At 72.8% G+C, this 55,157-nt stretch carries 52 protein-coding genes and 1 riboswitch (1 of these 53 running past the window's edge); of the genes, 16 read left to right on the forward strand and 36 right to left on the reverse strand.

What is annotated here, in order from left to right; genetic code table 11:
- Window positions 1–123: 123 nt before the first annotated feature.
- From M3148_RS10870 to M3148_RS10885, 4 genes are all read right to left on the reverse strand, one after another.
- On the reverse strand, window positions 124–1,620 hold the full coding sequence (locus M3148_RS10870) for a UDP-N-acetylmuramoyl-L-alanyl-D-glutamate--2,6-diaminopimelate ligase (protein ID WP_251304725.1): 1,497 nt from the start codon (window positions 1,618–1,620) through the stop codon (window positions 124–126).
- Between the two features lie 36 nt (window positions 1,621–1,656).
- Window positions 1,657–2,181, reverse strand: a complete 525-nt coding sequence (locus M3148_RS10875; protein WP_251304726.1) for a CarD family transcriptional regulator — start codon at window positions 2,179–2,181, stop codon at window positions 1,657–1,659.
- 269 nt (window positions 2,182–2,450) lie between these two features.
- Window positions 2,451–3,626 carry an RtcB family protein gene (locus M3148_RS10880; RefSeq protein WP_251304727.1) on the reverse strand — a complete coding sequence of 392 codons (1,176 nt, stop codon included), beginning with the start codon at window positions 3,624–3,626 and terminating at the stop codon, window positions 2,451–2,453.
- Between the two features lie 64 nt (window positions 3,627–3,690).
- Window positions 3,691–4,899: an MFS transporter gene (locus tag M3148_RS10885; protein ID WP_251304728.1), complete on the reverse strand. Its 1,209-nt coding sequence runs from the start codon at window positions 4,897–4,899 to the stop codon at window positions 3,691–3,693.
- 81 nt (window positions 4,900–4,980) lie between these two features.
- On the opposite strand from M3148_RS10885, the gene M3148_RS10890 reads away from it, so the two are divergent.
- Together M3148_RS10890 and mug are read left to right on the forward strand one after the other, a co-directional pair.
- Window positions 4,981–5,625, forward strand: a complete 645-nt coding sequence (locus M3148_RS10890; protein ID WP_251304729.1) for a FadR/GntR family transcriptional regulator — start codon at window positions 4,981–4,983, stop codon at window positions 5,623–5,625.
- Between the two features lie 17 nt (window positions 5,626–5,642).
- On the forward strand, window positions 5,643–6,215 hold the full coding sequence (mug, locus tag M3148_RS10895) for a G/U mismatch-specific DNA glycosylase (RefSeq protein ID WP_251304730.1): 573 nt from the start codon (window positions 5,643–5,645) through the stop codon (window positions 6,213–6,215).
- Between the two features lie 10 nt (window positions 6,216–6,225).
- Here the strand turns inward: mug and M3148_RS10900 are convergent, their stop codons facing one another.
- Window positions 6,226–6,405 carry a DUF5302 domain-containing protein gene (locus M3148_RS10900; protein ID WP_251304731.1) on the reverse strand — a complete coding sequence of 60 codons (180 nt, stop codon included), beginning with the start codon at window positions 6,403–6,405 and terminating at the stop codon, window positions 6,226–6,228.
- Window positions 6,406–6,496: 91 nt separating this feature from the next.
- Window positions 6,497–7,630, reverse strand: a complete 1,134-nt coding sequence (locus tag M3148_RS10905) for a hypothetical protein (protein ID WP_251304732.1) — start codon at window positions 7,628–7,630, stop codon at window positions 6,497–6,499.
- A gap of 63 nt (window positions 7,631–7,693) precedes the next feature.
- Here M3148_RS10905 and M3148_RS10910 point away from each other — a divergent pair, with 63 nt between their 5' ends.
- Genes M3148_RS10910 through M3148_RS10920 form a run of 3 tightly spaced genes read left to right on the forward strand, consistent with a single transcriptional unit; the run spans window position 7,694 to window position 8,951 of the window.
- Window positions 7,694–8,032 (forward strand): DMT family transporter, encoded by a 339-nt coding sequence (locus M3148_RS10910; RefSeq protein ID WP_251304733.1) that lies wholly within the window; start codon window positions 7,694–7,696, stop codon window positions 8,030–8,032.
- Window positions 8,032–8,349, forward strand: a complete 318-nt coding sequence (locus tag M3148_RS10915; protein ID WP_251304734.1) for a DMT family transporter — start codon at window positions 8,032–8,034, stop codon at window positions 8,347–8,349. Before M3148_RS10910 ends, M3148_RS10915 begins: the two co-directional genes overlap by 1 nt.
- The gene (locus tag M3148_RS10920; RefSeq protein ID WP_251304735.1) at window positions 8,346–8,951 is read left to right on the forward strand and encodes a class I SAM-dependent methyltransferase; all 606 of its coding nucleotides are present in this window, start codon (window positions 8,346–8,348) and stop codon (window positions 8,949–8,951) included. The genes M3148_RS10915 and M3148_RS10920 overlap by 4 nt, the downstream gene beginning before the upstream one ends.
- Here M3148_RS10920 and M3148_RS10925 read toward each other — a convergent pair.
- From M3148_RS10925 to gcvP, 4 genes are read right to left on the reverse strand one after another with little or no spacing between them, the layout of a single operon-like run.
- Entirely contained in the window at window positions 8,941–9,351 is a 411-nt protein-coding gene (locus M3148_RS10925) for a PPOX class F420-dependent oxidoreductase (protein ID WP_251304736.1), read from the reverse strand. The two genes, M3148_RS10920 and M3148_RS10925, sit on opposite strands and share 11 nt — an antisense overlap.
- 3 nt (window positions 9,352–9,354) lie before the next feature.
- Window positions 9,355–9,741, reverse strand: a complete 387-nt coding sequence (gene gcvH, locus M3148_RS10930) for a glycine cleavage system protein GcvH (protein WP_251304737.1) — start codon at window positions 9,739–9,741, stop codon at window positions 9,355–9,357.
- A gap of 21 nt (window positions 9,742–9,762) precedes the next feature.
- Window positions 9,763–10,875, reverse strand: a complete 1,113-nt coding sequence (gene gcvT / locus M3148_RS10935) for a glycine cleavage system aminomethyltransferase GcvT (RefSeq protein WP_251304738.1) — start codon at window positions 10,873–10,875, stop codon at window positions 9,763–9,765.
- Entirely contained in the window at window positions 10,875–13,706 is a 2,832-nt protein-coding gene (gcvP, locus tag M3148_RS10940) for an aminomethyl-transferring glycine dehydrogenase (protein ID WP_251304889.1), read from the reverse strand. Before gcvP ends, gcvT begins: the two co-directional genes overlap by 1 nt.
- A 124-nt stretch (window positions 13,707–13,830) precedes the next feature.
- Window positions 13,831–13,921, reverse strand: a riboswitch (glycine riboswitch).
- 109 nt (window positions 13,922–14,030) lie between these two features.
- On the opposite strand from gcvP, the gene M3148_RS10945 reads away from it, so the two are divergent.
- On the forward strand, window positions 14,031–14,711 hold the full coding sequence (locus tag M3148_RS10945; protein WP_251304739.1) for an HAD hydrolase-like protein: 681 nt from the start codon (window positions 14,031–14,033) through the stop codon (window positions 14,709–14,711).
- 45 nt (window positions 14,712–14,756) lie between these two features.
- Here the strand turns inward: M3148_RS10945 and M3148_RS10950 are convergent, their stop codons facing one another.
- The gene (locus M3148_RS10950) at window positions 14,757–15,206 is read right to left on the reverse strand and encodes a DUF4282 domain-containing protein (RefSeq protein ID WP_251304740.1); all 450 of its coding nucleotides are present in this window, start codon (window positions 15,204–15,206) and stop codon (window positions 14,757–14,759) included.
- A gap of 184 nt (window positions 15,207–15,390) precedes the next feature.
- Between M3148_RS10950 and M3148_RS10955 the strand changes: the two genes are divergently transcribed.
- The 3 genes from M3148_RS10955 (at window position 15,391) to M3148_RS10965 (ending at window position 17,688) form a co-directional block, all read left to right on the forward strand.
- Complete coding sequence (locus tag M3148_RS10955) at window positions 15,391–15,669, forward strand: hypothetical protein (RefSeq protein WP_251304741.1); 279 nt, start codon at window positions 15,391–15,393, stop codon at window positions 15,667–15,669.
- A gap of 16 nt (window positions 15,670–15,685) precedes the next feature.
- Window positions 15,686–16,528, forward strand: coding sequence for an SDR family oxidoreductase (locus M3148_RS10960; RefSeq protein WP_251304742.1), 843 nt, complete (start codon window positions 15,686–15,688; stop codon window positions 16,526–16,528).
- 98 nt (window positions 16,529–16,626) lie between these two features.
- Window positions 16,627–17,688, forward strand: a complete 1,062-nt coding sequence (locus M3148_RS10965; RefSeq protein ID WP_251304743.1) for an ATP-dependent DNA ligase — start codon at window positions 16,627–16,629, stop codon at window positions 17,686–17,688.
- A 25-nt stretch (window positions 17,689–17,713) separates the two neighbouring features.
- Here the strand turns inward: M3148_RS10965 and M3148_RS10970 are convergent, their stop codons facing one another.
- The 6 genes from M3148_RS10970 to M3148_RS10995 all read right to left on the reverse strand — a co-directional run bounded on the left by M3148_RS10970 (window position 17,714) and on the right by M3148_RS10995 (window position 22,752).
- On the reverse strand, window positions 17,714–17,938 hold the full coding sequence (locus tag M3148_RS10970) for a hypothetical protein (protein ID WP_251304744.1): 225 nt from the start codon (window positions 17,936–17,938) through the stop codon (window positions 17,714–17,716).
- A 262-nt stretch (window positions 17,939–18,200) separates the two neighbouring features.
- Window positions 18,201–18,473 carry a metal-sensitive transcriptional regulator gene (locus M3148_RS10975; RefSeq protein ID WP_251304890.1) on the reverse strand — a complete coding sequence of 91 codons (273 nt, stop codon included), beginning with the start codon at window positions 18,471–18,473 and terminating at the stop codon, window positions 18,201–18,203.
- A 214-nt stretch (window positions 18,474–18,687) separates the two neighbouring features.
- Complete coding sequence (locus M3148_RS10980; protein ID WP_251304891.1) at window positions 18,688–20,898, reverse strand: heavy metal translocating P-type ATPase; 2,211 nt, start codon at window positions 20,896–20,898, stop codon at window positions 18,688–18,690.
- 88 nt (window positions 20,899–20,986) lie between these two features.
- Window positions 20,987–21,625, reverse strand: coding sequence for a YdhK family protein (locus M3148_RS10985; RefSeq protein ID WP_251304745.1), 639 nt, complete (start codon window positions 21,623–21,625; stop codon window positions 20,987–20,989).
- Window positions 21,625–21,831 (reverse strand): heavy-metal-associated domain-containing protein, encoded by a 207-nt coding sequence (locus M3148_RS10990; protein WP_251304746.1) that lies wholly within the window; start codon window positions 21,829–21,831, stop codon window positions 21,625–21,627. Before M3148_RS10990 ends, M3148_RS10985 begins: the two co-directional genes overlap by 1 nt.
- Window positions 21,832–22,371: 540 nt before the next feature.
- Complete coding sequence (locus M3148_RS10995) at window positions 22,372–22,752, reverse strand: DUF488 domain-containing protein (protein WP_285884266.1); 381 nt, start codon at window positions 22,750–22,752, stop codon at window positions 22,372–22,374.
- A 625-nt stretch (window positions 22,753–23,377) separates the two neighbouring features.
- Between M3148_RS10995 and M3148_RS11000 the strand changes: the two genes are divergently transcribed.
- Window positions 23,378–24,100, forward strand: a complete 723-nt coding sequence (locus M3148_RS11000; RefSeq protein ID WP_251304748.1) for an FAD-dependent oxidoreductase — start codon at window positions 23,378–23,380, stop codon at window positions 24,098–24,100.
- A 199-nt stretch (window positions 24,101–24,299) separates the two neighbouring features.
- Here M3148_RS11000 and ligD read toward each other — a convergent pair whose 3' ends face one another.
- The 3 genes from ligD to M3148_RS11015 form a co-directional block, all read right to left on the reverse strand.
- Complete coding sequence (gene ligD / locus M3148_RS11005) at window positions 24,300–25,367, reverse strand: non-homologous end-joining DNA ligase (RefSeq protein WP_251304749.1); 1,068 nt, start codon at window positions 25,365–25,367, stop codon at window positions 24,300–24,302.
- Window positions 25,368–25,589: 222 nt separating this feature from the next.
- A complete protein-coding gene (locus M3148_RS11010; RefSeq protein ID WP_251304750.1) occupies window positions 25,590–26,768 on the reverse strand; it encodes a Gfo/Idh/MocA family protein in 1,179 nt (392 codons plus the stop codon).
- A gap of 86 nt (window positions 26,769–26,854) precedes the next feature.
- On the reverse strand, window positions 26,855–29,572 hold the full coding sequence (locus M3148_RS11015) for an ATP-binding protein (RefSeq protein ID WP_251304751.1): 2,718 nt from the start codon (window positions 29,570–29,572) through the stop codon (window positions 26,855–26,857).
- A gap of 285 nt (window positions 29,573–29,857) precedes the next feature.
- Here M3148_RS11015 and M3148_RS11020 point away from each other — a divergent pair, with 285 nt between their 5' ends.
- The 3 genes from M3148_RS11020 to M3148_RS11030 are packed head-to-tail and all read left to right on the forward strand — an operon-like array spanning window position 29,858 to window position 32,129.
- Entirely contained in the window at window positions 29,858–30,811 is a 954-nt protein-coding gene (locus M3148_RS11020) for an ABC transporter ATP-binding protein (protein WP_251304752.1), read from the forward strand.
- A gap of 44 nt (window positions 30,812–30,855) precedes the next feature.
- Window positions 30,856–31,575 carry an ABC transporter permease gene (locus M3148_RS11025; RefSeq protein ID WP_251304753.1) on the forward strand — a complete coding sequence of 240 codons (720 nt, stop codon included), beginning with the start codon at window positions 30,856–30,858 and terminating at the stop codon, window positions 31,573–31,575.
- A complete protein-coding gene (locus M3148_RS11030) occupies window positions 31,572–32,129 on the forward strand; it encodes a GOLPH3/VPS74 family protein (protein ID WP_251304754.1) in 558 nt (185 codons plus the stop codon). The genes M3148_RS11025 and M3148_RS11030 overlap by 4 nt, the downstream gene beginning before the upstream one ends.
- 132 nt (window positions 32,130–32,261) lie before the next feature.
- Here the strand turns inward: M3148_RS11030 and M3148_RS11035 are convergent, their stop codons facing one another.
- The 11 genes from M3148_RS11035 to iolC form a co-directional block, all read right to left on the reverse strand.
- On the reverse strand, window positions 32,262–33,245 hold the full coding sequence (locus M3148_RS11035) for a Gfo/Idh/MocA family oxidoreductase (RefSeq protein WP_251304755.1): 984 nt from the start codon (window positions 33,243–33,245) through the stop codon (window positions 32,262–32,264).
- Window positions 33,232–34,245 (reverse strand): sugar ABC transporter substrate-binding protein, encoded by a 1,014-nt coding sequence (locus M3148_RS11040; RefSeq protein ID WP_251304756.1) that lies wholly within the window; start codon window positions 34,243–34,245, stop codon window positions 33,232–33,234. Before M3148_RS11040 ends, M3148_RS11035 begins: the two co-directional genes overlap by 14 nt.
- Window positions 34,242–35,051 carry an ATP-binding cassette domain-containing protein gene (locus M3148_RS11045; RefSeq protein ID WP_251304757.1) on the reverse strand — a complete coding sequence of 270 codons (810 nt, stop codon included), beginning with the start codon at window positions 35,049–35,051 and terminating at the stop codon, window positions 34,242–34,244. The genes M3148_RS11040 and M3148_RS11045 overlap by 4 nt, the downstream gene beginning before the upstream one ends.
- On the reverse strand, window positions 35,048–36,112 hold the full coding sequence (locus M3148_RS11050) for an ABC transporter permease (protein ID WP_251304758.1): 1,065 nt from the start codon (window positions 36,110–36,112) through the stop codon (window positions 35,048–35,050). The genes M3148_RS11045 and M3148_RS11050 overlap by 4 nt, the downstream gene beginning before the upstream one ends.
- 125 nt (window positions 36,113–36,237) lie before the next feature.
- Window positions 36,238–37,101 (reverse strand): TIM barrel protein, encoded by an 864-nt coding sequence (locus M3148_RS11055; protein ID WP_251304759.1) that lies wholly within the window; start codon window positions 37,099–37,101, stop codon window positions 36,238–36,240.
- Window positions 37,098–38,108: an inositol 2-dehydrogenase gene (iolG, locus tag M3148_RS11060; protein WP_251304760.1), complete on the reverse strand. Its 1,011-nt coding sequence runs from the start codon at window positions 38,106–38,108 to the stop codon at window positions 37,098–37,100. Before iolG ends, M3148_RS11055 begins: the two co-directional genes overlap by 4 nt.
- A 20-nt stretch (window positions 38,109–38,128) precedes the next feature.
- Entirely contained in the window at window positions 38,129–39,628 is a 1,500-nt protein-coding gene (locus M3148_RS11065) for a CoA-acylating methylmalonate-semialdehyde dehydrogenase (protein WP_251304761.1), read from the reverse strand.
- Window positions 39,629–39,653: 25 nt separating this feature from the next.
- Window positions 39,654–41,558, reverse strand: a complete 1,905-nt coding sequence (iolD, locus tag M3148_RS11070; RefSeq protein WP_251304762.1) for a 3D-(3,5/4)-trihydroxycyclohexane-1,2-dione acylhydrolase (decyclizing) — start codon at window positions 41,556–41,558, stop codon at window positions 39,654–39,656.
- Complete coding sequence (gene iolB / locus M3148_RS11075; protein WP_251304763.1) at window positions 41,555–42,439, reverse strand: 5-deoxy-glucuronate isomerase; 885 nt, start codon at window positions 42,437–42,439, stop codon at window positions 41,555–41,557. The genes iolD and iolB overlap by 4 nt, the downstream gene beginning before the upstream one ends.
- The gene (locus M3148_RS11080) at window positions 42,436–43,302 is read right to left on the reverse strand and encodes a Cgl0159 family (beta/alpha)8-fold protein (RefSeq protein ID WP_251304764.1); all 867 of its coding nucleotides are present in this window, start codon (window positions 43,300–43,302) and stop codon (window positions 42,436–42,438) included. Before M3148_RS11080 ends, iolB begins: the two co-directional genes overlap by 4 nt.
- On the reverse strand, window positions 43,289–44,281 hold the full coding sequence (gene iolC, locus M3148_RS11085) for a 5-dehydro-2-deoxygluconokinase (RefSeq protein WP_251304765.1): 993 nt from the start codon (window positions 44,279–44,281) through the stop codon (window positions 43,289–43,291). The genes M3148_RS11080 and iolC overlap by 14 nt, the downstream gene beginning before the upstream one ends.
- 237 nt (window positions 44,282–44,518) lie before the next feature.
- Between iolC and M3148_RS11090 the strand changes: the two genes are divergently transcribed.
- On the forward strand, window positions 44,519–45,268 hold the full coding sequence (locus M3148_RS11090) for a GntR family transcriptional regulator (RefSeq protein ID WP_251304766.1): 750 nt from the start codon (window positions 44,519–44,521) through the stop codon (window positions 45,266–45,268).
- A gap of 105 nt (window positions 45,269–45,373) precedes the next feature.
- Here M3148_RS11090 and M3148_RS17950 read toward each other — a convergent pair whose 3' ends face one another.
- The 5 genes from M3148_RS17950 to M3148_RS11120 all read right to left on the reverse strand — a co-directional run bounded on the left by M3148_RS17950 (window position 45,374) and on the right by M3148_RS11120 (window position 53,007).
- On the reverse strand, window positions 45,374–48,619 hold the full coding sequence (locus M3148_RS17950) for a sugar-binding protein (protein WP_308203239.1): 3,246 nt from the start codon (window positions 48,617–48,619) through the stop codon (window positions 45,374–45,376).
- Between the two features lie 105 nt (window positions 48,620–48,724).
- Entirely contained in the window at window positions 48,725–49,543 is an 819-nt protein-coding gene (locus M3148_RS11105) for a carbohydrate ABC transporter permease (protein WP_251304767.1), read from the reverse strand.
- Window positions 49,540–50,472, reverse strand: coding sequence for a carbohydrate ABC transporter permease (locus tag M3148_RS11110; RefSeq protein WP_251304768.1), 933 nt, complete (start codon window positions 50,470–50,472; stop codon window positions 49,540–49,542). Before M3148_RS11110 ends, M3148_RS11105 begins: the two co-directional genes overlap by 4 nt.
- Before the next feature lies 1 nt (window position 50,473).
- Window positions 50,474–51,865, reverse strand: coding sequence for an extracellular solute-binding protein (locus M3148_RS11115; RefSeq protein ID WP_251304769.1), 1,392 nt, complete (start codon window positions 51,863–51,865; stop codon window positions 50,474–50,476).
- Between the two features lie 65 nt (window positions 51,866–51,930).
- Window positions 51,931–53,007, reverse strand: a complete 1,077-nt coding sequence (locus tag M3148_RS11120) for a PfkB family carbohydrate kinase (RefSeq protein WP_251304770.1) — start codon at window positions 53,005–53,007, stop codon at window positions 51,931–51,933.
- 116 nt (window positions 53,008–53,123) lie between these two features.
- Between M3148_RS11120 and M3148_RS11125 the strand changes: the two genes are divergently transcribed.
- The gene (locus tag M3148_RS11125; protein ID WP_251304771.1) at window positions 53,124–53,873 is read left to right on the forward strand and encodes a DeoR/GlpR family DNA-binding transcription regulator; all 750 of its coding nucleotides are present in this window, start codon (window positions 53,124–53,126) and stop codon (window positions 53,871–53,873) included.
- A protein-coding gene (locus M3148_RS11130) for a family 4 glycosyl hydrolase (protein ID WP_251304772.1) crosses the window boundary here: on the forward strand, window positions 53,870–55,157 show its 5' portion. The gene runs 74 nt beyond the window's last position; only the first 1,288 of its 1,362 coding nucleotides appear in the window; it begins with the start codon at window positions 53,870–53,872; the stop codon falls past the right edge of the window. The genes M3148_RS11125 and M3148_RS11130 overlap by 4 nt, the downstream gene beginning before the upstream one ends.

Genomic DNA, 55,157 nt, shown 5'->3' on the forward strand with positions numbered 1-55,157 from the left:
CTCCCCGGCCATCGACTCCGCGTCGAACAGATCCCGCTGATCCCGCGATCTCCCCTGCATGCACCAATCGTTCCCGACCGCCGCCCGCACACCGGTCAGGGACACGCATTCTTCAGCAGTCTCCTAGGCCGTGGCGCCGGCGTCGCGCTCCCGTCGCAGGGCCAGGGCGGCCCGTGCCTCGCCCATCTCGTCCCAGGGGAGCGTCTCGGTGTCGCGCTCGAGCGTGGCCTCCGGGCCCTTGCCGGCGAGCACCACGGTGTCCTGCGGGCCGGCCTGACCCACGGCGTGGCGGATCGCCTCGCGCCGGTCGCCGATGCTGACGAAGTTCGAGCGCCCGGCCTCGCGGGCGCCGCGCTCCATCTCGGTGAGGATGTCGGCCAGCGGAGTGTCCCGGTGGTCCTCCTCGGTGAGGACGGCGACGTCGGCCATCCGGGTCGCCACCTCCCCCAGCGGGGCGCGCTTGGAGGGGTCGCGCGGGCCGCCGGCGGACCCGATGACCACCCACAGGCGGCCCTCGGTGGTGACGCGCACGGTGGCCAGCGCCTTGTCGAGGCTCGGCGGGGTGTGGGCGAAGTCGACGATGACGCGCGGGTCGCCGTCCTGGCGCTCGCACATCTCCATGCGCCCGGGCACGCCGGGGAAGGTCGCCAGTCCGGCGACGAGCTCCGCGAGCGGGACGCCGGCCGCGTGGACCCCGGCCATGGCGGCGAGCGCGTTGGCGACGTTGAAGCGGCCAATCATCGGCAGCACAGCGGCCGCGGAGCCGGCCGGGGTGTGGACGGTGAAGCGCAGGTCGTCCGGGCCCTCGACGACGTCCGCGGCCCACCAGTCGGCCCGCTGCCCCTCGGCGCTGTACGTGGTGCGGCTGGGGGCCATCGGCAGCAGCTGCTCGGTCCACGGGTCGTCGGCGTTGAGGACGGCGTGCCGGGCGCGCTGGACGAGGAGGGACTTGTCGGCGAAGTACTGCTCCATCGTCCCGTGGAAGTCGAGGTGCTCCCCGGTGAGGTTGGTCCAGATGGCGACGTCGAAGTCGACGCCGCGGACGCGGTCCAGGGCCAGCGCGTGGCTGGAGGCCTCGACGACGGCGTCCGTCGCCGCGTGGTCGACCAGCTCGCGGAGGATCTGCTGGACCTGCGGCGCCTCGGGCGTGGTGAAGTGGGTCGGCGGCTGGCGCAGCACGCCGTCCGGCAGCTCGTAGCCGATCGTCGAGAGCAGCCCGGTGGGGCGGCCGGCGCTGCGCAGGAGGTGGCGCGCGAGGGCGGACGTCGTCGTCTTGCCGTCGGTGCCGGTGACGCCGAGGACGGTGAGCTCGCGGCTGGGATGTCCGGCGAGCACCGACGCGGCGTCGGCGAGGGCGGCCCGGGCGCCCGCCACCCGCAGGTACGGGACTGGGCAGGTGACGCCGTCGGGCAGGCCCTCACCGATGACGACGACGGCGCCGCGCCCGACGGCGTCGCCGATGAAGCCGTGGCCGTCGGCGCGCGCGCCGCGAACGGCGACGAAGACGTCGCCGGGGCCGGCCCAGTCGGCCTGGTGGGTGGCGCCGCGGACCTCGGTCGAGGGGTCCGCCCCTGAGGGCAGCTCGAGGTCCAGCGCGGCAGCCAGGTCACCAAGTCTCATGCGGCCAAGCCTAGGTGTCCCCAGCGGGGCGGCCGATCAGCTCGCGGTGGCGAGCTCCTGTCCGATGGCGGGACGGACACCCTCGAGGATCGCGGCGTCGACCATGGCGGCGATTTCCTCCTCCGTCTGGGACAGGACGAGGGCGAGCTCGGTGACGAAGGGGCCGCTCGCGTCGCGCAGCAGCTTCATCTCCCCGAAGGCGAGGCGCTTCTCCTCGTTGCTCCGGGTGAGGTCGCGGATGAGGGCGGCGATGATGAGGATCTCACCGGTGCGCAGGCGGTCGCCGTTGGCCTTGATGCGGCGGGACCAGACGGTCTCCTGCTCGGGGCTCGGCGCGAGGAGGACGTCGAGGATCTCCCGGACACCCTTGAGGTCCACGGCGGGACGTACCCCGACCTCGGCGGCGCGGTTCTCCGGCATCGTGACCTCGAGGTCGGAGTTGTGGACGTCGAGCTCCACGTAGGTCACCTTCTCCTTGCGGATGGTGCGCGTGGAGACCTTCTTGACCGTCGCCGGTCCGTGATGGGGGTGGACGACAACCTGACCAGTGGTGAAATTCAACGCGTGACCCTTCGCTAAAAGAGCGCCACACTCGGTGCCGGCAATACCTGGAAAAGGAAACCGACGACTGTCTCAAACCGCCCTACCGCTGATTTCCCGACATCGTCCGGGCGGTATGAGGACACGGAGGAATTCGCAGCCACATCCAGTGGGAGCGCCCGACCTCCGCGAGCCAGCGCATATCATCATCGCATATCTGGCAACAAATTGCCAGCCCGTGCCCTGCCCCACATTTTCGCCAATGCGCAACCGGGGCCGGGGCTGGCGGCTCACTGGCCCTTGACGTTGACGAGCTGCCGCAGCACGTGGTCCACGGAGACGAGGTCGGCAGCGTCGGCCATGACGACGTCGACGTCCTTGTAGGCGTCGGGGATCTCGTCGACGAAGGCGGCGAGGTCGCGGTACTCGATCCCCGCCATCCGCCGTCGCAGGTCGGCCTGGGTGAAGGTGCGTCGCGCCTGGGTCCGGGAGTAGGCGCGCCCGGCGCCGTGCGGGGCGGAGCACAGGGACATCTCGTTCCCCTTGCCGGTGACGACGTAGGAGGCCGTGCCCATCGAGCCCGGGATGAGCCCGCGCACCCCCTCGTGGGCCGCGATGGCCCCCTTGCGCGAGACGAGACGGCGGCCGCCGGCGTGCTGCTCGACGGCGGTGTAGTTGTGGTGGCAGTTGACCTCGTCGAGGCGCTGCACGTCCTCGTCGAGGAAGCGGCCCAGCTCCTCGACGACGCGGTCCATCATCACCTCGCGGTTGTGGCGGGCGAACTCCTGGGCCCAGTGGAGATGAGAGAGGTAGGTGTGGAACTCGGCGTCCTCCTCGGTGAGGTAGGCGAGGTTGCGGTCGGCGAGGTGGTCCCCGCGGCGGTCGGCGACCCGCTGGGCGGCGGTGATGAAGCGGCGGGCGATCTGGTTGCCCACCCCGCGGCTGCCCGAGTGGAGGAAGGTCCACACCCGACCCTCCTCGTCGGCCGTCACCTCGATGAAGTGATTCCCGCCGCCGAGCGAGCCGAGCTGCAGGCGCCAGTTCTTCGCGTAGGTCTCCGGGACGACGTTCTCGTCACGGGCGAGGCGCTCGAGCTCGGTGACCGCCTGCGGCGCGCGGCCCCACACCTTGCGGTTGTAGTTGCCGGGACTGAGCGGCACCGCACGCTCGATCGCCTCGCGCAGGACGGCGAGCGGCCTCCGGACCCCGCGGAGGCGCTCGACGGTGAACTGGGTGCGCACGGCGACCATCCCGCAACCGATGTCCACGCCCACCGCGGCGGGGATGACCGCCCCCACCGTGGGGATGACCGAGCCGACGGTAGCGCCCATGCCGACGTGCGCGTCGGGCATGAGGGCCACGTGCGGGTCGACGATGGGCAGTTCGGCGGTGAGACGGGCCTGGGCCAGGGCCTGGGGGTCGATGATCGAGGCCCAGGAGTACAGCTTGTCCGTGACGCGCTCCATGCCAACGACCATGGCAGGTCCGCGGCTGCCCGGCACGGGCAGGTGCACCGGCCGCCGCGACCGGTCAGACGCGGGCCAGCACCGGGGCGGCGCGCACCTGGTCCTCGAGCAGCGTGGGACGGCAGGCGACGAAGCCGCTGACGAGGAGCACGGCGAGACTGGCGAAGAGGACGACGAAGGCCCCCGCCCACGACCCGGAGCGGGCGTAGAGCGCACCGACGCCGAAGGGGCCGATGCACGCGATCGCGTAGCCGCCGCCCTGCATCGCCCCGGACAGCACCGTGGAGCCCGCCGTCGTACGTGTGCGGGCGTTGACGAGGGTGAGGCACAGCGGGAAGGTGCTCACGCCGAGGCCGAGGAGCACCACCCAGATGACAGCGCCGGCGTCGGGCGAGAGCAGGAGGCCGGCATAGCCAGCCACCATGGCTGCGGTGCACACGACGACGATGACGAAGGGGTTGCGAAGCCGGATCGCCAGGGGCGGGACGACGAACGCGGCGGGCAGCCCGATGACCGAGAAGAGCGCGACGAGCGCGCCGCCTGACTCGGGGTCGGCGCCCGCGTCGATGAGGATCGCCGGGAGCCAGGTGAAGATCGCGTGGACGTTGAGGCTGGTGATGCCCATCATGAGCACGAGCGACCACAGCAGCGGCGTGCGCCACGCGCCGTGCAGCCGCTGCGGCCCGGTCTCCACCGGCGCCGCGGCGCCGCCCGCACGTGCGGCCAGGACGACCCAGAGCACGACGGCGACGGCGGTCGTCGTCGCCCACATCGCGATGGCCCACCGCCACCCGGCGACGAGCGCCACCGGGACGGCCGCGAGGGGGGCGACGAACTGGCCCACCTGCAGGAGCGCGATGTACATCGAGCTCACCGCCTTGAGGTGCGCCGAGAAGTACTTCTTCACGAGCGGGATGACCAGGACGTTGGACGCCCCGACCCCGACGAACGCGACGACGGTGGAGGCGACGAGCATGCCGGTCGACGGCGCCAGCGCCCGCAGCACGATGCCGCCGGTGGTGAGGGCGACGGCGATCGCGATGGTGCGCTCCAGGCCGAGGCGGCGGGCCACGGGAGCCGCGACCAGCCCGAAGACGGCGAAGCAGGCCGTGACGATCGTGCCGAACACCCCGTACAGGGACGGCCCGAAGTCGAGGTCGGCGCCGATCGTGTCGAGCAGCGGCGTGAACCCGGTGACCGCAGTGCGGAGATTGAGCGCGGTCAGGACGATTGCCAGGAGGGGCAGCACGCTCGCCCGGGCCTTGTCGCTCATGTCGAACCCCAAAGGTAGGATGATGGGATGAATCGGGCAGACACTAGCGCACACCAGGCACCCCTGCGCAAGGCGCCGAGCATGACCGACACCGTCACGGCGCGCTTCCACGAGGCGGTCGCGTCCGGGGAGTGGCCCGTCGGCGAGCGGATCCCGGTCGAGGCCGAGCTCATGGCGTGGGTCGGCGCCGGGCGCAACACCGTGCGCGAGGCGGTCCAGTCGCTCGTCCAGGCCGGGCTCGTCCGCCGGGAGCAGGGACGCGGAACCTTCGTCATCGCCCGCTCCGAGCTCGCCACCACGCTGACCCGCCGGGCGACCCGTGCCCACCGCCGCGACGGCCTCGAGCTGCGCGCGGCCCTCGACGGCGCAGCGGCGCGGATCGCCGCGCAGCGCCGGGAGGACGCGGACGTCGCGGCCCTGCGGGAAGCCCTAGACGCGCGGGCCCGCGCCTGGGAGCAGGCCGACCACCAGGTCCGCATCGCCGCCGACCTCGCGCTGCACCGCGCCGTCGTCGCCGCCACGCACAACGAGCTCTTCACCGAGCTCTACGACGGGCTCGTCCCGCTCTACGAGGAGGTGCTCGCGGACGACGTCGACGAGGACGAGGACCCGCACGCGGACCAGCACGAGCGCCTCGTCCACGCGATCGTCGACCGGCGACCGGCCGACGCGGAGTCCGCGGTCGTCGACATCCTCGCGCCCCTCATCGACGAGCTCCCCCGCTGACCTGGCAGGCTGCTGCCATGCCTGCTGACCGGCGTCCCACGCGCGAGGAGCTGCTCGCCTCGGCCGACCGCACCCTCCCGCTCGTCGTCGCGCCGGGGCTGCGGGTGCTCTTCTGCGGGATCAATCCCGGCCTGTACTCGGCATGGTCGGGGCACCACTTCGCGCGGCCGGGCAATCGCTTCTGGCCGGCGCTGCACCGCTCCGGCTTCACGCCGCGCCAGCTCCACCCCTCCGAGCAGGAGGAGCTGCTCTCGCTCGGGCTGGGGGTGACAAACGTCGTCGAGCGCGCGTCGGCAACCGCCGCGGAGCTCTCCTCCGCCGAGCTGCGCGCGGGCGGGGAGCGGCTGCGGGCCGAGGTCGCGGAGCACCGCCCCGAGTGGCTGGCCGTGCTCGGCGTCACCGCCTACCGCACGGCCTTCGACCGGCCGCGCGCGACCTACGGGCAGCAGGACGTGCGCCTGGGGTCGACCCGGGTGTGGGTGCTGCCCAACCCGAGCGGCCTCAACGCCCACTTCACGCCGGCGCGACTGGCGGCGGCCTTCGCCGAGCTGCGCCGCGCCGTCGAGAGGCGCGGCGCAAACCCGACCTGAGCAGGGCGGTCTAGCCGGACTTGCGACGGAAGGTGCGCTTGCCTCCGCCGTTGACCTGGCTCCCGTGAACCGTGCCGGGGTTCTGCTGCGCCTGGTGGTTCTGGTGCGCGCGCTCGTTCTTGCGCTCGAGCGCCTGACGCATCTTCTCCTTGGCCGTCTCGGGCTTCGGTTCGGGCGTGGTGTCAGCCATCGTCCCTCCAGGTGTCTCGTGGGCGAAGCGGTCCTGGCCAGCCTGCCCTGCCACGGCGCCGATAGCCAGGACTTAACGCGCGCGGCGGAGCTCAGTGCGTCAGCTCGGCCAGCCGCTGACGCGCCTCCTCGACGGCGTGGCGGGCGGCCTCCTCACGGGCCTCGGCGTCCTCCCGCTCCTCGGCGGCCTGCGCCCGCTCCTCGTCCAGCTCCGCGAGCTGCTCCTCCAGCCGCTCGAGCTCACGGCGCAACTCCTCGGTCCGGGCGGCGGCATGGAGCACCTGCGCCTCGATGCGCGAGAGCTCCTCGGTGGCGTCCTCGAGCTCGGTGCGGGCGTGCTCGGCCACGCGCTCCCGGGCACGGAGCTCGCGCTCCGCGCGCCTGGTCTCGCGGGCGGTGTCCGCCGGCTCGGGCGTGGGCTCGGGGGCGCTGCGGCGGGTACGGCCGATCGCCCGGTGCGGCCGGGTCTGCTGCTCCGGCTCCTCGTCAGGCTCAGCACTGCGGGGCCGGCGGCTGATCGCCCGACGCGGCGGCGTCTGCTCCTCCGGCTCCTCCTCGCGCTCCGTGCTGCGGGGCCGGCGGCTGATCGCCCGACGCGGCTTGTCGTCATCGTCCTCCGCCGCCGGTTGCTTCTTCGCGGGGGCTACGGGACGGGTGTGCCGTGCCGGGCGGGGCGGAGCCGCGGGCTCCTCCTCCGGCTCGGCGGCCTCGACGGCGCCGGGCACACCGAGCGCCTCCTCGAGGCCACCGCTCGGCTCGAGGGCCCGGACGAGCAGCAGGCTGCGCACCGCCCGCTCGGCGGCACGGTCGATGACGACGGCGGACCACGTCGCCTCCACCTGCTCCTGCGCCGCCCCGGACAGCCCGACGCCCCGCTCCTCCGCCAGCCGCGCCGCCGTGCGGGTCACTGCACCGGTCAGCTCCCGCCGGCGCCTGCTCAGCGCCCGCAGCTCGGCCGGGTCCGCGGCGACCTGGGCCACCCGCAGCTCGGCGCCCAGCTGGCCGAGGGCATCGAGGTCCTCCGGGTGCACCCGGGCCACCGCGCCTACCGCCCACGCCGCGACCGAGGCCTTGGGCAGCGCCTTGACGGCCGTGGCCAGCTCCCGGTCGCCGGCCCGGCGCGTCGCGCCGGCGCGCGCGTTGCGGGTCGCGATGAACTCGGCCGGCGGGTGGGCGTAGAGCTCCCGCGCGACGGTCGCCAGCTCGGCGTCGGGGGTCTCGGTCACGGCCGTAGCGTGGCACGGAAGCCCCGGCCCGCGCCCTCCCAGCGGCTCTGGGAGGATCGCCCGGTGACCTGGCTCCTCCTGGCCGGCGCCATCGTGTGCGAGGTGACCGGCTCCCTGTCCCTGCGTGCCGCCGTCGACGACCCACGCTGGTACGCGCTCGTCGTCGTCGGCTACGTCTCCGCCTTCCTCTTCCTCGCGGCGGTGCTGCGCCGCGGGATGCCGCTGGGCGTCGCCTACGGCATCTGGGGTGCCACCGGGGTGGCGCTGACCGCGGCGCTGTCCGCGGTGATCTTCGGTGAGCCCCTCACGCTCCTCATGGCGGCGGGGATCGTGCTCATCATCGGCGGCGTCCTGCTCGTCGAGGTGGGCTCCCACCGGGCGACCGAGGCGGTGGACGCCTGATGGGCTGGCTGTTCCTCACCGGCTCGATCCTCGCCGAGGTCACCGCCACGCTCTCCCTGCGCGCCAGCGTCGACGGGCGCAAGGCGTGGCTCGCCGTCGTCGGCGTCGGCTACCTCGTCGCCTTCACGCTGCTGTCCCTCACCCTGCAGGCCGGCATTGGGATCGGTGTCGCGTACGGGATCTGGACCGCCGTCGGGGTCGCGCTCACCGGAGTCGGGAGTAGGGTGCTCTTCGACGAGCCGCTCACGCGGATGATGGTCGGTGGCATCGTCCTCATCGCCGCGGGGGTCCTCCTCGTGGAGCTGGGAGCGCAGTGACGGCGACGTACTGGAACCACAACACGGCCTTCCACGGCGAGATCGTCGCGGACGCGCGCCGGCGGGGCGGTCGCGTGCTCGACGTCGGCTGCGGGGAGGGACTCCTCCTCGAGCGCCTGGCCGGGGTGGCCGACGAAGTCGTCGGTCTCGAACCCCACCCGGCGGCCGTGGCCCGCGCACGTGCCAGGGACGTCCCTCGAGCGCGGGTGGTGCAGGCGGGACTGCTCGACACCGAGCTGCCGGCGATCGGGCTCTTCGACACCGTCACCTGCGTGGCAACGCTCCACCACCTGCCGCTGCGGCCGGCGCTGCGCCGTCTCGGCGAGCTCGTCACGCCGGGCGGACGCCTCGTCGTCGTCGGGCTCGCGGCCACCGCCTCGGCGACCGACGTGCTGGTCTCCCTCGCTCAGGTGCTGCCGGTGCGGGTGCTCGATGTTGTGCACCGGGCGCAGGGCGACGTCGGCGTCGCCCTGACCGACCCGGTCACCTCGCTCGCCGAGATCCGTGCCGCCGCCGAGGAGATCGTCCCGGGCGCGCGAGCGCGACGGCGCCTGTACTACCGCTACTCGCTGGTGTGGGACCGCCCCCCGCTCAGCCGCTGACCGTCGGCCCGGCCTCCTCGGGGGTGAGGACGACGACGCAGCGGCGCTCCCGCTCCATCGCCGCGCAGTACTCGTCCCAGTCCTCGTGCTCCCCCGAGAGGCGGCGGTAGTAGTCGACGAGGAGGTCCATCGCCTCGGGCAGGGAGATGATCTCCACGGTGCCGGTCAGCTGGACCCACGGCCCGAAGAACTTCTCGCTCAGCTGGCACAGCGACGCACGCGGCGTGCGCAGCAGGTTGCCGACCTTGACCGCCGTCTCCCGGGTGCTGATGAGGACGCGCCCGTGGTCGTCGACCGCAGCCAGGACCGGTGACTGCTGCGCGTCACCGCTGCGCCTGCGGGTAGCCAGGACGCCGCGGGGGTTGGCCCGCACGAAGTCGAGTGCCGCGCCGACGTCCACGGCTCAGTCGCCGATCTCGGCGCCGGTGGTCTCGGCGTACTCCTCAGGCGAGAGGAGCTCGGACTCCTCCGCCACCTCGACGGCGAAGAGCCAGCCGTCCGCGAAGGGCTCGCGGTTGACGAGCGAGGGGTCGTCGAGCGCTTCCTGGTTCACCGCGGTGACGGTGCCGGTGAGGGGGGCGTAGAGGTCGGAGACGGACTTCGTCGACTCCACCTCCCCGCAGGTCTCCCCCGCCGTCACCTCGGCGCCGACCTCCGGCAGGTCGAGGTAGACGATGTCGCCGAGGGCGTCGGTCGCCACGGTGGTGATGCCCACGCGCACGGGCGTGATGGAGTCGTCCACCCACTCGTGCTCGGCGGTGTACTTGAGGTCGGGACGGATGGTGGCCATGGTTTCTCCTCGGCGGTTCGGTCAGGGACGACGGTAGAACGGACGCTCGACGACGGTGAAGGCTTCGCGCCGGCCGCGCACGTCGACGTCGAGCGCGGTGCCGACCTCCGTGGCGGCGCGGTCGACGACGGCGAGGGCGATCGGGTGGCCCAGGGTGGGGCTGGGCAGGCCGGAGGTGACGACGCCGACCTCCACCTCCCCGAGGAGGACGGGTGAGCCCTGCCGCGCGGCGCGGCGACCCTCGCCGGAGAGGCCGACAAGTACCCGCCGTCCGGGCTCGCCCGCCTCGTGGGCCGCGCGGACGCGCTCCAGCGCCGTGCGGCCGACGAAGTCCGCCGTCTTGCGGCGCAGGCCGACGATGCCGCCGAGGCCGACCGTGAAGGGGTCGACGTCCAGCCCCAGCTCGTTGCCGTACAGCGGCAACGCGGCCTCCAGGCGCAGCGAGTCGCGCGCGGCGAGCCCGGCGGGGACGAGGCCGGCGTCCGCGCCGGCGTCCAGCAGCGCGCGCCACAGGGCGACGGCGTGCTCCCCCGGCACGAGGACCTCGAAGCCGTCCTCCCCCGTGTAGCCGGTGCGGGCGAGCAGCACGCGCTGCCCGGCCACGGTGGCCTCGCGGGCCCAGTAGTAGCGCAGGTCCCCGACCGGCCCGTCCGCGAGCGCCTCGACGATCCCGACGGCGCGCGGCCCCTGGACGGCGAGGAGCGCCGTCTCCTCGGTCGCGTCGGTGACCCGGGCGTCGAAGCCGGCCGCGCGCTGGCCAAGCTCGGCGAGGACGGCGGCCGTGTTGGCCGCGTTCGGCACGGTGAGGAAGCGGTCCTCGCCCACGCGGTAGACGATGAGGTCGTCGACGATGCCGCCCTCGGGTGTGCACAGCAGCGTGTACTTCGCCCGTCCCACCTCGAGGGTGGAGATCGAGCCGACGACGGCGTGGTCGAGGAACGCTCCCGCGCCGGGCCCGTCGATCCACACGGTGCCCATGTGGCTGAGGTCGAAGAGGCCCGCTGCCTCGCGCACGGCGCGGTGCTCGGCCAGCTGGGAGCCGTAGCTCAGGGGCATCACCCAGCCGGCGAAGCCGGTCATCGTCGCCCCCAGCGCCTCGTGCTCGGCGCGCAGGGCGGTCTCCTTCTCGCTCATCAGTCCTCCTCGAAGGCCTCGGGCGGCGGGCACGCGCACACGAGGTTGCGGTCCCCGTAGGCGTTGTCGGTGCGGCTCACCGGGGGGAAGTACTTGTCCTGCCGCAGCCCGGGGACCGGGAAGACGGCCTGCTCGCGCGGGTAGGCCCGGTCCCAGGCGTCGGTGGCGACGTCAGCGGCCGGGTGCGGGGCGCGGCGCACCGGGCTGTCGGCGACGTCGACCTCGCCGTCGAGGATCTGCTGGATCTCCCCGTGGATCGTCACCATCGCCTCGACGAAGCGGTCGAGCTCGGCGAGGTCCTCGCTCTCGGTCGGTTCGACCATGAGGGTGCCGGCCACCGGGAAGGAGAGCGTGGGGGCGTGGAAGCCGAAGTCGACGAGCCGCTTGGCCACGTCCTCGGCGGTGACGCCGGAGCGCTTGGTGAGCTCGCGCAGGTCGAGGATGCACTCGTGGGCGACGAGGCCGTCGGCGCCGGTGTAGAGCACCGGGAAGTACGGGTCCAGCGCCCTGGCGACGTAGTTCGCCGCGAGCAGCGCGCTGCGGGTCGCGGCCGCGAGGCCCTCGGCGCCCATGAGCGCGATGTAGGTCCAGGAGATGGGCAGCACCCCCGCGGACCCGTACCGGGTCGCCGAGACCGGCACCGCGCCGTCGTCGTCGCCGGCGGCGTCCCCGGGGAGGAACGGGGCCAGGTGCTCACGCACCGCGACCGGGCCGACGCCGGGACCCCCGCCGCCGTGCGGGATGCAGAAGGTCTTGTGGAGGTTGAGGTGGGAGACGTCCCCGCCGAACTCCCCCGGCTGGGCCAGTCCGATGAGCGCGTTGAGGTTCGCGCCGTCGACGTAGACCTGCCCGCCGGCGGCGTGGACCGCCTCGCACACCTCGCGCACCTCGGTGTCGAAGACGCCGTGGGTGGAGGGGTAGGTGAGCATGATCGCGGCGAGCTGCTCCCCGTGCTGCGCGATGCGGGCGTGGAGGTCGGCGGTGTCGATCGAGCCGTCGTCGGCGGTCCTCACGGTGACGACCTTCATCCCGGCGAGGACGGCAGAGGCCGCGTTGGTCCCGTGCGCGGAGGACGGGATGAGGCAGACGGTGCGCTCCCCGTCGCCGCGCGAGCGGTGGTAGCCGCGGATCGCGAGGAGGCCGGCGAGCTCGCCCTGGGAGCCGGCGTTGGGTTGGACGGAGACGCGGTCGTAGCCGGTGATCTCCGCGAGCCAGCTCTCGAGCTCGGTGACGAGCTCGCGCCAGCCCTCGGTCTGGTGGTCCGGGGCGAGCGGGTGGATGGAGGCGAAGCCCGGCCAGAGCATCGCCCGCATCTCCGTGGCGGCGTTGAGCTTCATCGTGCACGAGCCGAGCGGGATCATCGTGCGGTCCAGCGCGAGGTCCCGGTCGGCGAGGCGGCGCAGGTAGCGCATCATCTGCGTCTCGGAGCGGTGCGCGTGGAAGGTGGGGTGGGTGAGGAACTCGCTCGTGCGGCGCAGCGGCGCGGGGATCTCGAAACCGCCGTCGTCGTCCCCTGCCGACTCGGCCCCGAAGGCGGCGAGGACGGTGGCGAGGTGCTCCGGCGTCGTCGTCTCGTCGCAGGAGACGCCGACCGTGTCCTCGTCGACTAGCCGCAGGTTGACCCCGCCCCGTTCCGCCTCCGCGACGACGACGGCGGCCCGCCCGGGCACGCGGACGGTGACGGTGTCGAAGAACGCGTTGTGGACGACCTCGATGCCACCGGCGGTGAGACGCAGGGCCAGGGCGCGGGCGGCGCCGTGGGCGTGGTGGGCGATCTCCCGCAGCCCGTTCGGCCCGTGGTAGACGGCGTACATGCCGGCGACGACGGCGAGCAGCGCCTGCGCGGTGCAGATGTTGCTCGTCGCCTTCTCCCGGCGGATGTGCTGCTCGCGCGGCTGGAGGGCCAGGCGCAGGGCGGGGCGGCCCTCGCTGTCCTTGGAGACGCCGACGAGCCGGCCGGGCAGCTGGCGCTCCAGGCCCTCGCGCACTGCCATGAAGGCGGCGTGCGGCCCGCCGTAGAACAGCGGGACGCCGAAGCGCTGGGCCGAGCCGACGGCGACGTCGGCGCCCTGCTCCCCCGGCGGGGTGATGAGCGTGAGGGCAAGGAGGTCTGCGGCGACGGTGACCATCGCGCCGCGCTCCTTTGCCTCGGCGATGAGACTGGCGTGGTCCCGCAGCCGGCCGGAGGTCCCCGGCTGCTGGAGGACCAGGCCCGTGACGCCGTCGGGAAGGTCCGGCAGGCCGCCGTCGAGGTCGGCGACGACCGTGGTGAGGCCCACCGCCGCCGCGCGCGCCCGGACGACGGCGAGGGTCTGGGGGTGCAGCTCGTCGTCGAGGACGAACGTGGCGGCCTTCGAGGCCTTGTTGGCGCGCTGCATGAGCAGCACGGCCTCGGCGACGGCGGTGGCCTCGTCGAGCAGCGAGGCGTTCGCGACCGGCAGGCCGGTGAGGTCGGCGACCGCCGTCTGGAAGTTGAGCAGCCCCTCGAGGCGGCCCTGGGAGATCTCCGGCTGGTAGGGGGTATAGGCGGTGTACCAGGCCGGCGACTCGAGGACGCCCCGCTGGATGACGCTCGGGGTGTGGGTGCCGTAGTAGCCCTGGCCGATCATCTGGACGCGCTGGACGTTGCGCCCGGCGAGCTCGCGCAGCCGCTCGAGGACCTGCGCCTCGGTGCGTGGCGCAGGCAGGTCCAGGGGGCGCTGCTGGCGGATGGCGGGCGGCACCGAGTCGAGGAGGGGCTGCCAGTCGGTGTGCCCGAGCGAGTCGAGCATGGCCGCGGTGTCGGCGGCGCGCGGGCCGATGTGGCGGTCGGCAAAGGACGGTGAGGACATGGACACGGCTCCGGGGTGGCGGGGAACTGGGTCCTCCCCGCTCTGTCATGGGACCTGAGAGTTTTCGCGAGCCGGGCTCGCCTGCACCGTCGGTGAGCGCTGACGCGCTGCTTTCCAGAGCTGCCTGATCGCGGCGGTACCGGGGCCTGAGAGATTAGCGGGAGGGCTTGCTCCTTCGGCGCCCGCACAGGGCGGGGCTCTCCCGCCGCGGGTGGGCGGCGTATCGAGTTGTCCGGGTCACACTACCCGGCGACGCGGACATCGGTGACGCACCGGTCCGTGCGACCCTGGGGGAAGACCCCGTTCCCCGAGCAAGGACAACGATTGACGCACGCCTCCGCCCCCACCGCCCTCGAGCCGATGAACCCCACGGCCGTCCTCCTCGACCTCGACGGCACGATCAGCGACTCCGGCCCGGTCATCACCGCCTCGATCGCCGAGACGCTCGCACACTTCGGCTACCCGGAGCAGACGCAGGAGGAGCTGCTGCGCTTCGTCGGGCCGCCCATCCGCGATGGCTTCCGCGCCTTCGTCGGCGTGCCGGACGACCAGCTGGCCGCCGTCGTCGGCGACTACCGTGACCGCTACAACGACCGGATGCTCCAGGCCCCGGTCTTCCCGGGCATGGCCGAGCTGGTCCGTGACCTCCATGCACGCGGTGTGCCGCTCGCCCTGGCGACGTCCAAGCGGCAGTCGCTCGCCGTCGTCATCCTCGACGACGCCGGCCTGTCCCCGTACTTCACCGTCACCCGCGGCGCCTCGGAGGACGAGACCCGCGCGGTCAAGGCCGACATCGTCGAGGACGCGCTCGCCGGGCTCCGCGAGCGGGACGTCGACCTCACGCGCGCCGTCATGGTCGGGGACCGCCACCACGACGTCGACGGCGCGGGCGTGCACGGCCTGCCGACCGTTCTCGTCGCGTGGGGCTACGCCCGGCCCGGTGAGGAGGACGGCGCCCACGCCGTCGTCCACGAGGCTGCCGAGCTCGCCCGGCTGCTCTCCTGAGAGACGACTGCGTCCCGTGCCGATCGGCACGGGACGCAGCGTGGCTCAGGAGCGCGGGAGGCCCTGGGCGCGGTGGATGTCGTCGGACATCCGCACGAGCGCGAAGTAGAACTCCAGCGTCATCCGGAAGAACGCGAGGCTGACAACCAGCACGATCGGGCCGATGAGCAGCGCGAGCACGCCGAGGACCGGGTCCGCCGCAAAGCCGGCGAAGACCACGAACAGCCAGTACAGCGCCGAGAGGATCATCACGGCGAGGTACACCCAGCTGACCAGCTTGGGGGTGATGAGGGTGTGGAACTTCCAGTCGAAGAGCGCCGCGAAGAAGTTCTTCGGCGTCTCGCCGCTCGGGCCCTGCGGGGCGGCGGGGGCGCCGTAGCCCCACTGCTGCTGACCGGGCTGGCCGGGCTGCTGCCCGTAGGCGGGCGGGGGCGGCGGGACCTGGCCGGGCTGGCCCTGCTGCGGCTGGTAGGGGCTGGGAGGAGGGGTGGACACGATGGAGCCTTTCCAATCGGGGGTCATCGGGCACCGGCGAGGCTAGCGGAGGCCCGGTGCCTGCCCGGGGACGGCCGGCTCAGGCCCTCTGTGACCCTGGTCACCGGCACCGGATGCGCACGTCCGGGCGCGTGCCTACCGTCGAGGGGCGGCCACGCCCGTGGCCGGCGTAAGGAGGAGAACGATGGCATCCGAGACGAGCACGACGACCGACCACGACGAGATCCGCCGCTGGGTCGAGGAGCACGACGGGAAGCCCGCGAGCGTGCGTGGCACCGAGGGCGGCGACACCGCCGGCATCCTGCGGATCGACTTCCCCGGCGGCGCCGGCACCGACGACCTCGAGCACATCAGCTGGGAGGACTGGTTCGCGAAGTTCGAGGACCAGAAGCTGGCCTTCCTCTACCAGGAGCACAAGGCGAGCGGCGAGGACAGTACCTTCTTCAAGCTCGTCTCCCGCTGACCGGAGGGCACCGACGATGAGCGAGAGCCCCCAGACCGCGCAGCCCGACCCCCGCGAGGACGGCGTCCAGCCCTGGCGCGTCATCGTCACCGGCGCCGACTCGGGCATCGGCAAGGCGAGCGCCGTCGCCCTGGCGGTACCCGGCCGGCACGTCGCCCTCACCTGGCACACCGACGAGGACGGCGCCGAGCGCACCGCCGAGGAGGTCCGCTCGCTGGGCGCGACGGCGCACGTGCGGCGGCTCGACCTCACCGACCCGCAGAGCGGTGCCGCAGTGGTCGATGACCTCGCCGGGGCGATGGGCGGCGTCGACGCGCTCGTCATGTCCTCGGGCACCGGCAGCTCCGAGCTGCTCCTCGACATGGACTTCGCCACCTGGCGCGAGGTGGTGTCAGTGGACCTGGACGGCGCGTTCTGCTGCCTCCAGGCGGCGGCCCGGCACATGGTGGCCGGCGGCACGGGCGGGCGAATCGTGGCGATCACCAGCGTCCACGAGCACGCCCCGCGGGTGGGAGCGGCTCCCTACTGCGCGGCCAAGGGCGGGCTGGGGTTGCTCGTGAAGGTCGCGGCCCTCGAGCTCGCCGAGCACGGGATCACCGTCAACGCCGTCGCCCCCGGCGAGATCGCCACCCCGATGACCGGCCAGGAGGACGAGACCGTCATGGAGGGCAAGGAGCGCCCGGGCATCCCGGTCGCCCGACCCGGTGACGCCCGCGAGATCGCCGCCGTCGTCGCCTTCCTGTGCGGCCCGGAGGCGGGCTACGTCAACGGCGCCTCCTGGGCCGTGGACGGCGGCATGCTCCAGATGGGCCCGCAGGCCGGGTCGCACCTGGACAGCCACGACTGGCGCCGCCCGTAGGAGCCTCTCCCCGCCCGTCGTCCGGACCTCGCGGCTGATTCCGGGAAGCCCGCGCGGACCGGGGGCGCCGCCGTCGCCCGCCCAGTAGCGTCTGGGAGATGGACCTTCCGCTGCTGCCCCCGGTCGCTCCCATGCTCGCGAAGTCCGTCAAGGACGTGCCCGAGGGCGAGTACCTCTACGAGCCGAAGTGGGACGGCTTCCGCGCCATCATCTTCAAGGACGGCGACGACGTCGAGATCGGCAGCCGCAACGAGAAGCCGATGACGCGGTACTTCCCCGAGCTGATCGAGAGCCTGCGCGCCCAGCTGCCCGAGCGCTGCGTCGTCGACGGGGAGATCGTCATCGTCACCGGCGAGCGGCTCGACTTCGAGGCGCTGCTCCAGCGCATCCATCCCGCCGACTCGCGCGTGCGGCTGCTGGCCGAGCAGACGCCGGCGTCCTTTGTCGCCTTCGACCTTCTCGCGTTGGGCGACGAGGATCTCACCGGGCTGGCGATGGCCCAGCGGCGGGAGCGCCTGGAAGAGGCGCTCGCCGGCGCGCAGGCTCCGGTTCACCTCACCCGCGCCACCACCAACACGGCGCTGGCCCGCGAGTGGCTCGACCTCTTCGAGGGCGCCGGGCTCGACGGCGTCGTCTCCAAGCCGCTCGACCTCACCTACCAGCCCAACAAGCGGCTCATGCTCAAGACGAAGCACGAGCGCACCGCCGACTGCGTGCTCGCCGGTTTCCGCTGGCACAAGAGCGGCGACGTCGTCGGCTCCCTCCTCCTGGGCCTGTACGACGACGGCGGGAAGCTCCAGCACGTGGGCGTGGCGTCCTCCTTCACGATGAAGCGCCGTGCCGAGCTCGTCAAGGAGCTCGCGCCGCTGCGCCTGGCCGAGGGCGAGGACCACCCGTGGGGCGACTGGGAGAACGCCGCCGCCCACGAGAAGAACCGGCTGCCGGGCGCGCAGAGCCGCTGGTCGGCCGGCAAGGACCTGTCCTTTGTCCCGCTGCGCCCCGAGCGGGTCCTCGAGGTGGCTTACGACCACATGGAGGGCACCCGCTTCCGGCACAGCGCCCAGTTCCGCCGGTGGCGCCCCGACCGCGAGCCGGGGTCCTGCGGCTACGAGCAGCTCGAGGAGCCGGTGAAGTTCGACCTGGCCGACGTCCTGCGCTGACCGCAAGGCGATCGCCGTTGGGTTGTTACATCGATGCAGTCGCGCTGACTGTTCGTGCGTCGTGTCGCCAGTGCCGCCACCCATCGGCCCGACCGCCGGGCAACAGCAGCGCGCCGGGGGCGAGGATGTAGCCGTTGACGATCCAGGGCAGGTGGAGGGGGTCCACGCGCAGCTCGTCCTGGATGCTGGGCGGGGCGATGTTCACGATCGAGTCATCGAGCACGATCACCAGCTGGGCCGTCGCGCTCACGAGAAGGCACATGAGCCCCCGCGGGGCTCGGCCTTCGTCAGCGTCTGGACCACGTGACGTCTCCTCCTTCCTGCGTGTGGCGTCGGGCCGCCGAGGACGCGGTGGTGGCGTCGCGCGGCCGCGGCGTCGGGTACGACGGCGGGTAACCCCGCTTGTCAGCGGACGTTCGGGAGACGGAGCCCCGCTCGTGCGTCAGCGGTCGAAGGGCAGCGGGCTGTTTCGGTTGCCAGCGGGCCCGCGTGTGTTGCCGGGGGTGGGCTGATCAGGAGCGCACGAGCCGCTTGATGGCGTCGCTGGCTTCCTGGAGCTTCTCCCGGGCAGCGGCGTCGTCGCCGAGCCGGGCGGCGTCGAGGACGCAGTGCTTGAGGTGGTCGTCGAGCAGACCGGTGGCCACGGTCTGCAGGGCCCGGGTGAGCGCGCTGACCTGGGTGAGGATGTCGATGCAGTACTTCTCCTCGTCGATCATCCTCGCGATGCCGCGGGCCTGGCCCTCGATGCGCTTCATGCGCGTCAGGTAGCGGTTCTTGTCGCTGATGTATCCGTGCTCGTGCTCGCCGTCGGACTCCGGTTCAGCGACCTGCGCGACCCCACCGCCACAGCAGCCGGCGTCGGTGAGGAGATCCCGGTGGCCGTTCTCGGGAGCCTCCGGGCCGATGGTGCTGCAGCAGTCCGCGGCGGCGGATGCATCGGTCGTCATGGTCATGGTGCCTTTCGTTCGTCGAGTGAGGGTGGAGGTGCGTGGCTCGGGGTTACGTCGTGACGCTGCGGAATCCGCGCAGGCGCAGGCTGTTGCCGACGACGAAGACGCTGGAGAACGCCATCGCCGCACCGGCGAGCATCGGGTTGAGCATGCCCAGCGCCGCGACCGGGATGGCCGCGACGTTGTAGGCGAAGGCCCAGAACAGGTTCGTCTTGATCGTGCCCAGGGTCTTGCGGGAGAGGCGGATGGCATCGACCGCCGCGCGCAGGTCGCCGCGCACGAGGGTGATGTCGGAGGCCTCGATCGCGACGTCGGTGCCGGTGCCCATCGCCAGACCGAGGTCGGCCTGGGCCAGGGCGGGGGCGTCGTTGACGCCGTCCCCGACCATCGCCACGACCCTGCCCTCGCCCTGGAGACGCGCGACGACGTCGACCTTGTCCTTCGGAAGCACCTCGGCGATGACTTCATCGATGCCGACCTCGACCGCGATCTGCTCTGCCACTGCGGTGTTGTCGCCGGTCAGGAGCACCGGGGTCAGGCCGAGCTGCTTGAGCTCGGCGATGGCCTGTGCGCTGGTGGGCTTGACGGCGTCGGCGACGACGATCACGCCGCGCGCGTGCCCGTCCCAACCGACAGCGACGACGGTCTTGCCCTCGCGCTCTGCCTGAGCCTTCGCCTCGGCGACGGGGAGGGAGAGCCTTTGGGACCAGTCGGCCAGCAGCGACTCCCGGCCGACGACGACGGACGTGCCGTTGACGATGCCCTGCACGCCCTTGCCCTCGATGTTGGCGAAGTCCTCGGGCGCCGGCAGTGCGCCGATCTCCTCGGCCGCGGCCTTGGCGATCGCCTGGGCGATCGGGTGCTCGGAGGCGTTCTCCAGGGCCCCGGCCAGGCGCAGCAGCTCGGCGCGGTCGACGCCGGGCTCGGTGATGGCGTCGACGAAGGTCATCTTTCCGGTGGTGACGGTGCCGGTCTTGTCGAGCACGACGGTGTCGACCTTGCGCGTGGACTCCAGCACCTCGGGGCCCTTGATGAGCACACCCATCTGCGCGCCGCGGCCGGTGCCGACCAGCAGCGCGGTCGGGGTTGCCAGGCCGAGGGCGCAGGGGCAGGCGATGACGAGAACAGCGACCGCGGCGGTGAATGCGGCCGAGGTCGGGAACCCGGCCCCGAGCCAAGCGCCGAGGGCCGCGACGGCGATGACGATGACGATTGGGACGAACACCCCGGAGATGCGATCGGCCAGGCGCTGAACCTCGGCCTTGCCGGACTGGGCGTCCTCGACGAGCCTGGCCATCTGCGCCAGCTGCGTGTCGGATCCGACGCGGGTTGCGCGCACCACCAGGCGGCCGCCGGCGTTCACGGTCGCCCCGCTCACGGAGTCGCCCTCCGCGACCTCGACGGGCACGGACTCACCGGTGAGCATGGAGGCGTCCACGGCGGAGGTGCCGGCGACCACGTCGCCGTCGGTGGCGATCTTCTCCCCGGGGCGGACGACGAACTCGTCGCCGACGGCCAGCTCGGAGGACGGGATCTTCACCTCGGCCCCGTCGCGCAGGACAGAGACCTCCTTGGCGCCGAGCTCGAGCATGGCGCGCAGCGCGGCACCGGCCTGGCGCTTGGAGCGCTTCTCGAAGTAGCGGCCGGCGAGGATGAACATCGTCACCCCGGCCCCGACCTCGAGGTAGATGTTCGCAGCTCCGTCGGACGGCGCGATGGTGAGCTCGAACGCGTGCGTCATGCCCGGCTCTCCGGCGGTGCCGAGGAACAGGGCGTACAGCGACCAGAGGAACGCCGCGGTCGTGCCCATGGAGATGAGGGTGTCCATCGTCGCCGTGCCGTGCTTGAGGTTGGTCCAGGCCGCCTTGTGGAACGGCCAGGCGGCCCACACGATCACCGGCGCGGCCAGCGCGAGCGAGGCCCACTGCCAGTACGTGAACTGCAGCGCGGGGATCATCGCCATCGCGACCACTGGCACGGTGAGCACGACCGACCCGATCAATCGGTGCCTGAGCGACGTCAGCTCGGGACCGGCCGCACCATCGTCCTCAGCTGTGGATGCGGTCGCCTCGGTCTGCTTCGGCTTCGGCAGGACGGCGGTGTAGCCGGTCTTCTCGACCTCGCTGATCAACAGCTGCGGGTCATAGCCTCCGGGCGCGGTGACCCTGGCCTTCTCGGTGGCGTAGTTGACCGTCGCCGAGACGCCGTCGAGCTTGTTCAGCTTCTTCTCGATCCGGTTCGCGCACGACGCGCAGGTCATCCCGCCGATCTCCAGCTCGATGCTGGCGTCCGCGACCGGCTGTGTCTGGGTGCTCACTTTTCCTCTTCTCGTCCTCCGTGCCGCCTCGTCAGTGGGCGGGGTGGATCTCGCTCTCGACGACCCACTTGTGGTTGGTCATCGTCATCTCGTCGCTCTCGATGTCGACCATGTAGACCGTCTCCTGGGTGGAGTGGTCGATCGTCGCCGTCGCACCTTGCATCCCCGCCATGTGCTCGGCCTCCAGCACAACCTGGGTGCCGTCGACCAACGGCGCAGCGCCCGGGCTCTCGAGCTCCTCGTGGACGACCCACTTGTGGTCGACCACGGGCTCGCCGTCGTCGATGGGTGTGTAGCTGACCGAGTAGGTGGTCGTGGTGAACGCCCCGGAGATCGTCGCCTCCGCTCCATCCATGCCCGGCATGTGATCGGCGGCGAGAATGACCTCCGTGCCGACCGGGTACGTGGGGTCCGTGGCGGTCTGGATGCCCGCAGGCGGAGTGCCGCCGTCGGTGGGGTGGTCGTGGCCGGCCATGCCGCCGGCCTCCTGCTGCCCGTGGCTGCTGCTGTTCATGTCGTCCGCTCCTTCGCTGTGGCCGTTCACCTGGCTCTGCTGCGCCCACGACTCCACGGCGCCGTCGGGGACGACGACGCCGGCGAGCCCGTAGGCCCCGCCGAACGCCACCACCAGACCAGCGCCGTAGAGCGCGAGCCGTGCCGCGGCTCTCATCAGGCCCGCTCGGCCGTGTACCCGGCCTCCTCGACCGCAGCGAGGACCTGCGCGTCGTCGACGCCCTCACCGGTCACGACGAGCTTGCCGGTCTGCGCGCTGACCTGGACGTCCTCGACGCCGACAAGTTCGCCGACCTCCTCGCGCACCGACATCTCGCAGTGCCCGCACGTCATGCCCGTCACCTGGTACTCGATCGCAGCCATCGCATGCCCTCCTTCACCGGATACCCCCGCTGGGTATCTACCGATGGCACAACTGTATACCCCCCACGGGTATTCCTAAATCGGGGGCCGGGCGCAGCGACGAGAGCTCGACGCGGTCGATGGGACCCTGCAGCCCGGTGCCGTCGGCGTCTGTGGCCACTCCGTTGCGTCCCCGACGGTGAGGAGAGTGTGGCCGTCACTGGTGACGCGCGCCCAGCCCGCGGCCTGCTCGTCGGTGGCGACTTCCTCTGGCCGACGAACGGCCGTAGCTCGTGGCTGGCGGGGCGCCCACCGACCGTGACGACGCGTCCTCTCATGTCCGCCACCGATGGGCCACCGTCCGAACCAGCGGCCCAGGCCACAGGACATCGATCGCAAAGGACGGTCCGGCGCGCCCCGAAACACGTCTGCGAGGATCTCCCAGGCCGCGGGGTCGGGGGCCGACGGGGTCGGAAGTCTCGGCTCTCAGGCCGGTGGCCGGGGCGCTACTGACCGAGAACCATCGCGGCACCATCGCCGCTGCGCCGTGGAAGCACCGGGCTAGTGTCCGTGCCTGGGGTTACCGCGCAGCAGTGTGGCGAGCACCTGGGCCTCGCTGACGTCAGGGTGCTTCGTGGCGGTGATCAGCGTCAGGGGCCCGCGCTCGGCCAGGTCGCGGAGGTGCTCAAGTGCTGCTGCACGTTCGGGCTCGTCGAGCTCGGCGCGGTACCGGTGTTCAAACTCCTCGAAGCGTGCTGGGTCGTGGGCGTACCACTTGCGTAGCGCCGTCGACGGCGCAATCGCTCTGCACCATTCATCCAGGTCGGCTCTGTCCTTGCTGACTCCGCGCGGCCAGAGGCGGTCGACCAGCACGCGCGCGCCATCGGTTGGTCGCGGCTCCTCGTACGCACGGCGGACCGTCACCTCTGGCCTGTGCACCATGACAACCTCTTCTCCTCGCGCGAGCGCGCTTCGCCGCTCATTCCTTGCTGCTGCCGTGCCGAACGTCGCGATGCTCCTCGCACCGGGAGGAGAAGGCGGAATGCCACAGGGGCACCCCGGCGCCGGACCTCACGTCCAGGCGGATGCACGGCGGCGTCATAGTGATGGTCCTCGTCCTGTGAGCCACCGAGCTGCTCGACTCGTGCCTGCTCCCGGCGTCGATGCACGCACCAACCTGTAGGTCCACGCTCTGCCTCCACGTCCCGCCCTTGCATCTTCTGCTCAGCCGCGAGTTAATGCAAGGAACACTCCGTGAAAACAGGAGCTATGAGCACCCACGGCCAGGCTCCGGGTCCGGGCCAAGAACTGGGACCCCGGTCAGCGGCGGAAACGTCACCGCCGACAAGACTTCGAGCCCCGGCGTTGCAGCTCCCCGCCCGGAAGAACTCCCGGCCAGGGTCGTGCCAAGGCAGGCCGATGAGGGCCAGCGGTACTGATCGTCATGCCGCCACCTTGGCACCGCTGGCCGAGATCTCAGCGAGCAGCTCCAGAACGCTCGGTCCACGTGGATCGCCACACTGGGTCACCGTCGCCCAGGACAACACGTCAGGAAGGGGCCAGGATCATGGCACTGCCGAGGACGAGGCTGCTTGAACGGAACGAGATCGCCGACGACACTATGGTCTTCTCCTTCGAGAAGCCCCCGGGTTTCGAGTACACGGCCGGCCAGTTCGCCGACTACACGCTGCTGGATCCCGCCGAGATCGACGCCGAAGGAGCCACTCGAGGCTTCTCGTTGACCAGCGCCCCGTACGAACCGCACCTGATGGCCGCCACCAGGCTTCGCGACACCGCCTTCAAACGCGTCCTGAAGACCATGCCCCTCGGCACAGAGCTCGCACTCGACGCCCCGTACGGCTCTTTCACCCTCCACCACAACGTGGGCAGGCCCGCGGTCTTCCTCACCGGAGGGATCGGCATCACCCCGGTCCGCAGCATCGCCCTGCAAGCGGCCCACGACCGTACCGGTCACAAGATCATCGTCCTCTACTCGAACAAGCGCCCCGAGGAGGCTGCCTTCCTCGCCGAGCTGCGCAGGCTCGGAGAGACCGAGGAGAACTTCACGCTCGTCCCGACCATGACACGGCCAGAGACTTCGGAACACAGCTGGGACGGCGAGACCGGCCACGTGGACAAGGCCATGCTCTCCCGTTACATCGACGACGTGGCCGCTCCTATCTACTACCTCAGCGGCCCCGCGACGATGGTGACCGCCATGCGCACGGTCCTCAACGACGTCGGCGTCGACGCCGACGACCTCCGGACCGAGGAGTTCACCGGCTACTGACCTACCGGCCCGCGCCCCCACCTCACTGCCCATCCGCGGGCCGTGGACAGCCCACGTTCTCGCACCGCTGGACGTCGGAGTCGGGTCACGCCTCGACGTAGAGCCGGGACTGGTCGTGCCTCACCGTGCGGGGTGACGGGACACTGTCGTTCGCTTCTCCGGTGGCGGGTCGCTGTCCGGAGCGACCATCGAGTCCTCCTCAAGGCAGGCCGTCCGACTTCTTCGCCCGTGACGGCTGCACGCGCGCCGGCTCGCCGGGCATCTTCGGGTACTCGGGCGGGTAGGGCAGGTCGCTGTGCCCCTGGGCCTCCTGCCCTGCGTAGAGCTCGAGGAGCGGGGTCAGGTCGTGGGCGACGTCGTCGATCTCGGCGTGCAGGTCCCCGAGCTCGGCGAAGCGGGCCGGCATGGTGCGGACGGTGAGGTCACGCGGGTCGACGTCGGGCAGCTCGTCCCAGGTGACGGGCGCGGAGACGGGGGCGTGGGCCAGGGGCCGGATGCTGTAGGCGCTGGCGATCGTGCGGTCGCGGGCGTTCTGGTTGTAGTCGACGAAGATCGTCTGCCCGCGCTCCTCCTTCCACCAGTTCGTCGTCACCTTGCCCGGCATGCGCCGCTCGAGCTCGCGACCAAAGGCGATGGCCGCGTGGCGCACCTGGGTGAAGTCCCACTGCGGCTCGATCCGCACGTAGATGTGCACGCCCCGGTTGCCGGAGGTCTTGGGGAAGCCCCGCCAGCCGAGCTCGGCGAGGTACTCGCGGGCGACCGCCGCCACCTCGACGGCGTCGGCGAAGTCGGTGCCCGGCTGGGGGTCGAGGTCGATGCGCAGCTCGTCGGGGTGGTCGACGTCGTCGCGCCGCACCGGCCACGGGTGGAAGGTGATCGTGCCGAGGTTCGCTGCCCAGGCGACGGCGGCGAGCTCGGTGGGGCACAGCTCGTCGGCGGTGCGGCCGCTGGGGAAGGCGATCTCGACCGTCTCGATCCAGTCCGGCACCCCCTTCGCCGGCACACGCTTCTGGTAGAAGGCGTCGCCGTGCGGGTCGTTGCGGGTGGCCCGCTTCATCCCCTCGCGCACGCCCTTGGGCCAGCGCTCGAGGGTGACCGGCCGCTCGCGGAGCGCGCGCAGGATCCCGTCACCGACGGCGAGGTAGTAGTCGACGACCTCGCGCTTGGTGATCCCCGGCTCCGGGAAGATGATCCGGTCCGAGCTCGTGATGCGCACGGGCCGTCCGGCCACGTCGATCTCGACGGCGGGGCTCTTCGTCGGTGCCATGGCCAGACGCTACCGTCCCGGTCCCGCGTGGCCCACCGCTGAACCCGACCGTCGTGCTTTCCAGCGACTTGTCACTTACTCGCGCCGCGGTGGTCGAGCCGCCGCCCTATGGCCCAGACATGTGCCACAACCGCTCTCGACACGCCCGGGTGACGTGCCGGGCACCCGGCGTGTCGCGCCGACAAGCGGGTCTTTGTGGCACATGGGGCTCCTCCTCACGCGTCAGCGGTCGTAGGTCGTCCCGGGGACGGACGGCACGGCGTGCCACGCGCCGTCGGCGGCCGAGGCGACGACTGCCTCCCCCACCGCCGCAGCGGCCCACCCGTCCGCCACGGACGGGGCGCGCTGCTCGCCGGTGAGCACGGACCGGAGGAACAGGGACGCCTCGATCGTCTTGAGGTCGTCGAAGCCCATGCTCGTCCCCGCCCCGGGTTGGAAGCGCGCGAACTCGCCGTGCTCCGGGCCGGCCATGACGGTGCGGTAGCCGCCCCGCTCGTCGGCGACCTGCAGCTCGTTGAGCCGCTCGAAGCTCCACCGCACCGAGCCGCGCGTGCCGTAGACCTCGGCGACGTACTCGGCCCGCGGTCCGTGCGCGACGCGGCTGGCCTCAAGGGTCCCGACGGCGCCGGACTCGAACCGCACCAGCGCGGCGGCGTGGTCCTCGTTCTCCACCGCACCGAGCTCCTCCCCGACCTCGTAGCCGCCGTGGCCCACCCCGAGCCGGGTCGGCACCGGGCGCTGGGCGATGAACGTGCTCGTCGTCGCCGTCACCTCGGTGATGCGGCCGACGAGCTGCTGGACGAGGTCCGCGCCGTGCGAGAGCAGGTCCCCGACGACCCCCGGGCCGGCGAGCGCGCGCTCGTAGCGCCAGGTGAGCGGGGCGTCCGGGGACGCGGCGTAGTCGGCGAGCAGGCAGGCCCGCACGGTGGTCACGCGGCCCAGCGCACCGGAGCGGACGAGCTCACGGGCGTGGGCGATCGCCGGCGCGTGGCGGTAGTTGAAGCCGACGGCGGTGACCAGGCCGCGGGTCGTCGCGGCCCGGGCGATGGCCTCGCTGTCCGCGACCCCGACGCCCATCGGCTTCTCGATCCAGAACGGCTTGCCGGCGGCGGCCGCGGCGAGGGCGATCTCGCGGTGGAGGTGGTTGGGGGCGCAGATCGAGACGACGTCGACGTCCGGGCGCGCGAGCACCGCGCGCCAGTCCGGGCTCGCGTCGGCGAAGCCGAGATGGTCGACGGCGGCCTGCCGGGTGTGCTCGTGCGGGTCCGCGGCGACGAGGAGGAGCGGGTCGACGCGCAGCTCGGGATAGCGCTCGGGCACGCCCCGGTAGCTGCGGGCATGCAGGCGTCCCATCCAGCCCAGACCGATGACGCCGACGCCGATGCGTCGTCGCGGTGCCACCACCACTCGTCCTCCTCGACACGTCGGCGGAGGGGCCTCCGTCCCGGGTGATCGTGCGCGACCCCATCCTGCCCCCGCCGTCGTCCTCAGGGAAGGGAGACCTCTCGCAGCTGACGGCGGGAGGTGATGCCGAGCTTCGCGAAGATGCTGCGCAGGTGTGCCTCGATGGTGCGCGGGCTGAGGAAGAGCTGGGCACCGACTTCCCGCGACGTCGCGCCGGTCGCCACCAGCCGGGCGATGTGCAGCTCGTGCGGCGTGAGCGTGTCGGCCGGCTGGACGGACCGCTTGCGTGGGTGCTCACCGGTGGCCTGCAGCTCGCGGGCTGCCCGAGCGGCGAAGGCCTCGGCCCCCATCGCCGAGAGGCTCCCGTGGGCGGTCCGGAGCTGCTCGCGGGCGTCCTTGCGTCGGCCCTCGCGGCGCAGCCACTCGCCGTAGACGAGGTGGGCGCGGGCGGTGTACGCGCCCATCAGGGAGCTCTCGAGGTGCTCGATCGCCTCGAGGTAGAGGTCCTCGGCGCGGGGGCCGGTACTCGTCAGCGCCCGTGCGCAGGCCGCCGTCCCCAGGGCCCACCGGGTGCCGCTGGCCTCGGCCCGGGAACCGAGCTGGTCGACCGCGGACGCGGCGAGCTCCGGCGTTCCCGCACGGGCACACGCCTCGACGTACTCCGGGATGCTCGAGCTCCTGAGCGCCAGCTCCGGCGACCGGCAGGCGCTCGTTGCCGCCTCCTGCGCGGCCGGGTAGTTGCCGAGTCCGTTGTGGAGGACCGCCAGCGCGTACTGGGCCTGGGCGGCGTCCGTGCTCCCGTCGGGGTGGGTGGAGTCCTGAGCGGTGCTGGCGGTGAGGGCGGTGGTCGCGGCCTCGTCTCCCCGCCACGCGCCCAGGATGACCTGCGCGTGCGGGAGCTGGACGCCGCCGGTCGCCTGGGTGATCGTCGCCGCCTCTGCTGCCAGCTCGGTCGCCCGGCCCAGCCGGCCCATGAGGACCGAGGTGATCGACAGGAGGTTGAGGGCAGTGGGAAGCGTCGCGAGTGCCCCGGCGGTGCGCGCCCGCTGGACGTTGCGGGTGGCCAGCGCGTGGACGAGCTCGTCGTCGAGGAGCCCCACCGCCGTACGCCCGGCGAGCCAGAGCCAGGCGTCGTCGTGGCGGTCCGGCTCGGGACCGGTGTAGGCGCCGTCCCGGAACGCCTCCAGGGCGTGCCGCAGCTGCGGCACGCCGCTCGCGTACCCCTGCGTCAGTGCCGTCGCGAGGCCGTCGAGGAGGAGGTCCACCGGGCGGGCGGGTGACTCGGAGGCGGGAGCGGTCCGTACCGCCTCGGCGATGCCCACCGCGTCCCCGCCGTTGAGGATCGCCGCGTCCAGCGCGTGCAGGTGGGTCTCGCGCGACAGGGCGGGCTCGAGCGGTGCGAGCATCCGGGCGGCGTGCAGCAGCATCCCGGGGACCTCGGGGTCCCGTCGCAGGTGGAACGCGACATGGGCGCGCAGCAGCTCGACGCGGGCACGCTCGGAAACATCCAGCGGCCCCGCCGCGGCGACGCCCAGGAGTGACAGCGCCGCCTCGGACGCCCCGGCACGGTGCTTGGCCTCCGCCGCCTCCAGCGCCCGCCGCGCTCGCTGGACAGGCTCGGAGGAGAGCTCGGCCGCCTCCTGGAGGAACGCGGCAGCGGCCGCCAGTCCACCGCGGTCCCGCGCCCGGGTGGCCAGCCGCTCCACCTCGCCGGCGACCTCCTCGTCGACCCCGAGCACCGCCCGGGCGCGGTGCCAGGCCAGCCGGTCGGGATCACGGGACGGATCGGTGGCCGAGGCCAGCGCACGGTGCGCACGACGGCGGTCCGCGGGACTGGCGACGCCGTACACGGCCGAACGCGCGAGCGGGTGGCGGAAGCGCACCCGGCTGTCGATCTCCAGCAGCCCGGCCGCCTCCGCCGGCGCGGCTGCATCGGCCGCAATCCCCAGGTGCGCCGCGGCCCGCCACAGCAGGGCCACCTCCCCCGTCGGCTCGGCCGCAGCGACCAGCAGCAGCTGTTGGGTCGCGGGCGGCAGGCCGCTCGAGCGCCGTCGGAAGCTCTCCTCGACACGGTGGGGAACGCTCGCGGGGTCGGGCAGCTCGAACCCGCCGGCCAGCCGTGCGGGCGGCGCGCCCAGGGGCAGCTCCACCAGCGCCAGGGGGTTCCCCCGGGACTCGGCGATGATCCGGTCCCGCACCCCGTCGTCGAGCGGTGCGTGCACCCCGGCGCTCAGGAGGGTGCGTGCCTCCTCCTCGCTGAGCGCACCCAGGCGGAGCTCGGGCAGGCCGGCGAACGCGCGGACCACCGGGCCGTCACGCACCGCAAAGGCCATCGCCACCCGCTCGGCCACCAGGCGTCTCGCGACGAATGCCAGCACCTGCGCCGACGCCTCGTCCAGCCACTGAGCGTCGTCGACGAGGCACAGGATCGGCCTCTCCTCTGCTGCCTCGGCGATGAGGTTGAGCGTCGCCAGCCCGACGAGGAACCGGTCGGGCGCGGCGCCGGCGCGCTGACCGAAGGCCACGGCGAGGGCGGAGTGCTGGGGAGCGGGCAGCGCGTCGGCCCGGCTCAGCAGCGGCGCGCACAGCTGGTGCAGGCCGGCGAAGGCGAACTGGGCCTCCGCCTCCACTCCCACGAGCGTCTCCACGCGGAACGCCGCACCGGCCGCGTTCCGGGCGTGCTCGAGCAGCGCGGTCTTGCCGATCCCGGCCTCGCCTCGGACGACGAGCGTCCCGCTGCGCCCGGACCTGGCCAGCGCGAGGAGCTGCTCGACCGTGTCGCGCTCCGCACGGCGGCCCACGAGGTGCACCAGGTCCGGCCCCCATCCGAGTCCGACTGAGCTCTCTTGCACCGATCTACGTAGCTCCTACCGACGCGAACACTACCCGCCCTGCCCGTCGTCGCGGGCCGGAACGGTCACCGGACCGGGCCATCGCCGCAGGTGCACGCGGTGCCGGCCCTCTTGGCAGCGGCCGGCCGTGGCCCTCGCCACGCGGCGGCACAGCGGTGGTTCCCACCGACGCGAGGACGCCACCGGCGGTGCGAATCTCCAGGTACCACCCCATCGACCCAGGAGGTCACCATCATGGAACACCAGCTCACGGAGGGGACGGCCGCATCGGCCACCCGCGCACCCCTCGGAGGGCCCTCGCCCGGGCCTGTCGTCGAGGTCGAGGCGCTGAACGTCGACTACGGCGACTTCCGGGCGGTGAAGGACCTCTCCTTCCAGGTGCAGCGCGGCGAGCTGTACGCCCTCCTCGGCACGAACGGCGCGGGCAAGACCTCCGCGCTCGAGGTGATCGAGGGGCACCGCACGCCCTCCTCGGGCGCGGTGCGGGTGTTCGGCACGAGCCCCACCGACCGCGCGGCGGTGCGTCCCCGGATGGGGATCATGCTGCAGGAGAGCGGCTTCGCTGCCGACCTGACGGTCACGGAGTCGGTGCGGCTCATCGGGCGGCTCACCGGCCGGTCCGACACGGTCGAGCGCGTCCTCGATGCCGTCGACCTCACCCGCAAGGGCAGCACCCGGGTCGAGCAGCTGTCCGGCGGTGAGAAGCGACGTCTCGACTTCGCCACCGCGGTCTACGGACGACCGGAGCTCATCATCCTTGACGAGCCCACCACCGGACTGGACATCCAGTCCCGTGACGCCCTCTGGAACGTCGTGGAAGGCCTGCGGGCGGACGGCACGACCGTCATCCTCACCACGCACTACCTCGAGGAGGCGCAGCAGCGGGCCGACCGCGTCGGCCTCATGCACCAGGGCACCTTCCGGCACGAGGGCACGGTCGCCGACCTCACCCGCACCCTGCCGGCCTCGATCCAGTTCACGCTGCCGCCCGGCGCCCCGACCCCGCCGCTGGCCACCGCCCCAGCTGACGCGGCCTACCGCCTGGAGACCTACCAGCTGCAGCGCGAGCTCAAGCGGCTCCTCGACTGGGCCGAGACCAACGGCGTCGAGCTGCTCGACCTGTCGGCCGCCCCGACCCGGCTCGACGACGTCTTCCGCGCCATCGACACCGCACCCGCCAGCTCGTGACACCCCGACCACCGACAATTCGACAACCCGACAAGGACCTCACCATGTTGACCATCGCCCGGAGCGAGCTCATCCAGCTCCTCCGCGACCGGACCGCACTGTTCACCAGCCTCCTCATGCCGCTGGCCGCCAGCGTCTTCTTCATCTACAACCGCGACCTGTTCGTCGGCGCAGGCGGCCTCGGCTACATCGCCGTCCTGCTCGTCTTCACCCTCGCCGCGTTCAGCCTCTACGCCACCGTGGTGACCACCCTCGCCGCCCGGCGACAGAACCTGTTCCTCAAGCGGCTGCGCTCCACCGCCGCCACCGACCCCGCCATCGTGTCGGGGCTGGTGCTGCCGGTGAGCGTGATCTCCCTCGTCCAGGCGAGCGTCATCCTCGCCGTCCTCGCCGTCGTCAGCGACGCCCCGGCCAACATCCCGCTCCTCGCGGTGGCGGTCGCTGCCGCGTTCGCGATGATGCTCGCCCTGGGGATGGCCACCTCCGGGGTGACGAACTCCTCCGAGCGCGCCCAGATCACCACTCTCCCGGTCAGCCTGGGCATCGTTGCGGTCGCCATGTGGGTAGGCGTCTCCGGCGCAGAGGACCTCCCGCTGCTCAAGCGGCTGCTTCCCGGAGGGGCAGCGACCGAGCTGATGGTCCACGCCTGGAACGGGGGGTACCCGATCGGCGACTCGCTCCTGCTGCTCGCCCCCACCCTCGCCTGGGTCTGGGTCGCGGTCGCGCTGGCCACCCGGTTCTTCCGCTGGGAACCGCGGCGATGAGCGGCCGGACCGGCGCGCCCGTCCCGGCCGACCGGACACTGGCGGAGGACCTGCTCCTCCTGCTCTTCCAGCCCGGGTCAGGGACCATCGCCGGCGAGGGCACCCTCTCCTACGTGCTCGCCGGGGCGGTGCTCGCCGAGCTGGGGCTGGGCGGGCACGTCCACGCCGCGGCGGGGCGGCTGGGTTCCACGACCGTGTCCGCCGTCCCGCGCCGCCCGCCGGCGGACCGTCTGCTGCGCGAGAGCTGGGAGTACGTCTCCGACAGGGCCCGCGGCGTGCAGACGGTCCTGCCGGCGACCGGCCCCACGCTGCGCGAGCCGCTGCTGGACCGTCTGGTGGAGCGCGGTGACCTCCGCCGGAGCACCCGCAGGGCGCTCGGGCTGTTCTCGGTGTCGGTGCTCGAGGAGGGCGCCACGGGCCGTCGGTCGGCGCTGCTCACCGAGCTCCGCGCCGTGCTGGCCGACGGCGAGCCCGTCCCGCGTGTCGCCGCGCTCGCCGCGCCAGTGGCGCCCTGCCCCAGCTCCACCCGGACGTCCCGTGGACCTCCCGGGTGATCGCCCGCGCGGAGGCGCTCCAGGACGGCCAGTGGGAAGCCGGCGCGGCGGCCGAGGCAGTAGGCCGGACCGTGATGGCGTACCTCCTCTCCGTCACCGCCGCAGCGTCGCACCCGTAGCGGGGGCGCTCGCTCAGCCGGGCGGGACGGCGACCCGGCGGCCCGTCGCCAACGACTCGATGCCGGCGGCGGCGACGACGGCGGCCCGGTGGCCGTCCTCCGCGGAGGCACCTGTCGCTCCCCCGCGAGACGCGGCGGCCACCCAGGCAGTGAGCTCGGCGCGGTAGGCCTCGGCAAAGCGTTCCCGGAAGTCCGCGGCCACGGCGACGCCGGCCCGGCCGTCGCGGGCCACGTCCAGCCGGGCCGGCGGGCGCAGGCTCACCGCCCCCTCGGTCCCGACCACCTCGCACCGCACGTCGTAGCCGTACCGCGCGCTGAGGAAGACCTCGACCGTCGCGAGCACCCGTCCCCCGCCGAGCTCGACGACGGCGAGCTGCGGCTCGCGCAGCCCCTCCGTCCGCGGGGAGCGCACCTCGATGCCCGTCACCGGCAGGCCGGTGAGCCACGGGAGGATGTCGAGTTCGTGAACCATCGAGTTGCCCACGACGCCCTCGGTCGTCGCCTCCGGGTGCGGGGAGGCATTGCGGTGGACGCAGTGGAGGAGCACCGGCTCACCGACCCGGCCGCCGAGCACCGCCTCGCGCAGCTCGAGGTAGCCGGGGTCGAAGCGGCGCATGAAGCCCACGGTCACCAGTTGCCGGCCGGCCGCCTCCTCCGCGGCCACGACCTGCGCCGTCTCCGCCACGCCCACGCCCAGCGGCTTCTCGCACAGCACCGGCTTGCCCGCCGCGAGGCAGGCGAGGGTGAGCGGCGCGTGCGTGTGGTCGGGAGAGGCGATGACGACGGCGTCGACCTCCGCGTCCGCGATGAGCCCCTCCGCGCTGCCCGCCACCCGGGCGCCCACGGACGCCGCCACCTTCCGTGCCCGGTGGGCGTCGACGTCGTGCACCGCGACCACACGCGCGCCGGGGACGTGCTCGCTCAGCGCGACCACGTGCTCGGCGCCCATGGCGCCGAGCCCCACGACCCCGACGCGCAGCAGCTCAGCCTGCGACATCCTCGTCGGCGGCCTGCTCCTCGAGCTGGGCGCCGTACTCCTCGGCGTTCTCCTGCGTGACGACCGTGACGCCGGTGTCGACGCGCTCCTCGATGGTGCCGCCCTCGAGCAGCTCGACGGCCAGCTCCACGCTCGTGCGGCCCATCTCGTAGGAGTTCTGCGCGATGCTCGCGTCCAGCTCCCCGGCCGTCATCGAGGCGACCGCGTCGCTCGTGCCGTCCACGCCGATGACGAGGATGTCCTCCATCGCCAGGCCCGCCGACTTGATCGCCTCCAACGCGCCCAGCGCCATGTCGTCGTTCGCGGCGAAGACGATGGACACGTCGGGGTTGGACTGGAGGATGTCGGCCATGACCGAGCGACCCTCCGCACGGTCGGAGTTGGCGGCGAGGTCCGCGACGACTTCGATGCCGCTGTCGGCGATCGTCTCGAGCGCACCGTCGATGCGGGAGTCGGTCGACGGGTTGCCTGGCACGCCGCGGATGACGGCGATGGAGCCGGTGTCCGTCTGCTCGAGGATGTACTCCCCCGCCGTGACACCCGCCTGGTAGTTGTCCGTGCCGACGAAGGTCTCCTTGCCGTCCCAGCCCTCGATGTCGGTGTCCACGAGCAGCACGGGGATGTCCGCGGCGACGGCCTGCTCGAGGATCGGCTGGAGCTGCTCGGCCTGCGTCGGGGCGACGACGAGCGCGTCGACCTGCTGGGTGATCGCCGCGCGGACCTTGTCGATCTGCTCCTGAACCTGGGTCTCGGCGGTGGCGCCGGCGAGGGTGACCTCCACGCCCGCGGCCTCCCCGCCGTCCTCCACGCCGCCGGCCACCTGGAGCCAGAACGGCGAGGACAGCGTCTTGAGGACGACGGCGACCGTGTACTCCCCCTCGCCGTCACCTCCGCCGTCGTCGGTCCCGCCCCCGCTGTCGTCCCCGCCGCAGGCGGCGAGGACGAGGGTGCCGGTGAGGGCTGCCGCGCCGAGCGCGGCCGTGCGTCGGGTGAGCCTCATTGCTGGTGTCCCTTCTTCGAGGCGCCCTCGGTGGCGCCGACGATCATTGCGACCATGTCCTGCGCCGTCTCCGGGGAGGGACGCGTGCTGCCGACGACGCGGCCCTGCCGCATGACGACGGCGTTGTCGCACACCTGGACGACGTGGTCCATGTTGTGCGAGATGAGGATGATGGAGATCCCGTGCTCCTCGGGCAGCCGCCGGATGACGTCGAGGACGTTGCGGGTCTCCCGCACCCCGAGCGCCGCCGTCGGCTCGTCGAGGATGAGCACCCGGCGGGCGAAGGCGACCGCCCGGGCGACGGCGATGGCCTGGCGCTGCCCGCCGGACATGAGGCCGACGTGGCCCTTGAGGTCGGGCAGGTGGACTTGGAGGGTCCTCAGCCGCTCCTCGACGTCCCGGCGCATCGCCTTGCGGTCGAGCCAGCCGAGGCCGCGCCAGCCGCGGGGCTTCGTCAGCTCCTGGCCGACGTAGAGGTTGGTGGCGACGTCGAGGTTGTCGAAGAGCGCGAGGTCCTGGTAGACCGCCTCGATGCCGTGGTTGCGGGCCCCGGTGGGGCTGGTGACCGCCACCCGCTCACCGTCGAGGAGGATCTCCCCCTCGTCGAGCTGGTGGACGCCGGTGACAGCCTTGATGAGCGTCGACTTGCCGGCGCCGTTGTCGCCGAGCAGCCCGAGCACCTCCCCGCGGTGGACGGCGAGGTCCACGCCGGCCAGCGCGGTGACCGCGCCGAAGCGCTTGACGGCGCCGCGCACCTCGAGGACCGGCACGGTGCCGGGAGCGTGCTCCGCCGTCGTCGTCGTCATGTCCCCGCCTCCGTCTCCTCGGTCCGGACCACCCGCAGCCGCGTCTCCAGCCGGGAGCGGACGACGTCGAGCTCGACGGCGATGACGACGGCGGTGCCCAGGGCCACGTACTGCCAGCTGCTCTGGACGTTCATGAGGTTGAGGCCGTTCTGGATGACCCCGAGGATGAGGGCGCCGACGAGGGTGCCGACGACGGTGCCGCGGCCGCCGAAGAAGCTCGCCCCGCCGATGATGACGGCGGCGATCGCGGACAGCTCCATGAGGTTGCCGGCCGTGGGGTAGGCGGAGTTCGTCTGGCCGGAGACGACGATGGCGGCGGTCCCGGCGCTCATCCCGCTGAGGACGTAGACCGAGATGAGCACCCTGTCGACGGGGACGCCCACGCGGCGCGCCGCCTCCCGGTTGCCGCCGATGGCGTAGATCCACTGCCCCCAGGTGATACGGCGCAGCAGGACGTAGGTGAGGAGGGCGAGCACAGCGACGAGGACGACGGCGTAGGGCACGTAGCCGATCCGGCCCGAGCCGATCGCGGTGACGGAGGCGGGCATCCCGGTGATGGGCTGTCCCTCGCTGACGATGAGCGCGACGCCGCGCGCGACCATGAGCATGGCGAGGGTCGGCAGGAAGGGGTGGGGCAGCTTGCCCTTGACGAAGAGCGTGCCGTTGACCCCGCCCGCCAGGCCGCCGGCGAGGATCATCGTCGGGGTGACGAGCCAGCCCGAGACGAGGTCGAGCTCGCGGATCCACAGGGCACCGAAGATGCTCGACATGGCGATGACCGAGCCCTGCGACAGGTCGATGCCGGCGGTGACGATGACGAGCAGCTGACCGAGCGCGAGGATCGCGACGACGGACGCCTCCAGGCCCACGTTGCCGAGGTTGACCGGCGAGAGGAACAGCGGGTTGAGCACCGCGAGCACCGCCATGATGATGGCGAGCAGGAGCACCGGCCCGAGCCGCACGACGGTGAGGGCGGAGTGCAGCCCCCGGCTCTGCCGGCCCGGGCGCCCCGAGGCGGGGCCGCCCGGTGGTGCGGCTTCGCGGTCAGCAACGGCCGTCATCGGCAGTCCCCTCGTCGGTCCAGGGGCAGGTGACCGCCCCGTCGCGCCCAGTGTGGTGCCGGTCATACGCACTGTCAAGGATTGTCCGGACAATCCGACATCGGGGCGCGTCGCCGTCGGCGGCGCTACCCGCCGAGCGCTCGCAGGTGCTCGAGCGAGCGGCGCACGTCCTCCAGCGGGCCGCTGCCCTCCGGCGGCTCTCCGGTGAGGATGGTGTCCTGCTCGAGGACGTACCAGCCGTCGAAGCCCGCGGCGTCGAGGGCCGCCACGATGGCGGCGAAGTCGACGTCGCCCGTCCCCACCGGGGTGTAGATGCCCTGGCGGACGGCGTCGGTGTAGGTCGTCTCCCCGCGCTGGACGCGCAGGGCGAGGTCCAGGCGCACGTCCTTGACGTGGACGTGGTTGATGCGGGCGGCGTGCTCGGCCGCGAGCGCCACCGGGTCGGTGCCGCCGATGAGGAGGTGGCCGGTGTCGAGGCACAGCGGGACGACGGAGCCGTCGAGGACGCGGCGGACCTCCTCCTCGCGCTCGACCATCGTCCCCACGTGCGGATGCAGGCTGGCGCGCACGCCCCGGGAGGCGGCGAGCTCGGTGAGACGGTCGAGGTTGCGCAGCAGGGTGGCCCAGCCGGCGTCGTCGAGCGCGGGACGCTCGTCGTAGCCCTCCTGGCCCGAGGCGGCGGACAGGACGAGGACGTCCCCGCCGGCGGCCGCGAAGCTGTCGAGCTCGCGGTCCACCTCGGGCGCCGGGTCGTGGCCGGGGTCGTGGAGGACCACGGGGACGAAGGCGCCGACGGCGGCAAGCCCGTAGGGCGTGAGGGCCTGCGCCCGCGCGGCGGGGGCCTCGGGCAGCCAGCCCTGGGGGCCGAACTCGGTCGCGGTGAGGCCGAGCCCGGCCATCTCGGTGAGCACGCGGTCCGGGTTCAGCTGGTGCCCCCAGCCGGGGACCTCGCACACGCCCCAGCTGATGGGCGCTCCGGCGATCCTCATGGGTGGCTCCTCGCGGTGGTCGGCAGCAGGACGCGCTCACCGGTGGTGGCGCTACGGGTGGCGGCGTCGGCCAGGACGAGGGCGGCGCGGCCGTCCTCGATCGTCGGGGACGGTGCACGCCCGGTGCGCACGGCGTCCACGAAGTGGCTCAGCTCGTCGCGGTAGGCGGTTGCGTACCGGTCGAGGAAGAAGCCGAGGTAGGGCCCCGCCGCGCCCGCGTGGGTGGCCGACGAGTGGCGCACCGAGCCGGCCGTCTGGTTGAGCGCCTCCAGCGACCCGAGCGGGCCGAAGGCCTCGAGGCGCTGGTCGTAGCCGGTGGCGCAGTGGCGGGAGTTGACGATCGTCGCCACGGCACCGCTGGCCGCGACGAGCGTGGTGACGGCGCCGTCGAAGTCCTCGAGGTGCGCGTAGCCGGGGTCGAGGCGCTGGCCGACGGCGCTCACCTCGACGATGTCCCCGAGGAAGAAGCGCGCGGTGTCGAGGTCGTGGATCGTCATGTCGCGGAAGATGCCCCCGGAGACGGCGACGTAGGCGGGCGCCGGCGGGGCGGGGTCGCGGCTGACGATCGTCAGCTGCTCGAGCGGTCCGATCTCCCCCTGCTGCACGCGGGCGTGGATCTCGGCGAAGCTCGGGTCGAAACGCCGGTTGAAGCCCACCATGACCCGGTGCTCGTGACCGGCGATCGCGGCGATGCACTCCTCGACGCGGGTGAGGTCGAGGTCGACGGGCTTCTCGCAGAGCACCGCCTTGCCGGCGCGGACCGCGCCGACGAGGTGCTCCACGTGCAAAGGCGTGGGCGAGCCGATGATGACGGCGTCGACGTCGTCGGCGGCGTAGACCTCGGCGAGGTCGCGGGTGGCGCGCGCGCCGTGCGCGGCGGCGAGCTGCTCGGCGGCGTTGCCGACGGGGTCGTGGACGAGCCGCAGCTCCGCGTCGGGGTGGTGCGCGACGGTCGCGGCGTGGACGGCGCCGATGCGGCCCGCGCCGATGACGGCGATCCTCACCATGGGGGTGGGTCCTCTCGGGGTCAGTCGGTGGTGGAGGGAAAGCTCATCGACGCCTGCACGGGGCGGTCCACGTGGGGCCAGCGGCTGGTGACGACCTTGTTCCGGGTGTAGAAGCGCACGCCCTCGGGGCCGTGGATGTGGTGCTCCCCGAACAGTGAATCCTTCCACCCGCCGAAGGAGTAGTACGCCACCGGGGTAGGGATCGGCACGTTGACGCCCACCATCCCGGCTTGCACCTCATGGGCGAAGCGGCGGGCGTACTCCCCGGAGGCGGTGAAGATCGCCGCGCCGTTGCCGTAGGGAGAGGAGTTGACGAGGGCGAGGGCCTCCTCAAAGGTGTCGACGCGCACGACCGTGAGGAGCGGGCCGAAGACCTCCTCGCGGTAGGCCCCGGTGTCCAGGCTCACCCGGTCCAGGACGGTGGGGCCGACGAAGTAGCCCTGCTCGTGGCCCTCGACGGCGAGTCCGCGCCCGTCGACGACCGGCTCGGCGCCCGCCTCGATCGCCTCGGTGGTGTAGCGGATGACGCGCTCGCGCGCCTCGGCGGTGATGACCGGGCCCATCCCCACGCCGTCGCGGTCCCCGGGGCCGACGACGATGCGCTCCGCCTCCCGGCGCAGCGCCGCGACGAGGAGGTCGCCCGCAGCGCCGATCGCAACCGCCGCGGGCACGGCCATGCAGCGCTCCCCCGCCGAGCCGAAGGCACCGGAGGCGATCTGCGCGGCGGCGTACTCGATGTCGCCGTCAGGCATGACAACCGCGTGGTTGTTCGCCCCGCCGAGGGCCTGGACGCGCTTGCCGCGGGCTGCGCCGCGCTCGCGGACGTACCGGGCCACGGGGGTGGAGCCGACGAAGGAGACGGCGGCGATCCCGGGGTGGTCGAGGATCGCGTCGACGGCGGTCCTGTCGCCGTGGACGACGCTGAACACGCCGTCGGGCAGGCCCGCCTCGCGGTAGAGCTCGGCGATGAGGTTCGCGGCGGAGGGGTCGCGCTCGGAGGGCTTGAGGATGAAGGCGTTGCCGGTGGCGACGGCGATGGGGTGCATCCACATGGGCACCATGACGGGGAAGTTGAACGGCGTGATCCCGGCGACGACGCCGAGCGGCTGGCGCAGGGAGTGGACGTCCACGCCAGTGGAGGCGCCGGCGGTGTACTCCCCCTTGCTCGCCTGGTTGATCCCGCACGCGAAGTCGAGGGTCTCCCGGCCGCGGCCCACCTCCCCGCGGGCGTCGTCCAGCGTCTTGCCGTGCTCGGCCGTGACGAGCCGGGCGAGGTCGTCGGTGTGCCGCACGACGAGCTCGCGCATCCGGAACATGATCTCGGTGCGCCGCGCCAGCGAGGTCGCGCCCCACTCGCGCTGCGCCGCGGCGGCGGTCCGCACGGCCTCGTCGACGACGGCGGCGTCCGCGCGGGCGAGGCGGGCGCTCACCTCCCCGGTGGCGGGGTCGTGGACGGGGGTGGTCGCCTCGGTGCCGCCCTCGTGGGGCGCACCGGCGATCCAGTGGTGGATGGTCCTCATCGCTTCCTCTCCTCCCGGCGGGCGGTCACAGGTAGGGCCGCTGGTCGCGCCGGGCACGCTCGTACTCGAGGCGGGCGCGGCGGGTGCTGTCCAGACGGGCCGTCTCGGCCACGGGCACGTCCCACCAGGCCGACGACGGCGGGCCCTGCCCCTCGAGATCGGTCTCGATGACGATCGCCGTCGTCTCCTGCGCCGCCGCGGCGACGGCGTAGGCCTCGCGGAACTCGGCGACCGACCGCGGCTCGAGGACCTCGATGCCGTAGCTGCGGAGGTTCGCGGCGAGGTCCACGGGCAGCCGCTCGCCGTCGAGCATGCCGGTGGCGGGGTCGCGGCGGCGGTAGGCAGTGGCGAAGCGCTGGGAGCCGTGGGACTCGGAGAGCGCGCCGATCGAGGCCCAGCCGTGGTTCTCGAGGACGACGACGACGATCTTCAGCCCCTCGGCGACGATCGTCGCCAGCTCCTGCGGGGCCATCTGGTAGCTGCCGTCCCCGATGAGGGCGACGACCTCGCTCTGGGGCCGGGCCAGCTTGACCCCCATGGCCGCGGGGATCTCGTAGCCCATGCACGAGTAGCCGTACTCGAGGTGGTACTGGACGGGGGTGCGGGCCCGCCACAGGGCCTGGAGGTCACCGGGCATGGAACCGGCGGCGTTGACGAGGACGTCCTCGTCCCCCATGAGTTCGTTGAGCGCGCCGAAGACCTCGGTCTGGGCGGGCAGCGGGCCGTGCCCGCGCTGGTAGCACTCCTCGGTGACGCGGGCCCAGTCGGCGACGAGCTCGGTGACCTGCCGCGAGTAGGCCTCCTCGACGCGGTGTCCCGCGAGCGCCATGCGCAGCGCGTCCAGCCCGGCGCGCGCGTCGGTGACGACCATCTCGGCGGCGTGCTTGGCGGCGTCGAAGGCCTTGACGTTGAGGTTGACGAAGCGCACGTCCGGGTGGCGGAAGGCGGTGCGCGACGCCGTCGTGAAGTCGGTGTAGCGGGTCCCGACGCCGATGACGACGTCGGCCTCCGCGGCGAGCGCGTTGGCGGCGGCGCTGCCGGTCGACCCCACCCCGCCCGCCGCGCAAGGGTGCTCCCAGCTGATCGCGCCCTTGCCGGCCTGGGTGTCGACGACGGGGATGCCGGTGGCGTCGGCCAGCGCGGTGAGCGCCGCGCTCGCCTCGGAGTAGACGACCCCGCCGCCGGCGACGACGAGCGGCCGCCGGGCGCCACGGATGACGGCGGCGGCGCGCTCGAGTGCCGCCGGCTCGGGGACCGGCCGGGGCACGTGCCACACGCGGCGCGCGAAGAGCTCGGCGGGCCAGTCGTGGGCCTCGGCCTGGACGTCCTGCGGGAGGCAGACGGTGACGGCGCCGGTCTCGGCGGGGTCGGTGAGGACCCGCATCGCCGCCAGCAGGCTGGCGGGCAGCTGCTCGGGGCGGTGGACGCGGTCGAAGAAGCGGGAGACCGGCCGGAAGGCGTCGTTGACCGAGACGTCGAGCTGCTGCTCGTTCTCCAGCTGCTGGAGGACCGGGTCGGGGCGGCGGGTGGCGAAGGTGTCGGAGGGCAGGAGGAGCACGGGGATGCGGTCGATCGTGGCGAGCGCCGCACCGGTGACCATGTTCGTCGAGCCGGGCCCGATCGAGGCGGCGCAGGCGAAGGTCTGCAGCCGGTTGGCCGTGCGGGCAAACCCGACGGCGGTGTGGACCATGTTCTGCTCGTTGCGCGCCTGGTAGAGGCGCAGGTGCTCCTCGCCAGGGGCGCGGTCGAGCTCGTTCTGCAGGAGGGCCTGGCCCACCCCGGCGACGTTCCCGTGCCCGAAGATGCCCATCACCCCGGCGACCAGGCGGTGCTCCACGCCGTCGCGCTCGGTGTGCTGCACGGACAGAAAGCGCACGAGCGCCTGGGCCACGGTGAGGCGCATGGTCGGTGGCGTCGTCGTCTCGGTCATGTCGGGCCCCCCTGCTCGACGGGACGGGTCATGGGCAGGCGCGGGTCGACGTCCTGGGACTCCCAGGTGCCGCGGACCCAGGTGTGCGCCGGGTCGTCGGTCATCAGCCAGGTGCGGTCCTCCGCGGGGCCGGCCATGACGTTGAGGTAGTAGAGGTCGTAGCCCGGCGCGGCCATCGACGGGCCGTGGTAGCCGTGCGGGACGAGCACGACATCGCCGGTGCGGACCTCGGCGAGAAGGTCGAGGGGCCGTCCGGCGGTGCCGTAGGTGCGGTGGTAGGCGACGCCCGGGCCGGAGGGGCCGGGACGGACCGCGAAGTAGTAGATCTCCTCGAGCTCCCGCTCGACCTCGCTGTGCTCGTCGTGCTTGTGCGGCGGGTAGGAGGACCAGTTCCCGCCCGGGGTGAGGACCTCGCACACGAGGAGGCGGTCGGTGCCGAGCCCGCCGGCCATCGCGTAGTCGTTGACCTGGCGGGAGGCCTGGCCGGCGCCGCGCAGCTCGGTCCGCACGCCGTCGGCGCCCTGGTAGGCGACGGGGCGACGGCGGGTGGCGCGCGCCGTCGGGAGCGCGAGGGTCGCGCCGCCCGCTGAGGTGACGGTGAGGGTGGTGCCGGTGGGCACGTAGAGGGAGTCGGTGACGGCGGTGAAGACGTCGGGGCGGCCGGCGAGTTCGTAGGTGATGTCCTCGACCTCGACGGCGCAGGAGCCGGACAGCGGGAGGAGGACCATCTCGTCCGGCCCCGTGCGCAGCGTCTCGCTCCCGCCCGGCTCGAGCCGCAGGACCTTGAGGCCGCTGAAGCGCCACCCGGCGCGCTCGGGGGTGACGTCCAGGGCGTAGGCGCCGCCGGCGGTGTCGCCGGCGCGCAGGACGAGGCCGCTCACAGGAGTGCCACCGCCCGGTCGACGGCGCCCTCGACGTCGTCGTCGTGGGGGTAGAGGAGGGCGCGGCCGATGACGAGGCCCTCGATGCCCGGCAGCCGCAGCGCCTGCGCCCAGCCGGCGGCGGTGGCCTCGGTGTCCTTGCTCACCTCACCGCCGAGGATGAGCGCCGGGAGGGTCGAGGCGGCGGCGACGGCCTCCATGTCCGGCACGAGCGGGAGCTTGAGCCAGGTGCGCGCGGAGGTCCCGCCGAGGCCCGCGGCGATCGCGACGGAGGTGACGACGGCCTCGGTGGTGAGGACGTTGACCGCCCGGCCGCCCTCGCGGCGGGAGAGGAAGGGCTCGACGATCGCGGTGAGGCCGGCGGTGGCGAGCTCGTCGACGGCGCGGGCCGTGCTCTCCACGGTGCGCAGCGAGCCCGGGTCCTCGAGGTCCACGCGCATGAGCACCTTCCCGCCGTCGAGGCCCGACGCGGCGACAGCGCGCGCGGTGTACCCGGTGAAGCGGTCGTCCATCTCGAAGCGCGAGCCGCGCAGGCCGCCGCGGTTCATCGAGCCGTAGACGAGCTTGCCGTCCAGGGCGCCCATGAGCGTGAGGTCCTCGACGACGTCGGCGGTGCCGAGGAAGCCGTGGACGCCCGGGCGGGCTAGGGCCGCGGCGCACCGGCGGAGCAGCTCGCGCCGGTCCCCCATCGCCATGGCGGAGCTGCCCGCGGCGAGCGAGCCACGGGCGGGGTGGTCCGCGGCGATGACCATGAGCTTGGTGCCCGGCTCGGGCAGGCGGCCCCGGGGACGTTCCGCGAGCGCGCGGGCGATCCGCCCGGGCTCGTGCAGGCGGACGTGGCGTATCTCCTCAACGCTGAGCACGTGCCCGCCTCTCGACGTCCTGCGGGCGGGCGCCGTGGTCGAGGACCTCGAGCAGCTCCTCCTCGGTGGGCATCGCGGTGGAGCACTCGAGCCGCGCGGCGACGATGGCGCCGGCGGCACTCGCGGAGGCGATGGTGCGGCCCAGGGACCAGCCGGCGAGCAGGCCGTGGCACAGGGAGCCGCCGAAGGCGTCCCCGGCGCCGAGGCCGTTGACCACCTCCGTAGGGGTGGGCGGGACCTCGACGCGTTCCTCGCGCGTCTTGGCCAGCGTCCCGAGCGGACCCTGCTTGACGACGGCGAGCTCCACCCCCGCCTCGAGCAGCGCGTCCGCGGCGCGGTCCGGGTCGCTCTCCCCGACCGCCACCTCGCACTCCTCGCGGTTCCCGACGGCGACGGTGACTCCCGGCAGGAACTCGCGGACCGCCGTCGTCGTCTCCTCGCGGGAGGACCAGAACATCGGCCGGTAGTCGAGGTCGAGGACGGTGAGCGGGCGGCGGCCGCGGGCCTCCAGGGCGGTGTGGTGGGCGGCGCGGGAGGGCTCCTCGCACAGACCGGTCACGGTGAACCACATGACCCCGGCGCCGCGGACGGCGTCGACGGGCACGTCGTAGGGGCGCACCTGGAGGTCCGGGGCGCTGGGCTCGCGGTAGAAGTAGAGCGGGAAGTGGTCCGGCGGGAAGATCTCGCACAGCGTGATCGGGGTGTGGAGGGTCGGGTCGGTGACGACGAAGGCGTCGCTCACCCCGAGCCGGACCATCTCGCGGCGCACGTAGCGTCCGAAGGGGTCGTCGCCCACGCCCGTGATGGTGGCGGCGCTGCGGCCCAGGCGGGCTGCGGCGACGGCGACGTTGGTGGGGCTGCCTCCGAGGAACTTGCCGAAGGTCTCGACGTCCTCCAGGCCCACGCCCGTCGTCAGGGGGTAGATGTCGACACCGCTGCGTCCGAAGGTGAGGACCTCCGGTGGCGCCGAGCTCGTCATCGCACTCTCCTCATCTCGCGCCGCGCTCCTGTGCGCGGCCCGTGGACGCCTCGATTCTTCCCCAGCCCTCCCGTCCGGTCAACCGTTTGTCGTGACAAACTGATGTCCCGTCCGACAGCCCTCCTGTGGTGGCAAGATGTGTTGTCCCGACAGCTCCCGTCCCCGCGCTCGCCGACGGCTGAGCTGTTCCCGACAGCCACCTCACGACCACCTCGTCGCCGATCCAAGGACGGACACATGACGTCGCCGCAGATGTACCGCCCGCAGGTGCACCTGGACCGCACGAGCCCCGTGCCGCTCTACCACCAGATCTCCTCGGTGGTGCAGGAGGCGATCGTCTCGGGCGAGCTGCCGCCGCACACGCGGATCGAGAACGAGCTGGCGCTGGCCGACCGGCTCCGGGTCTCGCGGCCCACCGCGAGGCGGGCCCTCCAGGAGCTCGTCGACAAGGGGATGCTCGTGCGCAAGCGCGGGGTGGGCACGGAGGTCGCGCCCGAGCTCATCCGCCGCTCCGTGGAGCTCACCAGCCTCCACGACGACCTCGCCGCCGCCGGCCGTGAGCCGCGCACCGAGGTCCTCGAGCACGAGCTGCGTCCCGCCGACGAGGAGATCGCCGGGAGGTTGCAGCTCGAGGTGGGGACCGACGTCGTCGTCGTCCGTCGCCTGCGCTACGCCGACGGCGAGCCGCTCGCCCTCATGACCAACTACGTGCGGGCCGAGCTCGCGCCCTCCCGCGCGGACCTCGAGCGGGCGGGCCTGTACGCCGCCCTGCGTGAGCGAGGGGTGCGGCTGCGGCTGGCCCACCAGACGATCGGCGCCCGGCAGGCCACGGCCGCGGAGGCGCGGACCCTCATGGAGCCGGCCCGTGCGGCGGTGCTCACGATGGAGCGGCTGGCGATCGCGGACAGCGACACGGTCGTCGAGTACGGGCGTCACATCTACCGCGCCTCCCGCTACACCTTCCAGACCACGCTCCTCGCGAGGTAGCCCCGCCCCGCACCCCTCCTCCCCCGCCGATGAGGAGGGGCGCCGGTTGACGCCTCCCTACCGCCGACAGCCAGGAACAACTCAGCTGTCGGCGGTAGGGGGGGGTCAGCGGGTGCGGCGGTGGCGGGCCGCCAGGGCGACCGCGCCGCCCGCGAGGGCGAGCAGGGCCGCGACGAGCGCGACCGTGCCGACGTCCGCACCGGTCGACGGCAGCGGACTGCCGGCGGCCGGGGGCGTCGTCGGGTCACCCGGCGTCGTCGGCCCGTCGGTCGGGGCCGGCGACGTCGGCTCCTGCGTGGGCTCGTCGGTCGTCGGCTCCTCGGTGGGCTCCTCCGTGGGCTCCTCGGTGGGGACCTCCCCCTCGATGACCGGGAAGTACCACGCGTTGACCCCGCCGTCGGCGGCCTGGAAGGACACGAGCACCGAGCCGTCGGCGCGCAGCGCGTCGAGCGCGTCGTCGCCGATCTCCACGGTGAGCGTGTCGGTGCCCGGCGCCACGTCCGTGGCCCCGGCCCCGAGGAGACGCCCGCCCATGTCGGGCGCCCACGGCGCCGCGGCACCGTCCTCCTCCGAGCAGGCGGAGAAGCCGAGCTCGTCGCCCTCGCAGCTGGACACCCAGACGGGCACCATGCCGAGGTCGCCCTGCCACACGAAAGCCCGCACGGTCCCGGCCTCGGTCGCGTCCAACGACAGCGTGACCGAGGGCTCGCCGATCTCGACGTCGGAGACCGTGAGCCCGTGGCTCGCGGGCAGACCCGAGATCGTCACCCCGCGCACCGCGGACTGGTAGATCGTCTGCGGCGACTCCACGCCCATGAGCGCGGTGTCGGGGATGATCGGGTCGGCCGGCTCGGTGGGCCGGCCGGCCGGCGGCTCGTAGCCGTCGAGGTAGGCGTGGCCCCACCGGTAGGGCTCGGACTGCTGGCTCCCAAAGGGCGACCACGCCGTGCGCGTCTCCCCGATGAAGTCCTGGTTGTCCGAGTCGTAGGGCGTGACGTTGAGGCCGAGGAACTGCGGGTCGACGTCGTTCGTCGCCGCATCACCGGTCGGCACCGCGCTCGTCGGCCCGACGGCGGCGGGCAGGTTCTCGAGCGGGATCTTCGTCTCCACGGTGTAGGAGCCGCCCTCGTAGCTTCCGTCCGCGCCGCGCGACACGGTCACTGCGACCTCCTGGCCCGGGGAGTTCGGCGCCTCCTCGACCGTGTCCGCGAGCGGACCGGAGGAGAAGCCCTGGTGCGCGTCGGCGTCACGGCTCCAGCACGGCCCGTCCGGGCCGTTGCCGGCCGCGCCGGTGGGGTCGTCGGTGAAGGGCATGATGCCGGTCTTGAAGGTCGTCGAGGTGTCCCGCGACGTCGCCTGCGGGTCGAGCAGCACCTCGACGGAGTCGACCAGCCAGTGCCCGAAGCAGCGCTCGGGGGTGGCCGCCGCGCTCGCGACGTCGTCGACGACGTGGGCGAGGACGTAGAGGTCGTCGCCGGACCACGCGAGCCGGGCGTAGCTGCCGGCGCCGCAGTCGGTCCCGTCGGGCGCGCACTCCGCGCCCTCCCAGCGGCGGCCGATGTCGATGGGCTCGCCGTACGCGTCGTCCTCCTCGCCGTCGACGGCGGGCGCGTCGGCGGCCTCGGGGATGACGGTGGTCGGCACGACGTACATCTGCAGGGTCTCGCTGCTCGTCGAGCCGGCCGGGTCGGCCGTCGTCGTGATGGCGAGGTCGGCCGTCGCTCCCCCGGCGGCCGCCGGGTCGGTGTGGGTGACGGTGAGCTCGACCGTCGTCTGCTCCCCGGGGGCAAGGTCGGTGTAGTCCACCGAGGCGGGCTCGACGACGAAGGGCGCGGGCGCCGCGAGCGTCACCTCACCGTCCTGCGCCGTCGTCGTGCGGTTGGTGACGACGACGGGCACGGTCACCGACTCCCCGGCGCCGATGCGGCTCACCGCGGAGGACCGGCCCGCGACGTGGGTGAAGCTCTCGGCCCAGTCCTCGTACTCGGCGAAGTTGCCCCAGCGCTCGAAGCGGCCCTCGACGCCCGGGACGATGTCGACGCGGGTGTCGTTGTAGGCGGTGACGCTGCCGTTGGCGAAGCGTGCGGCGAGGCGGTAGCGCCCGGTGGCGGCGTCCTCGGACGGCGTCACCTCGAAGGTCACGCTGGACTCTGCCTCGCTGCTGACCGGTCCGAGCCGCTGCGGCTCGCTGACCTCCCAGCCGGTGGGGACGTCGAGGGTGACGTCACCGGCGGCGATGGTGCCGGCGCCCGCCTGGCTCTCGACCGTGACGTCGAAGGGCACGCCCGGTGCCTGGAAGTTGTCGGCGATGTCGAAGGAGAAGGTCGAGCCGAGCGGCATGCCGCCCGGGTCGGCGATGACGGAGCCGAAGAGGATCGCGTCGTCGCGGGCGTTCTCGGGCGAGCCGTTCGGCTGGAAGGGCACTTGCGACTCGGCGATGCCGTAGCGCAGGCACTGCGGGTCCCAGATCCCGGTGTGCTTGACGCGCGCCTGGGTGGGGTGCGCGCGGTTGCCCTCACGGCCCACCTGCGCCCACGTCTGCGCGGTCCCGGGCTCCTGGCCCTGGACGTTGCCGGGCAGCCAGGTGTACGGGGAGAGGTAGCCGCTCCACGTCCCGACGACGGTGAAGGGGTTGGTCGGCGCGGGCACGAAGCCGGCGTTGCAGCTCGGCCCGTTCGTGCCGCCCTCGCCCTGGGTGCCGGCGCCGGAGGTGATCATCTTGACCTGCCAGACGTCGACGGCGTCCGGTCCGCTGAGCTGCTCGGGGAAGGCGGTGGGGTCCGCCGCCATCTGCGCGGCCTCCCACACCACCCGGCCGGCGTACTGGTGGTTGCCGTGCCCGACGGCGAGGGAGGGCGAGAAGCCGGTGAGGATCTCGGGCTGGGTCTGGCGGATGACGTGGACGACCTGCCGCTGGACCCGCTCCGAGCCCCACACCTCCTCGGTGAGGGCGGCGCTGGTGTTGTAGAAGAAGTCGACGGCGTCGATGTTGTAGATGTCGACGGTGCCGGAGCGGTAGTGCGAGGCGCGGTCCTCGTTCTCACGGCGCAGGCCGAGCGCGGGGCCGGCCTCGTCGCCGACCGAGTTCGACCCGCCCTCGCCGCGGGTGAGCATGATGATGCCGCACTGGACGTCGTACTTGTCGTTCCAGACGCCGCAGGGCGTCGTGAAGCCGGCGTCGTCGTCGGGGTGGGCCCAGATGCCCATGACGTCGATCTTGTTGGGCTCGACCTCGGTGGTGATCGAGGGCTCGTCCACCGTGAGCGGTGGCGTCTCGTCACCCGACGCCGTCGGGACGAACGCCCCCAGTGCCAGCGCCGCAAGGGCTGCGGCGGCTATGCCTCTCTTCACGACTACCTCCTCGTCGAGCAGACGACGTCGTCTGCGCGTGACGCCCATCACTGGACTTTGTGCGGACAACCTAACGAGCGGGCGCTCACTTGTGCAAGCACCTGCTCAGTCCTTGACCGCTCCCTCGAGCATGCCGCGGATGAAGTGGCGCTGGAGGAAGAGGTAGAGGATGACCATGGGCAGCGCCACGAGGACGGCACCGGCCGCCAGGAGCACGGTGCCCTGCGTGTACTGGCCCTGGAAGAGTGCCAGGCCGAGGGGCGCGGTGCGCAGCTGGGCGTTGGGCGACATGACGAGCGGGATGAGGAACTCGTTCCACGTCCACATGAAGGTGAGCAGAATGAGGGTGACGACGGCGGGCCGTGCCACCGGCAGCAGGACCTGCCACAGCACCCGGTGGTGCCCGGCGCCGTCGAGACGGGCCGCCTCGATGATCGAGCGGTTCGCCCCGCGGAAGTAGGCCCGCATCCAAAAGGTGCCGAAGGCGACGGACTGGGCGATCTGCGGCAGCGCGATGCCCCAGATCGTGTTCGTCAGCCCCAGTGCCTGGAAGTCGAAGAAGAGCGGGACGATGATCGCCTCGGCCGGGACCATGATGCCGAGGAGGAAGACGTAGAACAGCAGCTGGGAACCGGGGAAGACGAAGGCGCCCAACGCGTAGCCGGCCATGATCGACAGCAGCGCCGCACTCGTGACGACGATCGCGGCGACGAGGACCGAGTTCGTCATGTACTCGCCGAACTTGCCCTGCTCCCACGCCCTGGCGAAGTTCTCCCAGTGGATCGTGCCGCCGGTGGCGGCGTCCTGCGGCGTCTCCGGCCCGAGCGCGGTGGTGAGGATGGTGGCGATCGGCGCCAGCGCGAAGAGCGCGAAGCCGATGAGGATGACGTAGTTGCCCAGGCGCTCCCCGGTGGAGACCCTCATCGCTCCCGCTCCCCGATGCGGTTGACGAGCAGGTTGATACCGAAGATGAGGATGGTGAGGACGACGGCGACGGCGGCCGCTGAGCCCACCCGCCCCTCCATGAAGGCACGCCGGTACACCTCGTAGCTCGGCACCGTCGTCGACGTGCCGGGGCCGCCGCGGGTGGTGACGTAGACGAGGTCGAAGGTCTTGAGCGCCGCGATGATCGTCAGGGTGAGCGCGACGACGATCTCCGCGCGCACCGACGGCACGGAGATGGCGAAGAAGGTGCGGACCGCGCCCGCGCCGTCGAGGGTCGCGGCCTCGTAGAGGTCCTGCGGGACGCGGGCCATCCCGGCCATGAGGAGCACGGTGACCAGGCCGGTGGAGACCCAGGTGCCGACGAAGCCGACGGCGGGCAGCGTCCACGTGAAGTCCCCGAGCCAGGCGCGGGTGAGGGAGCCGAGCCCGACGACGTCGAGCAGGCCGTTGAGCGGGCCGTCAGGTGCGTAGATCTGCCGCCACGCCACGGCGACGACGACCATCGCGATGACCTGCGGCAGGAAGACGACGGTGCGGAAGAAGGGCAGGCCGCGCACCTGGGCGCGCACGAGGAGCGCCGCGAGGACGAGGCCGATGCCCAGCGGCAGGACCGAGAAGAAGAAGATGAGGACGAGGGCGTGCCAGAAGGACTGGCGCAGCCGTTCGTCGGCGAGGACGTCGACGTAGTTGTCCACGCCCACGAAGGTCGCCAGGCTCAGCCCGTCCCAGTCGTACAGGGAGATCTGCACCGCCCGGCCCAGCGGGTAGAGCAGGAAGGCCGCGTAGACGAGAAAGGCCGGGGCGAGGAAGAGGTAGGGGGTCAGACCGAAACGGCCCAGCCCCCGCGGGCGACCCTTGCGGGCCGCCCGCGGGACGGGCGCGACGATGCCCCGTGGCTGGGCCGTCATGTCACTGCGCCGAGGCGACGAACTCGCTGTAGTCGGCCTCGAGGGCGGCGAGCAGCCCGTCGACGTCGAGCTGTCCGCCCATGAAGGACTGGAGGGACTGACCCAGGGTGTCGCTCATCGTGGGCGTGCCCCAGTCGAGGTAGGGGACGAGCGCCCCGTCCTCGGTGACCTCGGCGTAGGCGGCGTAGATGTCGGCCTGCAGGCCCGCCTCGGGCATGTGCTCGGCGGTCTCGACGACGGGCATGTTGCCGGTCTCGGCGAGCACGGCCATGGCGTCCTCGCTCGTGATGAAGTCGATGTACGCGGCGCCGACGTCGGCGTTCTCGGAGTTCGCGGTCACCGCGAAGGGGATGCCGGTGCCACCGGTCGTCACCTTGCCGGCGCCGGCCTCGGCGGGCGGCGGCGCGATGAAGCCGGCGTCCTCTCCCATGTCGGCCTCGACGTCCGGGCCGATCCACGAGCCGGCCATGAGGTAGACCCCGGCCCCCTCGGTGAAGGACTGCCACACGGCGTCGTAGTCGGCGCCGTTGAAGCCCTCGTTGAAGTAGCCGGCCTCGACCCAGGACTGCAGCTCCTCCGCGGCGGCGCGGTTCCCGTCGGTCTCCCAGCTCGCGCCCTCGTTGCCGAAGCCGAGCGCCCGGATCTCCTCGGGGTCCACGTGCGCACCCTGGACCGGGCCGAAGACGTGGCCGGCGGGCCACTGGTCGAGATTACCGAGCAGCAGGGGCGTCTCGCCGGCCTCGGCGATGGTGCCGAGCTGCTCACCGAACTCTGCCCACGTCTCGGGCAGCTCCAGCCCGAGCTCCTCGAGCTTGGACGTGGAGTAGTAGATGCCGACGACCTCGCCGACCTGCGGCAGGCCCCAGACGGAGCCCTCGCCGAAGGTGACGCCGTCCTCGGAGTAGCGGGTGTTCTGCAGCACCGAGTCCGGGAAGCGGTCCTCCCAGCCGTAGGCCTCGGCGTAGGGGTCGAGGTTGAGCAGCTGCCCGGCGGCGACGTACTGGCCCATCTGCGAGCGCGAGTTGTTCACCTGGGTGACGTCGGGGGCGTCCTCGCCCGTCAGCGCCAGCCGCAGCGTGGTGGTGAGGTCGTCGTTGGACTGGGTGACCCGGTCGATGGTGACGTTCGGGTACTCCTCCATGAAGGCCGCGTTGAGCTGCTCGATCTGCTCGTTCTGGCCGCCGCGGACCTCCTGGTCCCACACGACGAGCGTGACGTCACCGAGGCTGGAGATGTCGGTGACGACCTCCTCGCTCGTGGTGGCGCCGTCGGTGCCGGGCTCGGTCTCCTCGTCGTTGCCGCCGCTTCCGGGGGTGCACGCCGCGACGAGCGCGAGAGTCGCCACGGCAGCTGTGACGACGCCGGTGGAGCGGCGGGTTCGTTGTGGGCTCATGGTGCTGATTCTCCTTCGTCGTGGGCGGTGGTGGGTACCGCCCGGTGATCCCCGTTGATATTCGCTCAGAGGTCGGACTCGAGCGCGAAGGTCGCTTCCGCCCGGCGGGTCACGCGTCCGGTCCGGGCCGGCAGCACGTCCGGGAGGAAACGGTAGTGGTCGTGCAGCGCCGCGGCGGCCGGGTCGCCCTCGGCGCGGGCGGCGTCCAGGCGCTGCCACCAGTCGTGGAGGTCGCCGATGCCGGGCGCCGCGAGCGAGCCGCCGAACTCCTGGACGGCGAGCCCCGAGCACAGGGACGCGAAACGCAGCCGCTGCTCCAGCGGCCACTCCGCGAGGGAGCCGCGCGCGAAGGCGGCGAGGAAGACGTCACCCGCACCCGTGGGGTCGATGGCCGCGACGTCCAGGGCGGGGACGTGGGACTCCTCCCCCGTCTCGGAGTCGATGGCGACGGCGCCGTCCGCGCCCATCGTCACGACGACGAGCGGAACGAGATCGGCCAGCGCGCGTGCGGCCGCGTGCGGGCTGTCCGTGCGCGTGTAGGCCATGGCCTCAGCGGCGTTGGGGAGGAAGGCGTAGCAGTCCTCGAGGGCGGCCAGCCGGCTCGCGTCCCACTTCTCCGAGGGGTCCCACCCGAGGTCGGCGAAGACACGCGCCCCCGCGGCACGGGCCCGGCGCCACCAGCGTTCCTGGGCCCGCTCGTCGTCGAGGTCGATGATGACGGCGCGCACCGGGGGCGGGTCGCCGATGAGCGTGTCGTAGCTCATCGGGAGCTCGTGGCCGTGGGTGATCATCGACCGGTCGCCGTCGTAGGCGAGGGACACGGTGACCGAGGTGTGCTGGGAGGCGATCCGGGTGGAGCGGGAGAGGTCGATGGCCTCGTCGGAGAGGATGTCCCAGCACCAGCGCCCGTAGACGTCACCACCGAATCCCGTGGCCAGGCCCGTGGACAGGCCGAGGCGGCTGGCCGCGACGGCGAGGTTGGCGATGCCGCCCGGAAGGGAGCCCATGCCGCTGGCCCACACCTCGGTGCCGGGCCGCGGCGGGGTGGGCAGGCCGGAGAAGACGACGTCGAGGAAGAGCGGTCCGGACAGGAACACGTCCAGCACGCTGCCATCCGGCGCCTCCGCGGTCTCGTCGGTCACGCCTGCTCCTCCCGGCTCCGGACCCCCTCGTCCGTCGGCCTCTCGTCCGATTCCATGTTCGGACATTCTATGCACACTCCTGCCCGCTTCTGCATGGTCCTGCTAATGTCATTTCCGTGCTCACCACCACCCGCCGGGACGCGATCCTGGCCGAGCTGCACGACCACGGCGAGGTCGCCGTCGGGCACCTCGCCGCACGCTTCGGGGTGAGCACGTCGACGATCCGCCGGGACCTCAACCTACTGAGCAAGCAGGGCCGCCTCCAACGCGTCCGCGGCGGCGGCGCCGTCGAGCCCGACGTCCGGCCCTTCGAGGCGGTCGCCGGGGACCGGGCCGCCAGCAGGCAGCGCATCGGGGCCCGGGCGGCCGCGCTCGCGCGGGACGACGACGTCGTCGTCCTCGACATCGGCACGACGGTCGCCCAGGTCGCCCGGCACCTCCGCGGGCGCCGCGTCACCGTCGTCACCGCCTCCCTGGCCGTCGTCGACGAGCTGCGGGAGGACCCGGTCGTCGAGCTCGTCGTCCTCGGCGGGGTGCTGCGCCGCTCCTACCACTCCCTCGTCGGCTCCCTCCCCGAGCAGGCGCTGGGCCAGATCACCGCCGACATCGGCTTCCTCGGCACGAGCGGCGTGCGCGACGACGGCAGTGTGCTCGACTCCACGAGCATCGAGGTGCCGGTCAAGCGCGCCATCCTCGCGGCGTCCGAGCGGCGCGTCCTCGTCGCCGACGACGACAAGTTCCCCGGCTCCGGCGTGCTCGCCGTCTGCGGGCCCGAGGGCATCGACACCCTCGTCACCAGTCCCACGTCGAGCTCGCCCGGGCTCGACGTCCTGCGCTCCAGCGGCACGGAGGTCATCACAGCGTGAAGCTCACGGTCATCGGCGGCGGCGGTTTCCGCGTCCCACAGATCTTCCAGGCCCTCTCGGCGGGGGACTCGCGACTGCGCGTGGACGAGCTGTGGCTCTACGACGTCTCCGCCGAGCGGCTCGACGTCGTCGACCGGGTACTCAAGCAGCTCGCCCCCCAGCTCGCCCGTCCACCTCGCGTGGTCGTGACGCTGAACCTGGCCGCCGCCCTGGAGGGTGCGGACTTCGTGTTCTCCGCCATCCGCGTCGGTGGGACCTCCGGACGAATCACCGACGAGCGCACAGCGCTGCGCCTGGGCGTGCTGGGTCAGGAGACGGTTGGCCCCGGCGGTCTCGCCTACGCCCTGCGCACGGTCCCGCACGCGCAGTGGCTGGCACGGCAGATTGCGGTGCGCGCCCCCCAGGCGTGGACGATCAACTTCACCAACCCGGCCGGGATCCTCACCGAGGCGATGCGTGGCGTGCTGGGCGACCGCGTCGTGAGCATCTGCGACACCCCGATCGGGCTCATGCGGCGGGCCGCGCGCGTGTTCGGCCAGGACCCCCGGCGCGTCGACTTCGATTACGTGGGTCTCAACCACCTCGGTTGGTTGCGCACCCTCATGGTCGACGGACGCGACGTCCTGCCCGAGCTGCTCGCCTCCGACGAGCAGCTCGACCACATCGAGGAGGCTCGCCTCTTCGGCTTCGACTGGGTGCGTGCGATCGGCGCGATCCCCAACGAGTACCTCTTCTACTACTACCGCCACCGCGAGGCGATGGAGCGGATCACCGGCGGGGAGCCCACCCGCGGGGAGTACCTCGATGCCCAGCAGAGTGACTTCTACCGTGAGGCGGCCGCCGCGCCGGACCGTGCCCTGGAGATCTGGGACGCGACACGGCACGACCGCGAGTCGAGCTACATGAACGAGTCGCGCCCCGAGGAGGAGCGTCACGGCCGCCGCGCCGAGGACGTCGAGGGCGGCGGCTACCAGGAGGTCGCGCTCGACCTCATGACCGGCCTGGCCACCGGGGAGGCCGCGACGATGATCCTCGGGGTCGGCAACGACTCCCTGGGCGGCGGGCAGCTGCTCGTGCCCCAGCTCAACGCCGCCGCGGTCATCGAGGTGCCGTGCACGGTCGAGCGCGGCGCCGTCCGCCCCCACGCCGTCGCGCCGCTCGACGGGGAGATGGCCGGGCTCATCACGACCGTCAAGGCGAGCGAGCAGCTCGTCCTGCGGGCGTTGGACGAGGGCTCGCGCGAGCTGGCCTGGCGCGCCTTCGCCAACCACCCGCTCGTCGACT

It is taken from the genome of Georgenia satyanarayanai (assembly GCF_023715365.1).
In the GTDB taxonomy this organism is placed as follows: Bacteria; Actinomycetota; Actinomycetes; order Actinomycetales; family Actinomycetaceae; genus Oceanitalea; species Oceanitalea satyanarayanai_B.

Excerpts from the sequence above, each read along its gene's own strand:
- M3148_RS10870 (WP_251304725.1), bottom strand. The coding sequence starts at position 1,620 with ATGAGACTTGGTGACCTGGCTGCCGCGCTGGACCTCGAGCTGCCCTCA.
- M3148_RS10880 (WP_251304727.1), bottom strand. The coding sequence starts at position 3,626 with ATGGAGCGCGTCACGGACAAGCTGTACTCCTGGGCCTCGATCATCGAC.
- M3148_RS10885 (WP_251304728.1), bottom strand. The coding sequence starts at position 4,899 with ATGAGCGACAAGGCCCGGGCGAGCGTGCTGCCCCTCCTGGCAATCGTC.
- M3148_RS10890 (WP_251304729.1), top strand. The coding sequence starts at position 4,981 with ATGACCGACACCGTCACGGCGCGCTTCCACGAGGCGGTCGCGTCCGGG.
- mug (WP_251304730.1), top strand. The coding sequence starts at position 5,643 with ATGCCTGCTGACCGGCGTCCCACGCGCGAGGAGCTGCTCGCCTCGGCC.
- M3148_RS10900 (WP_251304731.1), bottom strand. The coding sequence starts at position 6,405 with ATGGCTGACACCACGCCCGAACCGAAGCCCGAGACGGCCAAGGAGAAG.
- M3148_RS10915 (WP_251304734.1), top strand. The coding sequence starts at position 8,032 with ATGGGCTGGCTGTTCCTCACCGGCTCGATCCTCGCCGAGGTCACCGCC.
- gcvH (WP_251304737.1), bottom strand. The coding sequence starts at position 9,741 with ATGGCCACCATCCGTCCCGACCTCAAGTACACCGCCGAGCACGAGTGG.
- gcvT (WP_251304738.1), bottom strand. The coding sequence starts at position 10,875 with ATGAGCGAGAAGGAGACCGCCCTGCGCGCCGAGCACGAGGCGCTGGGG.
- gcvP (WP_251304889.1), bottom strand. The coding sequence starts at position 13,706 with ATGTCCTCACCGTCCTTTGCCGACCGCCACATCGGCCCGCGCGCCGCC.
- M3148_RS10955 (WP_251304741.1), top strand. The coding sequence starts at position 15,391 with ATGGCATCCGAGACGAGCACGACGACCGACCACGACGAGATCCGCCGC.
- M3148_RS10960 (WP_251304742.1), top strand. The coding sequence starts at position 15,686 with ATGAGCGAGAGCCCCCAGACCGCGCAGCCCGACCCCCGCGAGGACGGC.
- M3148_RS10965 (WP_251304743.1), top strand. The coding sequence starts at position 16,627 with ATGGACCTTCCGCTGCTGCCCCCGGTCGCTCCCATGCTCGCGAAGTCC.
- M3148_RS10980 (WP_251304891.1), bottom strand. The coding sequence starts at position 20,898 with ATGACCTGCGCGTCGTGCGCGAACCGGATCGAGAAGAAGCTGAACAAG.
- M3148_RS10985 (WP_251304745.1), bottom strand. The coding sequence starts at position 21,625 with ATGAGAGCCGCGGCACGGCTCGCGCTCTACGGCGCTGGTCTGGTGGTG.
- M3148_RS10990 (WP_251304746.1), bottom strand. The coding sequence starts at position 21,831 with ATGGCTGCGATCGAGTACCAGGTGACGGGCATGACGTGCGGGCACTGC.
- M3148_RS10995 (WP_285884266.1), bottom strand. The coding sequence starts at position 22,752 with ATGGTGCACAGGCCAGAGGTGACGGTCCGCCGTGCGTACGAGGAGCCG.
- M3148_RS11000 (WP_251304748.1), top strand. The coding sequence starts at position 23,378 with ATGGCACTGCCGAGGACGAGGCTGCTTGAACGGAACGAGATCGCCGAC.
- ligD (WP_251304749.1), bottom strand. The coding sequence starts at position 25,367 with ATGGCACCGACGAAGAGCCCCGCCGTCGAGATCGACGTGGCCGGACGG.
- M3148_RS11020 (WP_251304752.1), top strand. The coding sequence starts at position 29,858 with ATGGAACACCAGCTCACGGAGGGGACGGCCGCATCGGCCACCCGCGCA.
- M3148_RS11025 (WP_251304753.1), top strand. The coding sequence starts at position 30,856 with ATGTTGACCATCGCCCGGAGCGAGCTCATCCAGCTCCTCCGCGACCGG.
- M3148_RS11030 (WP_251304754.1), top strand. The coding sequence starts at position 31,572 with ATGAGCGGCCGGACCGGCGCGCCCGTCCCGGCCGACCGGACACTGGCG.
- M3148_RS11035 (WP_251304755.1), bottom strand. The coding sequence starts at position 33,245 with ATGTCGCAGGCTGAGCTGCTGCGCGTCGGGGTCGTGGGGCTCGGCGCC.
- M3148_RS11040 (WP_251304756.1), bottom strand. The coding sequence starts at position 34,245 with ATGAGGCTCACCCGACGCACGGCCGCGCTCGGCGCGGCAGCCCTCACC.
- M3148_RS11045 (WP_251304757.1), bottom strand. The coding sequence starts at position 35,051 with ATGACGACGACGACGGCGGAGCACGCTCCCGGCACCGTGCCGGTCCTC.
- M3148_RS11050 (WP_251304758.1), bottom strand. The coding sequence starts at position 36,112 with ATGACGGCCGTTGCTGACCGCGAAGCCGCACCACCGGGCGGCCCCGCC.
- M3148_RS11055 (WP_251304759.1), bottom strand. The coding sequence starts at position 37,101 with ATGAGGATCGCCGGAGCGCCCATCAGCTGGGGCGTGTGCGAGGTCCCC.
- iolG (WP_251304760.1), bottom strand. The coding sequence starts at position 38,108 with ATGGTGAGGATCGCCGTCATCGGCGCGGGCCGCATCGGCGCCGTCCAC.
- M3148_RS11065 (WP_251304761.1), bottom strand. The coding sequence starts at position 39,628 with ATGAGGACCATCCACCACTGGATCGCCGGTGCGCCCCACGAGGGCGGC.
- iolD (WP_251304762.1), bottom strand. The coding sequence starts at position 41,558 with ATGACCGAGACGACGACGCCACCGACCATGCGCCTCACCGTGGCCCAG.
- iolC (WP_251304765.1), bottom strand. The coding sequence starts at position 44,281 with ATGACGAGCTCGGCGCCACCGGAGGTCCTCACCTTCGGACGCAGCGGT.
- M3148_RS11090 (WP_251304766.1), top strand. The coding sequence starts at position 44,519 with ATGACGTCGCCGCAGATGTACCGCCCGCAGGTGCACCTGGACCGCACG.
- M3148_RS11105 (WP_251304767.1), bottom strand. The coding sequence starts at position 49,543 with ATGAGGGTCTCCACCGGGGAGCGCCTGGGCAACTACGTCATCCTCATC.
- M3148_RS11110 (WP_251304768.1), bottom strand. The coding sequence starts at position 50,472 with ATGACGGCCCAGCCACGGGGCATCGTCGCGCCCGTCCCGCGGGCGGCC.
- M3148_RS11115 (WP_251304769.1), bottom strand. The coding sequence starts at position 51,865 with ATGAGCCCACAACGAACCCGCCGCTCCACCGGCGTCGTCACAGCTGCC.